We start from the raw sequence: 56,679 nt of genomic DNA on the forward strand, positions 1-56,679 counted from the left end.
TCGTGCTCGATTCGAAAGAGCCGATGACCGACCAGATCGAAGTCACCGACGAAGACCGCGACTACGAGAAGAACACCGGCTCGCGTCTGTCGGTGGGCTCGGTGCTGTCGCGTGAAGACATGCTGCATATCGCGCTGATGGCGTCGGAAAACCGTGCCGCCGCCGCGTTGTCGCGTTATTTCCCGGGCGGCCGCCCGGCCTTCCTCGCGGCAATGAACGCGAAGGCCAAGCAACTCGGCATGACCGACACCCACTTTGAAAACCCCACGGGTTTGACGAGCCAGAACGTGTCGAGCGCGCGCGACCTCGTGAAGATGGTCAACGCGGCGTATCAATATCCGCTGATCCGCAAGTTCTCGACCGATCACAGCTACGAGGTGTACACCGGCAAGCGTTCACTGGCGTACAACAGCACCAATGCACTGGTGCGTAACCCGACGTGGGACATCGGTCTGCAGAAGACCGGCTTCATCAACGAAGCAGGCGAGTGTCTGGTGATGCAGGCGACCATTCACGGCCGTCCGATGATCATGGTGCTGCTCGACTCGTCGGGTAAGTACTCGCGTTTCGCGGACGCGACGCGTCTGCGCACGTGGCTGGACAACGGCGGCGATCAGGCGCGTATTACCAGCGCGGATGCCGGCGGTCCGGGCACCTGAAGCGGTTCAGTGGTCGGTTCTTCGTGAGCCGGCCGCGCCATAAAAAAGCCTCGCAGCATGCATGTGCTGCGAGGCTTTATTCTATCCTGCGTTTCGGCGCGAGCGAGTTACCGAAGACTCACGCGTGATGGCCGTGCGAATGGTCCTGCGGGATCTGCGGCCGATACCCGAGCGACGCGGAAATCAGCAGCGCGGTCTGGCTGAGCTGGCCGAGCCATGAATCCTGCAGACGATCCGCCGGCGCGGACAGCGACAGCCCGGCGACCAGCTTGCCGGTGTCGTCGTAAATGCCGGCCGCGATACAGCGCACGCCCAGTTCCAGTTCTTCGTTGTCGCGCGCGGAGGCTTGCTGGCGCACGATCGAGAGTTCACGTTCGAGTTTCGTCAGATCCGTGATGCTGTTCTGCGTGTGGCCCGACAGACCGGTGCGTGTGGCGTAAGCGCGCACGCGGGTCGATTCGTCGGCGGCGAGGAACAGTTTGCCGACTGAGGTCAGATGCAGCGGCGCCCGTCCGCCGATCGCCCGCACCACCTGCATGCCCGAGCGCTCGGAATAGGCGCGCTCGATGTACACGATCTCGTCGCCCTGGCGCACCGACAGATTCACCGTTTGTCCCGTCTGGCGATGCAGTTCGCGCATCGGCGTGAGCGCTGCGTCGCGCACCGATAGCCGCGCCTTCACCAGATTGCCCAATTCGAGCAGGCGCATGCCGAGACGGTACGTGCCGGGGTCCGAGCGGTCGACCAGCCGGCACATCACCATATCGTTCAGGATGCGGTGCGCGGTGGACGGATGCAGTTCCGTACGGATGGCGAGTTGTTTCAGGCTGACCGGGTCGCTGTGCGCGGCGAGGGCGTCGAGCAAGCGCATCATGCGTTCGATCACCTGGATCGAAGTTTTGGGATCCGGGTTCGTGTCGCTCATGGGAGGAATCGGTTGACGCGTCAAACAGCGGAAATTGATTGTATCTCGTATTGTGAAAAAAGCGAACGCGGCTGGAAAACCTATTCCAATTTAACGCGTCATTCGTCTTATGGCTTCCGGCCGTTGGTATTGTCCGCCAAACAGCGGATAATCAGGCACGTTTTCCCGAAGGAGGGCTCATGCGAGTCGGATTGTTCGTCACCTGCCTGATCGACCTGATGCGGCCCGAAATCGGTTTTTCAGTGATCAAGCTGATCGAAGGCGCCGGTTTCGAGGTGATCGTGCCGCCCGCGCAAACCTGCTGCGGGCAGCCGGCGTACAACTCGGGGGAACGGCGTATCGCGCGCGACCTGGCCGAAAAAACGCTGCGCGAGTTCGAGCAGTTCGACTATGTCGTCGTGCCGTCCGGCTCGTGCGGCGGCATGATCCGCGCACACTACGGCGACCTCTTCGCCGACGACCCCGAGATGATGAACCGCTTCGGCCGGTTGCGCGCCAAGGTGTTCGAGCTCACGGATTTCCTCGTCAACGTCGCCAAGGTGCAGTTGCAGCCGGGCGAGTTCGCGGGCCAGGTGACTTATCACGATTCCTGTTCCGGCCTGCGCGAACTCGGCGTCAAGGCCCAGCCGCGCGCGCTGTTGGAGCAGGTGGGCGTGGCCGTGACGGAAATGAAGGATTGCGAGCACTGCTGCGGCTTCGGCGGCACGTTCGCGGTCAAGTACGGCGATATTTCCACGGCGATCGTCGACGAAAAATGCGCGAATATCAGCGCGAGCGGCGCGGGCACGGTGGTGCTCGGCGACCTCGGCTGCATGCTCAATATAGAAGGCCGTCTGCGGCGCACCGGCGATTCCACGACGCGGGTGCTGCACATCGCGCAGGTGTTGGCCGGCGACGTGTAAAGGCGCCGGCGGCGTAGCGCGTGATCGACCGCGCTGCGCACTGCGTCGTTTCGCATCATTCTTTTCATGCACTTCGTTTCGCGCGCGTCGGTGTGCGCGTTCCGATTCGCGTTCTGATTCGCTTACGCATAAGGCGGCCATGCAAGTTCAATCGATGCAATTCAAGGCGCGCGCGGGGCAAAAACTCGCCGACCAGCGTCTGCAGCAGAACCTGACCAAGCTGTCGACCAAGTTCGTCTCGGCACGCGCCACGGCCATGAACGCGATCGACTTTCCGGCTACGCGCGCCGCGCTCAAGGAGCGCCGTGACCGCGCGCTGGAGAACCTCGACGTATGGCTCGAAACGTTCGAGCGCGAGGCCAGCCGGCGCGGCGTGACGGTGCTGTTTGCCGAGACGACGCAGGAGGCCGCGCGGCTCGTCGGCGATATTGCGCGCCGGCATGACGTAAAGAAGGTGATCAAGACGAAGTCGATGGTCACCGAGGAAATGCGCCTGAACGAAGTGCTCGGCCAGATGGGCGTGGAGTCGATCGAAACCGATCTCGGCGAGTACATCCTGCAGATCAACGGCAACGAGCCGCCGAGCCACATCATCGCGCCGGTCGTCCATAAGGATAAGGACGAGATCGCCGACCTGTTCGCGAAGACACACGGCCGGCCGCGTCTGACTGAAGTCACCGACATGACGCGGGAAGCGCGCGAGGTGCTGCGTCCACATTTCATGACGGCGGACATGGGCGTGACGGGCGGCAACTTCGTGGTGGCGGAAACCGGCTCGGTCGCGCTCGTCACGAACGAGGGCAACGAAGGCATGTGCACGGTGATGCCGCGCGTGCACGTTGCCGTCACGGGTATCGAGAAAGTGTTGCCGACGCTCGAAGATCTGGCGACGGCGATGCGTCTGTTGCCGCGCTCCGCGACCGGGCAGGCTACGTCGAACTATTTTTCCGTGCTGACCGGACCGCGCGGCGAAGGCGACCAGGACGGCCCCGAGCACATGTATGTGGTGCTGGTGGACGGTGGCCGCACGGGGCTGATCGGCGGCGACTTTCAGGAGATGCTGCGCTGTATTCGCTGCGGCGCGTGTATGAACCATTGTCCGGTTTATCAGAAGGTAGGCGGACACGCGTACGGCTGGGTCTATCCCGGTCCGATGGGCTCGGTGTTGACGCCGAGTTACGTGGGCATCGACAAGGCGCTCGATTTGCCGCAGGCCGCGACGTTATGCGGCGAGTGCAATAGCGTGTGTCCGGTGGGCATTCCGTTGTCGGACCTGCTGCGCAAATTGCGCGAGAAACAGGTCGAGCGGCGGCTGCGGCCGTGGAAGGAGCGGGCGGGGCTGGCGGTGTGGGGTTTTCTGGCGCTGCATCCGGACGCTTATGCGCTTTTCACCAAGCTGGCCGTGCGGGTGCTGGAGCGGATGGGCGGTAGAAATCGTTCGATCGCGAAGCTGCCGTTGGGCGGCGCCGGCTGGACCAATACACGCGATATGCCGGCGCCGGTGGGGCGTACGTTCAGGGAGTTGTACGCGGCGCAGCGCAGTCATATTGGGTGAGGCGGGGCAGGCCTGCACTCGTTGCCGGCCCGGCCACTTTCGCCGTCTCTTACCTCAATGATTCGTCATCCCGGACGGGTTTCGGCCTTCGTCGCCACGAGGCCGGCTCTGGTTGCCGCCGCCACCTCCGTTACCTCGTCCACCGCCGTTGCCCGCTTGTGGTGGTGGTGACGGCGGCGGCCCGCCGGCACCGGGTCGTGGCCCGCTTGAACCGCTTGGCCCACCCGGGCCGCCCACCGCGCCCCGTGGCGGCGGTCCGCCTTGCCCGCTGCCATTGGGTTGGCCATGCCAGCCGCCACCCTGACCGCGATTACCGTTATTCGGCCAATCGCCCCGGTCTCCCGGATAGCCGCGATAACCCGGCCCCGGCCCGTAGTAACGTCCTGGCCCGTCGTAGTATCCCGGCCCCGAATAACTGCCATAGCCAAGATAGACGTTGCTTTGCGGCACGACCGGCACGCCGGGCGCGTAGCCGTCGTAACCGCTGTAGCCGTTGCCGACCATCGGCGTGCCGTCCGGATAGACCGCGCAGCCGCTGAGCAAGGCCGCGGCCGCGAGTCCGATGAGTGGAGCAATGCGTTTCATGTGATGAGCCGGCGCAAGGTTGTCATGTTTGTAAGACCACCATTATCGCTAGTCGTCGCCAAAGCTTTGTATGTGTTTGTAAGGGATTTTTTGGGCTCCGCGCCTTGTGTCATGCCGGCGTGCGGCGATCGCGTCAATGCACTGTTCCATCTGAAGCAACGCTGTATCTCGATTGGCTGGGTTTTTCCCGATTGCGAATTCCTATAGGATTTCGACTGGGCATAGTGAGTCACAAGCTCATCCGCCCCTAATCGGAAGAAACGACATCATGAAAAAGACAATATCGGTGTACTGGCCCCTCGCCCTCGTCGCAACCCTCGCTGTGGCAGCTTATTTGCATATTTGCGGCGACGCCGCGTCTCGCGCGAAGCAGGCGCCGCTCGCGGCCGACCAGTTGACCGCTGAACTCGCGCGCGCCGTCTCTTACGGCATGATCGACGACACTTCGACGCCGCCGGCAAAACCGCTGCGCGCGGTCACTGCGATGCCGCTGGCCGAAGCGTCGTAAGCACAAAGCCAGCCGCGTCACTGTCGGCGAGGCGCGGATGCGCTCGCATCGACCCACCAGCCGGGGCTGCCGCGACTGAGCCGCCTCCGGCAAGATTTCTCTCTGCTTTGTATAATCGCGCCACCGTTTTCCAGCGGCCGTTCCACGCGTTCACTACCGCGCCCTAAAGCGCCTGAAAACCTCTGATGAAAACCGTGTCCATCTGCTTCGTCTGCCTCGGGAACATCTGTCGTTCGCCGACGGCGGAGGGCGTGATGCGGCGTCTGGTCGACGAGGCGAGGCTCACGGAGCGCATCCTGATCGATTCGGCCGGCACGGGCGACTGGCACATCGGCCAGGCGCCGGACGAGCGCGCGCAGCAGGCCGCCGGCCGGCGAGGTTACGAACTGGCTGCATTGCGCGGCCGCCAGATCGCCGCCGCGGATTTCGAGCATTTCGACCTGCTGATCGCGATGGACGACAAAAACGTCACGGCGCTCCGCCAGGTCAGCGCGCCCGCGTACCGCGAGAAGATCCGCCTGTTGATGGAATTCGTGCCGGACGCGGATATGCGCTGGGGCGGCGCCCGCGAGGTCGCCGATCCGTATTTCGGCGGTGCGGAAGGTTTCGAGCAGGTGCTGGACCAATGTGAAGCCGCGTGCCGTGGGCTGATCGCTGCGTTGCGTCCCCAGTTGCTCACGTAGTTCAGGTAGTTCCCGCGCCGAGGCGCCAGACATGGCGTCCAGGCGTATCCAGCAATTAAGCAAATGACCCAAATCACAGTAGGGATACTTGACTAAATTGCTCATGTATTTATACTTGACCAAACTTGTCGAGAATTGCGGTCCCCACACCCTATGAGACTCACCACGAAAGGCCGTTTCGCCGTCACGGCGATGATTGACCTGGCACTGCGCCAGGAGCAGGGCCCGGTGACGCTTGCTGGTATCAGCCAGCGCCAACACATCTCCCTGTCGTACCTCGAGCAGCTGTTTGGCAAGCTGCGTCGTCATGAAATCGTCGAGTCCGTGCGCGGACCGGGCGGCGGCTACAATCTGGCCCGCCGCGCTGAAGACGTGACCGTGGCCGACATCATCATCGCGGTCGACGAGCCGCTCGACGCCACCCAGTGCGGCGGCAAGGGCTCGTGCGAGGGCACCAAGCAGCACGACGGCCACTGCATGACGCATGAACTGTGGTCCACGCTGAATCAGAAAATGGTCGAGTACCTGGATTCGGTGTCGCTCAAAGACCTGGTCGACCAGCAGCGTTCGCGCGAAGGCGCGCCGACGGTGTTGCGCGACCGGCGCAACGAAGCGCAAGTGGTCGAGCCGGTGCGCGTGGCGCCGAAAGGGCCCAACTCAGTTTTCAACATGGCCGGTTCGTAACGCGCGGTGCTTGCAGCAGAGCGAAGCACCGCAGCGAGATAACAGAACCCAAGAAGCCAGAGCATATGACGTCCCCGGAGCAATTGATGAATAACGACTCTCTCCATCTGCCCATCTACATGGACTACAGCGCGACGACACCGATCGATCCGCGCGTGGTGGACAAGATGATTCCGTACCTGCGCGAGCAGTTCGGCAACCCTGCCTCGCGTAGCCACTCGTATGGCTGGGACGCGGAGCGCGCAGTCGAAGAAGCGCGTGAGAACGTTGCGAAGCTGGTGAACGCCGATCCGCGCGAAATCATCTGGACCTCGGGCGCGACGGAGTCGGACAACCTGGCCATCAAGGGCGCCGCGCACTTCTACAAGAGCAAGGGCAAGCACGTCATCACGGTGAAGACCGAGCACAAGGCCGTGCTCGACACCTGCCGCGAACTCGAGCGCGAAGGCTTCGAAGTGACGTATCTGGATGTGAAGGACGACGGTCTGATCGACCTCGACAAGCTGAAGGCGGCGATCCGCCCGGACACGATTCTGGTGTCGGTCATGTCGGTGAACAACGAAATCGGCGTGATCCAGGACATCGAGGCGATCGGCGAGATCACCCGTGAAAAGGGCATCATTTTTCACGTCGACGCGGCGCAAGCCACCGGCAAGATCGAGATCGATCTGCAAAAGCTGAAGGTCGACCTGATGTCGTTCTCGGCGCACAAGACCTACGGTCCGAAGGGCATCGGCGCGCTGTACGTGCGTCGCAAGCCGCGTATCCGCATCGAAGCGCAAATGCACGGCGGCGGCCACGAGCGCGGTATGCGTTCGGGCACGCTGGCCACGCACCAGATCGTCGGCATGGGCGAAGCGTTCCGGATCGCGCATGAAGAAATGGCGACCGAAAACGAACGCATCCGCATGCTGCGCGATCGGCTGCTGCGCGGTCTGGCGGAAATGGAAGAAACGTATGTGAACGGCGACATGGAACAGCGTGTGCCGCACAACCTGAACATCAGCTTCAATTTCGTCGAAGGCGAATCGCTGATCATGGCGGTGAAAGATGTGGCGGTGTCGTCGGGTTCGGCGTGCACGTCGGCTTCGCTGGAACCGTCGTACGTGCTGCGCGCGCTGGGTCGCAACGACGAACTCGCGCACAGCTCGATCCGCTTCACGGTGGGCCGCTTCACGACCGAGCAGGACGTCGATTACGTGATCAACCTGCTGAAGACCAAGATTTCGAAGCTGCGCGATCTGTCGCCGCTGTGGGAAATGCACAAAGACGGGATCGATATTTCGACCATCCAGTGGGCAGCGCACTGACGCGCCGTGTTGGACGACATCGAATTTATCGAATTGCAAATTGCAGGTTGAAACGGATCAAGGAGTGTCATCATGGCTTATAGCGAAAAGGTGCTGGACCATTACGAAAACCCGCGCAACGTCGGTTCCTTCGCGAAAGACGACGACGCGGTCGGCACCGGCATGGTCGGTGCGCCGGCTTGCGGCGACGTGATGAAGCTGCAGATCCGCGTGGGCGCGGACGGCATCATCGAAGACGCGAAGTTCAAGACATACGGCTGCGGTTCGGCCATCGCGTCGAGCTCGCTCGTCACCGAATGGGTGAAGGGCAAGACGCTCGACCAGGCAATGTCGATCAAGAACACGCAGATCGCCGAAGAACTGGCGCTGCCGCCGGTCAAGATCCACTGTTCGATCCTCGCGGAAGACGCGATCAAGGCAGCGGTCGCCGACTACAAGCAGCGTCATGGCGAAGCAGTCGTCGCCGGCGACAAGCAACACGCTTAACGCGGTTGCGGCGCGAGCCGGGTTTCACGCCTGAGTCGCGCCTGAGTGAATCGAAGCGGGCGGCGCAGGTGGAACGCGCCGTCCGGTATGAGCGATATTTGATGCAGGCAGGGTCGCAGCGCCTGAACTGCCACATGGGCGGCTAAACGTCCGCGCAAGCAGACAGACAGGCGCCGCGCAATGAGAAACGCTATGGCAATTACGTTGACCGAAAAGGCAGCACAGCACGTCCAGAAGTATTTGATCCGCCGCGGTAAAGGCGTCGGCCTGCGCGTGGGCGTGCGCACCACCGGTTGCTCCGGCTTGGCCTACAAGCTCGAGTACGTGGACGAACTCGCGCCCGAAGACGAAGTGTTCGACTGCAACGGCGTGAAGATCATTGTCGACCCGAAGAGCCTGGCTTATATCGACGGTACGGAACTCGACTTCGCGCGCGAAGGGTTGAACGAAGGCTTCAAGTTCAACAATCCGAACGTGAAGGACGAATGCGGCTGCGGCGAGTCGTTCCGGGTGTAAATCCGGGCATTGCCGCGTGCAGCGGACCAAAGGCGGCGCGTGCCGCCTTTTTAGTTTGATCCGCGCATTCGCTCTGGGCCGACCGCCTCTTGCTGCTCTTTCGAGCCGCGTTTTTAGACTGCACCACGGTGCGTTTTCCTGAACGGACTCCTTCTATCCGATGGTCTCGCTGAACGACAGCCACTTCGACCTGTTCGATCTTCCGGCGCAATTCGCGCTCGACGCCGCGGCGCTGGACCATGCGTACCGCACGGTGCAGGCGCAAGTGCATCCGGACCGTTTCGCGGCGGCCGGCGACGCGCAAAAGCGTATCGCGATGCAATGGGCGACGCGCACGAATGAGGCGTACCAGACGCTGCGCGATCCGTTGAAGCGCGCCACTTATCTGCTGTCGCTGCGCGACGTCGACGTCGGCGCGGAGAACAATACGGCGATGGAGCCCGCGTTCCTGATGCAGCAGATGGAATGGCGCGAAGGCATTGAAGACGCCGCCGCGGCGAAGAACGTCGACGCGCTCGACGCGTTGCTCACCGAACTGCGCGACGAAGAGCGCGTGCGCTTCAGCAAGCTCGGCGCGTTGCTCGACAGCGGCGCGAATCAGGCGGCGGGCGAGGCGGTGCGGCAGTTGATGTTCATCGAGCGGGTGGCGTCGGAAATCGGCACGCAGATCGAGCGGCTCGAGAACTAGCCGCGCAGGCGGCAAGCGGGAAAGCGGCAGGGCGCTCCGGCGCCGCGCAGAAATAGTGCGCAGAAATATTGCCTACCCCCGCCGAGACACACACGCAGTCGTAGCACTACATCCAGCAACGCGAAAATTCAGGACGGGGCGAAACGGCCCCGAGAAGATCCAGATGGCCCTACTGCAAATCTCCGAACCCGGCATGGCGCCGGCGCCCCATCAGCGGCGTCTGGCGGTCGGTATCGATCTCGGCACCACCAATTCCCTCGTTGCCGCCGTGCGTAGCGGCGTGCCCGACGTGCTGCCCGACGAAGACGGCCACGCGCTGCTGCCGTCGGTGGTGCGCTACCTGGAAAAGGGCGGCCGCCGGATCGGCCGCACGGCCAAGGCCGAAGCGGCAACCGATCCGCGCAACACGATCGTGTCGGTCAAGCGCTTCATGGGCCGTGGCAAGGCGGAAGTGGAAGGCGCCGAAAACGCGCCGTACGATTTCGTCGACGCCCCCGGCATGGTGCAGATCCGCACCGTCGACGGTGTGAAGAGCCCGGTCGAAGTGTCGGCGGAAATTCTCGCCACGCTGCGTCAGCGCGCCGAAGACACGCTCGGCGACGAACTGGTCGGCGCGGTCATCACAGTACCGGCTTACTTCGACGAAGCGCAACGCCAGGCCACCAAAGACGCCGCGCGTCTGGCCGGCCTGAACGTGCTGCGTCTGCTGAACGAGCCGACCGCGGCCGCGATCGCCTACGGCCTCGACAACGGTTCCGAAGGCCTGTTCGCGGTGTACGACCTCGGCGGCGGCACCTTCGATCTGTCGATCCTCAAGCTCACGAAGGGCGTGTTCGAAGTGCTGGCGGCCGGCGGCGATTCCGCGCTCGGCGGCGACGATTTCGACCACGCGCTGTATCGCCACGTGCTGGAGCAGGCGGGCATCGCACCGCAAACGCTCGCACCCGAAGACGTGCGTCTGCTGCTGGACAGCGTACGCGTGACCAAGGAGGCGTTGTCGAGCGCGTCCTATGCAACCCTCGCGGTAACGCTCTCGAACGGCACCCGCCTCGATCTGACGATCGACGAGGCCACTTTCGAGTCGATCACCCAGGCGCTGGTGCAACGCACGCTCGGTCCGACGAAGAAAGCGCTGCGCGACGCCAAAGTCACCACTAAAGAGATCAACGGCGTGGTGCTGGTCGGCGGCGCGACGCGCATGCCGGTGGTTCGCCGTGCGGTCGAGTCGCTGTTCGGCCAGCCGCCGCTCACCAATCTCGACCCGGATCAGGTCGTCGCGCTCGGCGCGGCGATCCAGGCCGACCTGCTGGCGGGCAACCGCGGCGCGGACGGCGACGACTGGCTGCTGCTCGACGTGATTCCGCTGTCGCTCGGCGTCGAGACCATGGGCGGCTTGACCGAGAAGATCATTCCGCGTAACTCGACGATTCCGGTCGCGCGCGCGCAGGATTTCACGACCTTCAAGGACGGCCAGACGGCGATGGCGATCCACGTCGTGCAAGGCGAGCGCGAGCTCGTCAGCGACTGCCGTTCGCTCGCGCGCTTCGAGCTGCGCGGCATTCCGCCGATGGCGGCCGGCGCGGCGCGGATTCGCGTCACGTATCAGGTGGACGCGGACGGTCTGCTGTCCGTGTTCGCGCGTGAGCAGGGCTCGGGCGTGGAAGCGTCGGTGGTGGTCAAGCCGTCCTACGGTCTCGCCGACGACGACGTCGCCAGAATGCTCGAAGAGAGCTTCTCGACCGCCGAAGTCGACATGCGCGCCCGTGCGCTGCGCGAGGCGCAGGTCGAAGCGCGCCGTCTGGTCGAAGCGACCGACGCGGCGCTCGCCGCCGACGCCGAGTTGCTCGACGACAGCGAGCGCGCCGAGCTCGACGCGTTGCTTGCCGCGCTGCGCGGCATCGCCGGCAGCGACGACGCCGACGCGATCGAAGCCGCCACCAAGACGCTCGCCGAAGGCACCGACGAATTCGCCGCGCGCCGCATGAACAAGGGCATTCGCCGCGCGCTGGCCGGTCGCAAGCTCGACGAGATCTGAAACAACGCGCATGCCGGCCGGCCTGCAAGCCGCCGGCATGCGCACGTCACAACCGAAGCGCGTCGCGCGGACTTAAAAACTCCGCGCGACGCCAGTAAAATGGCGCGGAGCCTGCTGGCCGCCGCCGTGCCTCAGACCCAAACGGAAAATGTATGCCTCAAATCGTTGTGCTGCCTCACGTCGAACTGTGCCCGGAAGGCGCGGTGATCGATGCCGTGCCCGGCAAGAGCATTTGCGACAACCTGCTCGAACACGGCATTGAAATCGAGCACGCGTGCGAGAAGTCGTGCGCCTGCACGACCTGCCACGTGATCGTGCGTGAGGGTTTCGCCGCCTTGACGCCGTCCGAGGAAGACGAGGACGATCTGCTGGACAAGGCGTGGGGGCTCGAACCGGCCTCGCGTCTGTCGTGCCAGGCGATGATGCCGGCCGAGCAGGATCTGGTCGTCGAGATCCCGCGCTACTCGATCAATCACGCAAAGGAAAACCACTAACAGGAGGTGGCAGCCATGAAGTGGACCGATACGCAAGACATCGCGATGGCCCTGACTGACAAGCACCAGGACATCGATCCGCAGCAGGTGCGCTTCACCGATTTGCACCGCTGGGTCATGGAGCTGGAAGGATTCGACGACGATCCTGACCGGTCGAACGAAAAGATCCTCGAGGCGATTCAGGCTGCATGGATTGAAGACGCGGATTATTGATCGCGTTTCACCCTACTGGCGGTAAACAGAAAAAGGCGATTCCATTTGGGATCGCCTTTTTTACGCGTGCCGGAAAGCCTAAAAAAAGCTCAGGCCGTCTGCGGCTAGCTTGCCACCAGCGTGCCGTTCTCGATCCGTACGCGTTGGCCTTGCTGGAACGGCGGCGCTTCGTGGTACGTGAAGTAGCGGGTCTTGCCGCTTTCCATATGCACGCGCACTGAATACGCGGTCGTACTGCGGATGTGCTTTTCGACCGAGTTACCCGCGAAACCGCCGCCGAGTGCGCCGAGCACCGTCATCGCGGCGCGACCGTTCCCGGCGCCGAACTGATTGCCGACCAGGCCGCCGGCCACTGCGCCGCCGACCGCGCCGATACCCGTGCCGTGACCTTCCTGACGCACCGCCGAAATCGCGACCACTGTGCCGCAGCTTGAGCAGTAGGCCGGTTGTGCCGGTTGCTGCTGCGTGTATTGCGGCGCGGCTTGGCCTTGCTGTTGTTGAGCATATTGTTGCTGCTGTGCGGGCGAGGGCACAGGCGCGCTTGGCGCCGGCTGCTGAGCCTGCGCGGACTGCTGCGCTTGTTGAGCCTGTTGTGCTTGCTGCTGTTGTTGCGCCGACGGGTTAGCCGGCGCCGCCGAATCGACCACGCCCGGCTGGGTCGTGACCTGTGCGGCCTGAGTCTGGTCGTTCTGCGCGCCGTTGCTCGACGCCTTCGGGAACAGGCCCGTGACGGCCGCCGTGGCGGCCAGACTCGCGATGATGATGGCGCCCGCCGCAGTAGCGACGAGCGGGTGAATACGACGTGATTGCGTGGTTTGGTTCGGGTTGTCCATATTGGCCTCCGTCTTGCAGAGTCGACTGTTATTGAGACGCAGTGTCGGGCAAATCGATTCCGGCAGGGTTTCAATTTGTAACGAACTACACGCAATCATCGTACCCAAACCGCGTCAAAGGCGCGCGCCGGCTGCCAGGCGCCTTGATTCTTCGGCGTTTGCGGGGCTCGGCAGGGCGGCGCGCATAGCGCGCTACGCGCAGCTTTTACCGACGGTTACAAACCGTCAGCCGCTGCGGCAGCCGCTTTCAGCGGGTTTTCCGCGAATTTTCCGCGAACTTTCCGTTGCGGCATAAAAAACGCCCGGCATTGACCGGGCGTTTCTTTGGTGCATATCAGACGCAAACATCGGCGCACCAAGGCGCGCGACGATCAGTCTTCGCGACGCAGATGCGGGAACAGAATCACATCGCGGATGCTCGGGCTGTCGGTCAGCATCATCACCAGACGGTCGATGCCGATCCCGCAACCGCCGGCCGGCGGCATGCCGTATTCCAGCGCGCGAATGTAGTCCGCGTCGTAGAACATGGCTTCTTCGTCGCCGGCGTCTTTCTGGTCGACCTGCTTCTTGAAGCGGGCGGCCTGATCTTCCGGATCGTTCAGCTCCGAGAAGCCGTTGGCGATTTCACGGCCGGTGATAAACAGCTCGAAACGCTCGGTGATGCCCGGCGCCGCGTCCGACGCGCGCGCCAGCGGCGATACTTCGACCGGATAGTCGATGATGTAGGTCGGCTCCCACAATTGCGACTCGGCGGTTTCTTCGAACAGCGCCAGTTGCAGCGAGCCGACGCCCGCGTTCAGGAACTGCGGCTTCGACGCGTCCACGCCGAACTTCTTCAGTTCGGTGCGCAAGAAGTCGCTGTCGGCCAGTTGTTCGTTCGTGTATTGCGGTGCGTACTTCTGGATTGCCTGGGTGATCGTGAGGCGATGGAACGGCTTGGCCAGATCCAGTTCGCGACCCTGATAGTTGATCGTGGCAGTGCCGAGCGAGTCGATCGCCGCCTGACGGATCAGTTGCTCGACGAAATCCATCAGCCACTTGTAATCGGTGTACGCCGCGTAGAACTCGATCATCGTGAATTCCGGATTGTGGCGCACGGAGACGCCCTCATTGCGGAAGTTACGGTTGATCTCGAACACGCGCTCGAAGCCGCCGACCACGAGGCGCTTCAGATACAGCTCCGGCGCGATGCGCAGGAACATCTGCATATCCAGCGCGTTGTGGTGCGTAGTGAACGGCTTGGCCGCGGCGCCGCCCGGAATCGGGTGCAGCATCGGCGTTTCGACTTCCATGAAGTCGGCGTCGGACATGAACTTGCGGATCGACGAAATCGCCTTGGTGCGCGCGACGAACGTGGCGCGCGTTTCCGGCGTGACGATCAGGTCGACGTAGCGCTGACGGTATTTCATTTCCTGGTCGGCGAGACCGTGGAACTTGTCCGGCAGCGGACGCAGCGACTTCGACAGCAGGCGCAGTTCAGTGCAGCGCACCGACAGCTCGCCCTTGTTGGTGCGGAACAGCACGCCGCGCGCGGCGACGATGTCGCCCATGTCCCACTTCTTGAACGCGTCGTACGTTTCCTGACCGACGTCGGCCGGCGTGATGAAGAACTGGATCGGACCCGAGCCGTCGCGCACGGTCGCAAAGCTGGCCTTGCCCATCACGCGCTTGAGCATCATGCGGCCGGCGATGGCGACTTCGAGCGGATTCGCTTCGAGCGTTTCCTTGTCGGTCTCGGCGTACTGCGTTTGCAGATCGGCGGCGTGGTGGGTCGGGCGGAAATCGTTCGGATAGGCGACGCCCTGCTCACGCAACTCGCGCAGCTTTTCGCGGCGCTCGGTCATGATCTTGTTGTCGTCGCCTTCGGGCGCCGCACTCGGCTGGGTCGTTTCGGTCATGATGATTTGGTATTCGGTGGCCCGCGGGGAACGCCCCACATGCGGGTGGCCAGTCAGTGTAAAAAACCTCAGGCGGTAAAAAGAGGCGGCGCGGCAGTGCAGGGCATTACCCAGGCGCCGCGCCGTGCGCGCTTAAACGCCCTGTTTCAGGCTTGCGCTGATGAACGGATCGAGGTCGCCGTCGAGCACGCTCTTGGTATTGCTGATTTCGACGTTGGTGCGCAGATCCTTGATACGGCTGTTGTCGAGCACGTACGAACGGATCTGATGACCCCAGCCCACGTCGGTTTTGCCGGCTTCGAGCTTGTCCTGCTCTTCCTGACGCTTGCGGATTTCCGCTTCGTACAGGCGCGATTTCAGCATGGCCATGGCTTCGGCGCGGTTGCGGTGCTGCGAACGGTCGTTCTGACACTGCACGACGATGCCCGACGGCATGTGCGTGATACGCACCGCGGAGTCGGTCTTGTTGATGTGCTGACCGCCCGCGCCGGACGCGCGGTACGTGTCGATGCGCAGATCGGCCGGGTTGATGTCCACTTCGATCGAATCGTCGATTTCCGGGTACACGAACACCGACGAGAACGACGTATGACGGCCGCCCGACGAGTCGAACGGCGACTTGCGCACGAGGCGGTGCACGCCGGTTTCGGTGCGCAGGAAGCCGTACGCGTATTCGCCTTCGATCTTGATCGTTGCGTTCTTGATGCCCGCGACGTCGCCGTCGGTCTGCTCCAGCAGTTCGGTCTTGAAGCCCTTGCGCTCGCAGTAGCGCAGATACTGGCGCAGCAGCATGGAGGCCCAGTCGCACGCCTCGGTGCCGCCGGCGCCGGCCTGGATGTCCAGGAACGCGTTGTTCGGGTCCGCCGGATGCGAGAACATGCGACGGAATTCCATGTCGCCGACGCGCGCCTCCAGGCCTTGTGCGTCGGTTTCGCAGGCGATCAGCGTTTCGTCGTCGCTTTCTTCACGGGCCATCTCGAACAGGTCGAGCGCGTCGCGCAGGTCGTCGTGCAGCGCCGTGAGTTTGCTGACCGTGTCGTCGAGCAGCTTCTTTTCCCGGCCGAGGGCCTGGGCGTGTTTCGAGTCGTTCCAGACGGTCGGGTCTTCGAGTTCCCGGTTGACTTCGATTAGACGCAGTGCTTTGTCGTCGTAGTCAAAGATACCCCCGTAGGTCGGCCGCGCGCGCGCGCAGGTCTACCAGAGAGGCTTCGATCGCGTTGAGACGTTCCGCTTCCATGTCGATCTTTTATAGCTTCGTAAAAAGGGGAAATTATAGCCGATCGGCGTGCCGCGCCGATCACTCTTGAGCGATCCGGCGCGGGTTTGGGGTTGATTTTGCGGAGAATTTCGCCGCTTTGGGCGCAGCGCACGGGAGCCGATCCGGCGGACGCGGTCAGCTTGCCGCGCACCCGCTCAGTTTGCTCAATGGCCTCAGCTCGCCGCGTGCTCGACGATCAGTTGCACGCGCGACACGCCGTTCCACGTATCGCTGGCGAGCCGGTAAGCGACGGTGGTGCGCGCGGGCAGCGTGTCGGTGTGGTTGAACCAGATCGCGTTGAAGCGCTGGCGGCCGCGCACCAGTTGCAGCTTCAGATGCTTGTCCTTCACCAGCGCCTGCGACGCAATGTCGAATTCGCCCGAAAACACCGGCGCCGGGAAGCCTTGGCCCCACACGGCGGCGTCGAGCATTTCGACGAATTGCGGCGTGAAGTAGGCGTCTTCGAGTTCGCCGTCGGTTTCCACGGTGCGCGACAGCGCCTCTTCGGACAGCCATTCGCGGCCGACCGCCTCGAACGCGGCGGTGAAGCGCGGCACGTCGGCGGCGGCGAGTGTCAGGCCCGCGGCCATCGCGTGGCCGCCGAATTTGGCGATCAGGCCCGGCTCGCGCTTCGAGATCAGATCGAGCGCGTCGCGCAGATGGAAACCCGCGATCGAGCGGCCCGAACCCTTGACGGTCTGGCCGCTGTCGTCGGCGAGCGCGAAGGTGAACGACGGCCGGTGGAATTTCTCCTTCAGGCGGCCCGCGACGATGCCGATCACGCCCTGATGCCAACTGGGATTGAACAGCGTGATGGTGGTCGCGCCTTCCGGGTTGATCGCGGAGAGATCTTCAAGCGCCTGCTGTTGCATGCCGGCTTCGATTTCGCGGCGCTCGCGGTTCATCGTGTCGAGTTGTTGCGCGAGATCCCACGCGCGGCCGATGTCGTCGGTGGTCAGGCATTCGATCCCGAGCGACATGTCCGACAGCCGGCCCGCGGCATTCAGCCGCGGCCCGAGCGCGAAGCCGAGGTCGAAGCCCGACGCGCTGCGCGCCTCGCGCGCGGCGGCGCGAAACAGCGCGGCAATGCCCGGCTGCATCTTGCCTTTGCGGATGCGCTGCAAGCCCTGAGCGACCAGCACGCGGTTATTGCCGTCGAGCTTGACGACGTCGGCGACCGTGCCGAGCGCCACCAGATCGAGCAGGCCGTCCAGACGCGGCTCCGGAAAGTCGTCGCCGAATGCGCCGCGACGGCGCAATTCGGCGCGCAACGCCAGCAGCACGTAAAACATCACGCCGACCCCGGCAATGCATTTGCTCGGGAAGGTGCAGCCCGGCTGGTTCGGATTGACGATCGCGCGGGCGGCCGGCAGTTCGTCGCCAGGCAGGTGGTGATCGGTGACCAGTACGTCGATGCCGAGCGCGTTGGCCGCTTCCACGCCGTCGACGCTGGCGATGCCGTTGTCGACCGTGATCAGCAATTCCGGTTTGCCCGACGGGTTGCGCGCGGCGAGCGCGACGATCTCCGGCGTCAGGCCGTAGCCGTATTCGAAGCGGTTCGGCACCAGATAGTCGATCTGGCCGCCGAACATGCGCAGGCCGCGCACCGCGACCGCGCAGGCGGTGGCGCCGTCGCAATCGTAGTCGGCGACCACCAGCATGCGGCGCTTCTGCTGGATCGCGTCGGCGAGCAGTGCGGCGGCGTCTTCGCAGCCTTTGAGGCCGGCGGGCGGTACGAGCCGCGCAAGGCCGGTTTCGATTTCATCCGGCATGCACACGCCGCGCGCTGCGTAGAGACGCGCGAGCACCGGATGCAGGCCGTGGCGGGTGAGCACTTCGGCGTCGACGGGGGAGCCGGCGCGCGTAACGATTCGAGTCATTCGGAGAGGCCGTGGGTCATGCGATCGATCGCATGCAATCAATCATTCGATGAAGAGCGACGCGAGCAGCCGCCGCCGCCAGAATTTGCGCAGGTCGCCGCGCGTGACCGTGAGCGTCACCGAGCCGGTGTCGCCGCACAGGGTCAGGCCGAGTTCGCCGAGTTCGCCGGATTGCAGCGCGGCGAGCACGGGGTCGAACCAGTCGGTTTGCAGCGCGGCGAAGGCGTCGTTCCAGCGCGCCCAGTCCTGCTCGATGTAGGGCGCGGAGAAGGGGTCGAGTTCGACGAGGGTGACGCCGTCGGTGTGCGGTATGGGCGGCGCGTTGTTCACGTTGGCCGAGCCGGCCGCGTTAGCCGGCTGAGTCATGCCGCCGCCCGCATTCGCTGCCCGCAGCGTCGCGAACGATGCCGGCGGCGCGCCGGTTTCCACACCCGCCGTCATCGCCAGGCCACGCGTAGCCGCCGCGTCCGAAAGCACCCGGGCAAACGGGCTGCGCACCGGCTGCACCGCGCCTTGCGCGTGAAACCAGATCGAGTTCACCGCCGGCAGGCCGCGCGCCTCGCGCGCTTCGTTGACCGGATGCTCGAACCAGGCCATCTGCACTTCGTTCTGCAGCTTCATCCACGCGCGCGAACGGTCGCCCGAATGCGCCTCGTGCGGCAGCCAGATTTCGATGTTGCGGCCGCTCGCGCGCAGCGGCGACGCGCCCGCCAAGGTGCCGAAACCATCGCCGGACAGATACCAGCGCGCCGGTCGCGGTGCTTCGATGCGCACGCCGAGTTCTTCGATCAGAGGCCGCGCGACCGCGAGCAGCGCGGCGGCTTCGTCGTCGGACAAATCGAGCGAGGCGGGATCGATCAGCACCAGATGATCATGCGCGATGCGTACGTGCACCGGCTGCACGCAGGCCCAGGTCGCCGTGCCGGGGTCGCCGCCGTCGGCCCGCAGCATGTATGGCGCGAGCGGTGCTTCGTCGGCGGCCGCCGCGCCGCTGGGCAGCGCGCCGAATTGCCGCGCCACCCAACGTTCGTGCGGCAGCGTGCGCTGAAAATCTTCGCCGACGACGCGTTCCACCAGCGTCGCGCGGGCGATCAGCCGGTCGAGAGCGGGACTCTGTATGTCGTGTAGCGCGGTGGAGGCGTCCGCTGCGGCGGGCAGCGCGAAGGGGAGAAGAAGATGGAGACGGTTGGCGTGCATGATGCTGCGCATTGTAGGGCAAAGAGTGCGAGTATTCAGACCATCGCAGACCAGACATAGCCGACGTCGCCTTCCGGTTCGACGGATCGCGGCGGGCGGTCGAGCGATGCGCCGTCGCCCAGGCGTCGCTGCAGCCGCGCGCGGCGGAACCGCGCCCATGAAGAGGGAGACGGGTATGCCGCGTGAACTCAAAAGCGAGCAGGAACTGCTCGCGCTGGTCGTGAAGGCGCTCGATGCGGATCCGGCCACCGCCGGCTGGATTCCGACCGGCTTCCACGAGACCGTGGAGGACGAGGGCGGCTGCAACTGGGACATCAGCCATCTGCACCGCGACCGCCGCGACGCCGATGCGCGCGGGGAGGCCAGCAAGGCCGCCGCGGACATTATCAACGGGCTGCGCGGGCGCTATAACCTGCTTTAGCGGCGGCCGCGAGGCCGGAGTCCGCGAGTCCGCGGGATTGTATGGCAAACTTCGCGCTTGATCGGCGGTGACGACCGCAGCGGCCGGCTTTCAGGCAGTCCTGGAAGGCGGCACGGGGCGGTGGCACCGCGCCGTGGCGCGCGCATTGCTATGAGCTGGCGCGCCGCACCGGAACCATCCGCGTCGCCGCGACACCAATGATCACGACGCTCGGGCCGCACGACAGGCGCTTCACGCCCGCGTGCGCGGCACAAAGCCGAAGAACGCAGAAAAGGATTCGCTTGAAATTTCCCTACGAATGGCAGATTGGCTGGCGCTACACCCGCGCCGGCAAACGCACGACCGGTAACGGCTTCATCTCCTTCATCGCGCTGGTGTCGATGTCCGGCATCGCGCTCGGCGTCGCGGCGCTGATCGTCGTGTTGTCGGTAATGAACGGTTTCCAGAAAGAGGTGCGCGACCGCATGTTGTCGGTGCTCGCGCACGTCGAAATTTTTTCGCCGACCGGGTCGATGCCCAATTGGCAACTGACTGCCCAGGAAGCGCGGCAGAACAAGGAAGTGATCGGCGCGGCGCCTTACGTCGAAGCGCAGGCGTTGCTCACGCGTCAGGACGCCGTGAGCGGTGTGGCGCTGCGCGGCGTCGAGCCGTCGCTGGAGCCGGAAGTGTCGGACATCGGTAAGGAGATGAAAGGCGGCACGCTGAACGCGCTGGTGCCGGGCGACTTCGGGATCGTGCTGGGGGCCGATCTGGCCACCAATCTCGGCGTGCAGGTCAACGACAAGATCACGCTGGTCGCGCCCGAAGGCACCATCACGCCCGCCGGCATGCTGCCGCGGCTGAAGCAGTTCACCGTGGTGGGCATCTTCGAGTCCGGGCATTACGAGTACGACAGCACGCTCGCGCTGATCAACATTAAAGACGCGCAGGCGCTGTTCCGGCTGTCCGCGCCGACCGGCGTGCGCTTGCGCCTGACCGACATGCAGCGCGCGCCGGAGGTCGCGCATCAGCTCGCCAGGACCTTATCCGGCGACCTCTACATTCGCGACTGGACGCAGCAGAACAAGACCTGGTTCTCCGCGGTGCAGATCGAAAAACGCATGATGTTCATCATCCTCACGCTGATCATCGCGGTGGCGGCGTTCAATCTGGTGTCGTCGCTGGTCATGACCGTGACCAACAAGCAGGCCGACATCGCGATTCTGCGTACGCTCGGCGCGCAGCCTCGCTCGATCATGAAGATCTTCGTGGTGCAGGGCGTGACGATCGGCTTTATCGGCACGGCGACGGGCGTCGCGCTCGGCTGCCTGATCGCGTGGAGCATTCCATGGCTCGTGCCGATGATCGAGCATGTGCTCGGCGTGCAATTCCTGCCGCCGTCGGTGTACTTCATCAACGAACTGCCGTCCGAACTGATTCCGGCCGACGTCGCGCGGATCGGCGTGATCGCCTTCGCGATGTCGGCGCTGGCGACGCTTTACCCGAGCTGGCGTGGTGCGAAAGTCCGTCCGGCGGAGGCACTGCGCTATGAATGACCGGACCGCAACTTTACCCATGACTTCTCAGGACAACGCGCGGTATCCGTACGTGCTCGAAGCAACCGGCATTTCCAAAGCGTTCGTGCAGGGCGGTTTGAACGTGCAGGTGCTCAACAACACGCAACTGAGCGTGCGGCGCGGCGAGAAACTGGCGATCGTCGGCGCGTCGGGTTCCGGCAAAAGCACGTTGCTGCACGTGCTCGGCGGCCTCGACGATCCGAGCGCGGGTCAGGTGTCCGTGATGGGCAAACCGTTCACGAAACTCTCCGAGCGCGAACGCAACGACCTGCGCAATCGCGCGCTGGGTTTCGTCTATCAGTTCCACCATTTGCTGCCGGAATTCACCGCGTTGGACAACGTCGCCATGCCGCTGCGAATTCGTCGCTTGCCGACCGAAGTCGCGCGCCGCGAAGCGCTCGCGGTGCTGGAGCGGGTCGGCATGGGGCATCGCGCGAAACATCGTCCGGGCGAGTTGTCGGGCGGCGAGCGTCAGCGGGTGGCGATTGCGCGGGCGCTGGTGACCAAACCCGCCTGCGTGCTCGCCGATGAACCGACCGGCAATCTCGACGGCGGCACCGCCGATACCGTGTTCAATCTGATGCTCGAACTGTCGCAAACCATGGAGACCAGCTTCGTGATCGTCACGCACGATCCTGAACTGGCTGGGCGATGCGACCGCATCATGCGGTTGCGCGAGGGCGTGCTCTATGAAGAGCCGTCGGTGCCGGTTTGAGCGGCCTGGTCACACTGGCGATCTGATCGTTTCATCTTCTGATCGTCTAACGCTGCGCGCATAGCCAGACACGCCATGTGGATCGATACCCACTGTCATCTCGACGCTTCCGAATTCGACGCCGACCGCGCTGCCGTCGCGGCGGCGGCGCGCGCGGCGGGCGTCGGACGGATCGTGATTCCGGCGATCGGCCGCCAGAATTTCGCGGCGGTGCGTGAGCTGGCGCATCGGGTCGAAGGCGGCGCGTACGCGCTCGGCATTCATCCGCTGTTCACGCCGGGCGCGCAGGACAGCGATCTCGATTTGCTGCGCATGGAGATCGAGGCGAGTCTCGACGATCCTTTGTTCGTCGGCATCGGCGAGATCGGGCTCGATTATTTTGTCGACGGTCTCGACGATGCGCGCCAGCAGTTTTTCTACAACGGACAACTGCAACTCGCGCGCGAATTCGATCTGCCGGTGATTTGCCATGTGCGCAAATCGCAGGATCAGGTGATCGCGGGGCTGCGGCGGCAGCAGATTCATCGCGGCATCGCGCACGCGTTCAACGGCAGTTTTCAGCAGGCGCAAGCCTATCTCGATCAGGGTATGCATCTCGGCTTCGGCGGCAATCTGACGTTCGAGCGCGCAAGGCAAATTCGCCGGCTCGCCGAGCAATTGCCGTTCGATGCGCTGGTCGTCGAGACCGATGCGCCGGACATCGCGCCTTCGTGGATCTATAAACAGCGCAACTCGCCGGAGCAGATTCCGGCGATCGGTGCGGGCCTCGCGCAACTGCGCGGCATGAGCGCCGACGAAGCCGCCCTAGGCACAACGGCTAACGCGCTCGCCGCGTTGCCGCGACTGGCACTTTCCTCTGCATAATTGACTCGATGGTTTGAGGGGTTCGCGCCGGGCGATATCCACGTCCGGCGGGCTTGCTGACACCTGTTTGTTGGACGTTGTGCTGTCCGGCGATCGTTGGGCGGAGGCGGTATGCGGGCGTGGTGGTGCGGGTTTGCGTTGGGTGTGGTCGGGTTGCAGCGGCAGGCGGTGTTGCCGGGATGGTGGGGGTGGCTTGGGCTGGTGGTGGTTGTGGGCGTGGGAGTGGCTGTTGCCGTTTGGGGAGCGCGTGAGGGCGGGGCTTCAGCCCGGGTCACCGCAGCAGCTGCTGCTGCCGCCGCTACCGCTGCGGCCACCCACACCGCCACGGCTCCAATTCCAACTCCGGCCACGGCTTGGAGGCGGACTTCGGCCTGGGTCGCAACGTGCGCTCGCGCATGGAGCGTCCGCATACACACGATCTGCTGCAACCCGCGTCTACGGACCTTCGCCATCTGGACCGGCATCTGGTGCGCGGCAATCTGCGCGGGCTTCGGCTATGCCGCATGGCGCGCGGAAGTACGGCTCGCCGTGAGCCTGCCGAGCGTCTGGGAAGGCCGCGATATTGTCGTGACCGGCAGCATCAAAGGCCTGCCGTCGCGCGATGAAAAGGGCGCCCGGTTTCTATTCGATGTCGAGTCGGCCGACGCGCCGGTCGCCGCCTTCCCGCGCGTGATTCAATTGTCGTGGATCGCCCAGGATGCGCCGCCGCCTCCGCTCGAACCGGGTGAGCGCTGGCGCCTGACGGTGCGGATCAAGCGTCCGCACGGCAATGCGAACTTCGGCGTGCGCGACGCCGAAGCAAACCTGCTTGCCCGCAACGTGCGAGCGACCGGCTACGTGAGCGCGCCGGCTTTGGCCTCGCGATTGCCGGGCGCCGCGCACGGTGTGAGCGTCACCGTGGATCGCTGGCGCGCGGCCTTGCGGGCACGGATCGACGCCGTGCTCGCCGACGCGCCGCATCGGGGCATCGTGGTGGCGCTGGCGATCGGCGCGCAGGACGAAGTCAGCGCGGCGGACTGGCTGTTGATGCGCGGCACGGGCACGACCCATCTGGTGGCGATCTCGGGTTTGCACATCGGCTTCGCCGCGGGTCTCGCCGGATGGCTGGCGGGCGCGCTGTGGCGGCGCTCGGGCTGGCTCGGCCGCTACTGGCCGTTGTGGCTACCCGCGCAGATCGTTACGGTGGCGGGCGGCGCGCTGTTCGCGGCCTTGCATGCCGCGTTGGCCGGTTTCAACGTGCCGGCGCAGCGCGCGCTATGGATGGCCGCCGTCCTCGCGCTGGCGTTTGTCAGTGGCCGCCATGTCGCCCGTTCGGTGGTGCTGGCGTGGGCGCTGGGGCTGGTGCTGCTGATCGATCCATGGGCGGTGGTGTCGGCGGGATTCTGGCTGTCGTTTTGCGCGGTGGCGGCGATTCTGTTCGCGGTGTCGGGGCGGCCGCGCGTGCAGGATCACGAACAGCACCATGGGGAAGAGGGCGACGAAGCCAATGCCAATGTCAACGCCGCGTCGAGCCGGTGGTCGAGCGTGCGCGCCGGTCTGCGTCGCCGTGCGCGGGCTTTCGTCGAACGCCTGCGTAGCGCCGCGCACGTGCAGTTCGCGGTGACCGTCGCGCTCGCGCCGCTGACTGTCTACTGGTTCTCGCAGATCCCGCTGGTCGGCCCGCTGGCGAACGCGTTCGCGATTCCGTGGGTAAGCCTGCTCGTCACGCCGGCGGTGCTGGCCGGCGTCGCGCTGCCCGCGCCGTTCGATGCCTATGCGTTTCAGGGCGCGCACGCGTTGCTTGATGGGATGGTGTCGGGTTTGCGGATGCTGTCCGGTCCTGCGTGGGCGCTTTGGCGGTTGCCGCAACCGGACGCCTGGACGCTCGCCGCGGCGGCGGTCGGTGTGCTCTGGTGTCTCGCGCCGCGCGGCTGGCCGTTGCGCTGGGCCGCGCCGCTCACCTGGTTGCCGCTGCTGTTGCCGCCGGCCAATGGACCTGCGCCCGGTGGTTTTCGTTTAACCGCGCTGGACGTCGGGCAAGGCACGTCGGTGCTGATCGAAACGGCTCATCACACACTGTTGTTCGACGCCGGGCCGGGACCGGAATCGACCCACGCGGGCGAGCGCGTGGTCGTGCCGTTCTTGCAGGCGCGTGGCGTGAACGCGCTCGATACGCTGATCATCAGCCATGCCGATTCCGATCACTCAGGCGGCGCGCCCGCCGTGCTCGACGCGATCGAGGTTCGTCAAATGGTGGCAGCGTTGGCGCCGGAGAACGCCTTGTGGTCGAACGCGAAGCAGCGCGGCGCCGATACGCTGCCCTGTGCGGCGGGGCAGCGCTGGCAGTGGGACGGCGTCGAGTTCGCGATGCTGTGGCCGGATGCCGGGCCGCTGCAAGGTAAGCCAAATGCGCATTGTTGTGTGCTGCGGGTCAGTACGTTGGGCGCTTCGGACGGGCTGGGATCGGATTCTTTGGGCGGGTCGGGCGTTGGCCCGCGATCGGCTGCGCCGCTCGTTGCCTCGGTAGGCGCCTCGGCCAACACCTCGGCCAGCCTATCGGCGGCCCCATCCTCCGCGCCCGTTCAAACGCCGCCCCCGCGCATCGCGGCCTTGCTGACGGCGGACATCGAGGCGCCGGTCGAACGCGTGCTGCTCGCGCGCGCCCGCGATGCGTTGCGCGCGCAGGTGCTGGTCGTGCCGCATCACGGCAGCAAGACCTCATCGACCGAGCCGTTCCTCGACTCTATCGAACCGCTCGTCGCGCTATTTCAGGTAGGCTATCGCAACCGTTTTCATCATCCGGATGCGGGCGTGTTCGAGCGCTACCGGGCAAGGCGGATCGAGCTCGGGCGCAGCGATGCGGACGGTGCGGTGCGGGTCGAGGTCAAGGTCAAGGTCGAGATCGATCCGGGGCATGGCGCGCAAACCGCCTCGGGCGCGCAAGGCGCCACGCTGACGCTCGAGCGTTACCGCGACGTGCAGCGCCGCTACTGGATGGATCGCTGACCGGATCGCCGACTCGATCGTCGGCAAGCGAGCGACCACCGGGCCCGCACGAAAAAAACAGAACGGAGAGTGCCGCAGTTGAAAAACATCATTCACTTCTCGCACGCGAACGGTTTTCCGGCGTCGACCTACCGGACGATCTTCGCCGAACTCGCCGACGACTACGAGCTGCGCTCCATCGAGCGCATCGGTCACGATGCGCGTTACCCGGTGACCCAGGACTGGCCGCATCTGGTCGAGCAACTGCTCGACGACATCGGTCGCGCGTACGAGCAGCCGGTCTGGCTGGTGGGCCATTCGCTCGGCGGTTATCTGTCGCTGATGGCCGCGCTGAAAAAGCCGCAGTGGGTGAGGGGCGTGGTGATGCTCGATTCGCCGGTGATCGCAGGCTGGCGCAGCAGCATGTTGCGCGTGTCGCAATGGACCGGCCTCGACGAGCGCCTGTCGCCCGCGGCCGCCACCCGCACGCGGCGCACCCAGTGGGCGAGCCGCGACGAGGCGTGGCGGCATTTTCATTCGAAGCCGGCGTTCGCGCGCTGGGACGAACGCATGCTGTCCGATTACATCGACTTCGGCATTCCGCAAACTTCGGTCGACGGCGCCCGCTCGCTGGCGTTCGATCGCCGTACCGAATATCAGATCTACAAGACCTTGCCGCATACGCTCGGCTCGCGGCTCGCCCGTGGCGCGCCGGTGCCGGTGGGGTTCATCGCCGGCACGCGGTCGAAGGAAATCCGCCAGGCCGGCCTCGATGCGACTCGCCGCGCGACCGGCGGGCATGTGGAGTGGATCGAGGGCAGCCATCTGTATCCGATGGAAAAACCCCTCGAAACCGCCCGTGCCGTGCAGCGGATGTTGCGCGAGCTGGAGCGGTGAGCTTGACTCGAGGCCGTGGGCTCGATAACGCCGTGACGGAAAAACGGTGCATGATCGGCGCGGCGCAAGTGCCGCCGCCATGACACAGTCACGTACAGATGTCGCTCGGATTTTGCTGGGTTGAGACCCTGCTTTACGGTATAATCCGTTTTTCCCGCGAGCATCCAGCGATGACCAAATATGTTTTCGTCACCGGCGGCGTAGTTTCTTCCCTCGGCAAGGGTATTGCCGCCGCTTCCCTCGCCGCGATCCTCGAATCGCGCGGTCTTAAAGTCACCCTCCTCAAGCTCGATCCGTACATCAACGTCGACCCCGGCACGATGAGCCCGTTTCAACACGGCGAAGTGTTCGTTACGGAAGACGGAGCAGAGACTGACCTCGACCTTGGCCACTATGAGCGCTTCATCAGCACGAAGATGCGCAAGGCCAACAACTTCACCACAGGCCAGATTTACGAATCGGTAATCCGCAAGGAACGCCGTGGCGATTATCTCGGCAAGACGGTGCAGGTCATCCCGCACATCACGAATGAAATTCAGGCGTTCGTCGAACGTGGCGCAGCGTCGGCCACCTGCGGCGAGCCGGACGTCGCGATCGTCGAAGTGGGCGGCACCGTGGGCGACATCGAATCGCTGCCGTTCCTCGAAGCCGCACGCCAGATGAGCCTGCGCATGGGCCGCAACAGCGCGTGCTTCGTGCACCTCACGCTGGTGCCCTGGGTTGCCACGGCCGGCGAGCTGAAGACCAAGCCCACCCAGCACAGCGTGCAGAAGCTGCGCGAAATCGGCATTTCGCCGCACGTGCTGCTGTGCCGCGCCGACCGCCGCATTCCGGACGACGAGCGCGCGAAGATCTCGATGTTCTCGAACGTGCCGGAAGACGCGGTGATCTCCGTGTGGGACGCCGACAGCATCTACAAGATTCCGCAAATGCTGCACGATCAGGGCCTGGACGCGATCATCTGCGAAGAGCTCAAGCTCTCGCCGAAGGCCGCGGACCTGTCCATGTGGTCCGATCTCGTCAACAAGCTCGAGCATCCGAAGCACGAAGTCACGATCGGCATGGTCGGCAAGTACGTCGATCTGACCGAGTCGTACAAGTCGCTGATCGAAGCGCTGCGCCATGCGTCGATGCATACGTCGACCAAGGTCAACATCGAGTACATCGATTCGGAAGAAGTCGAGACACACGGCGTCGACAGCCTCAAGCATCTCGATGCAGTGCTCGTGCCGGGCGGTTTCGGCCGTCGCGGCACCGAAGGCAAGATCGCCGCGATCCGTTATGCGCGTGAAGCGAAGGTGCCGTACCTCGGCATTTGCCTCGGCATGCAACTGGCCGTGATCGAATTCGCCCGCGACGTAGTCGGCCTGAAGAACGCGAACAGCACCGAGTTCGATCCGGAAACGGATAACCGCGTGGTCGCGTTGATCACCGAGTGGTACGACCGCGAAGGCAAGGTCGAAAAGCGCACCGAAGAATCGGATCTGGGCGGCACCATGCGCCTCGGTTCGCAGCGTTGCCCGATCAAGCCCGGCACGATGGCCGAAGAGATCTATGGCAAGGATGTGAACGAACGCCATCGCCACCGTTATGAAGTCAATAACCGCTTCGTGCCCCAACTCGAAGCCGGCGGCCTTATCATCAGCGCCCGTACCCCGAGTGAAGATCTGCCGGAAATGATGGAATTGCCGCGCAGCATGCACCCGTGGTTCGTCGGCGTGCAGTTTCACCCGGAATTCACGTCCACGCCGCGCGACGGCCATCCGCTGTTCAAGTCGTTCGTCGAAGCGGCGCTCGCGAATCAGCAGTCGCACGCGGCGAACGCAGTCGGGGAGAAAGCATGAAACTGGGCGATTTCGAAATCGGGCTCGACAAGCCGTTTTTCCTGATCGCAGGCACCTGTGTCGTCGAATCCGAACAGATGACGATCGACACAGCGGGCCGGCTGAAGGAAATCTGCGCGAAGCTGAACATTCCGTTCATCTACAAATCGTCGTATGACAAAGCCAATCGCAGCAGCGGCAAGTCGTTCCGCGGTCTGGGCATGGACGAAGGTTTGCGGATTCTGTCGGAAGTGAAGCGCCAGCTCGGTCTGCCGGTGCTGACCGACGTCCATGCCGAGCACGAGATCGAGCAGGTCGCGTCGGTGGTCGACGTGCTGCAAACGCCCGCTTTCCTGTGCCGTCAAACTGACTTCATTCATGCTTGCGCGCGTTCGGGCAAACCGGTCAACATCAAGAAAGGCCAGTTTCTCGCACCGGGCGACATGAAGAACGTGATCGACAAGGCGCGCGATGCCGCGCGTGAAGCCGGTCTGTCGGAAGACCGCTTCATGGCGTGCGAACGCGGCGTGTCGTTTGGCTATAACAACCTCGTGTCGGACATGCGCTCGCTGGCGATCATGCGCGAAACCCACGCGCCGATCGTGTTCGACGCCACCCACTCGGTGCAGTTGCCGGGCGGGCAGGGCACGAGTTCGGGCGGTCAGCGCGAATTCGTGCCGGTGCTGGCGCGTGCCGCGGTGGCGGTCGGTGTGTCGGGGCTCTTCATGGAGACGCATCCGAATCCGGCCGAAGCCAAGTCGGACGGTCCGAATGCGGTGCCGTTGCATCGCATGGCCGATCTGCTCGAGACGCTGGTTACGCTCGATCAGGCCGTCAAGCGCGCGCCGTTCCTCGAAAGCAATTTCAACTGATTCAGGCATTCGCCGTGTGTCACGATCGGCTTGCATAATGAGCCCGGTCGCCGGCATGCGGGGAGTGCACGCAATGGTCGTCGAACGTATCGGCGCGCAGGCAGTTGGCCGGGGAGACCGGTTTTCTGCATCGCGACAGGCGCCTGGTACAGTGTCACAGTAAAGAATTCAACGTCATTTCTTGAGGAAACCATGAGTGCTATCGTAGATATCATCGGTCGAGAGATTCTCGATTCGCGAGGCAACCCCACCGTCGAATGCGACGTGCTGCTCGAGTCGGGCACGATGGGCCGCGCGGCGGTGCCGTCGGGCGCGTCGACCGGTTCGCGTGAAGCGATCGAACTGCGCGACGGCGAAGCCGGCCGTTACGGCGGCAAGGGCGTGCTGAAGGCTGTCGAGCACATCAACACCGAAATCTCCGAAGCGATCATGGGCCTCGACGCTTCCGAGCAGGCCTTCCTCGACAAGACCCTGCTGGAACTCGACGGCACCGACAATAAGTCGCGCCTCGGCGCGAACGCGATGCTGGCTGTTTCCATGGCCGTCGCGAAGGCTGCCGCTGAAGAAGCCGGCCTGCCGCTGTACCGCTACTTCGGCGGCTCGGGCGCCATGCAATTGCCGGTGCCGATGATGAACATCGTCAACGGCGGCGCGCACGCGAACAACAGCCTGGACATCCAGGAATTCATGATCGTGCCGGTCAGCCAGCCGACCTTCCGCGAAGCACTGCGCTGCGGCGCCGAAGTGTTCCACGCGCTGAAGAAGATCCTGTCGGATCGCGGCATGAGCACGGCGGTGGGCGACGAAGGCGGCTTCGCGCCGAACTTCGGCAGCAACGACGAATGCCTGTCGACCATCCTGCAAGCTATCGAAAAAGCGGGTTACCGCGCTGGTGAAGACGTGCTGCTCGCGCTCGACTGCGCAGCGAGCGAGTTCTACCACGACGGCAAGTACCAACTGGCCGGCGAAGGCCTGCAACTGTCGTCGACGGAATTCGCGGACTACCTGGCGAACCTCGCCGACAAGTTCCCGATCGTGTCGATCGAAGACGGCATGCACGAAAGCGACTGGGCAGGCTGGAAGACGCTGACCGACAAGCTCGGCAAGAAGATCCAGCTGGTCGGCGACGATCTGTTCGTGACCAACACGCGCATCCTGAAGGAAGGCATCGAGAAGGGCATCGCCAACTCGATCCTGATCAAGATCAACCAGATCGGTACGCTGACGGAAACCTTCGCGGCCATCGAAATGGCCAAGCGCGCCGGCTACACGGCCGTGATCTCGCACCGTTCGGGTGAAACCGAAGATTCGACGATCGCTGACATCGCGGTCGGCCTGAATGCCGGTCAGATCAAGACGGGTTCGCTGTCGCGTTCGGACCGCATCTCGAAGTACAACCAGTTGCTGCGTATCGAAGAAGACCTCGGCGATATCGCAAGCTACCCGGGCAAGTCGGCGTTCTACAATCTGCGCTAAGGTGTGTTCTGGCCAAACTTATGGTCACGCCACCCGTGCTAACCGATGAGCCGGTTATCCTTCGTTTCTGATTCACCTCGCCGCCCTGCGTATAGCGCAGGGCGGCGCGTATTTATTGTGCTTACTTCATGCGGCTTGTCACTGCTGTCCTGATCGTTCTGCTGGCGCTGATCCAGTACCCGCTCTGGTGGGGACACGGCGGCTGGTTGCGTGTGCACGAGTTGCAGCAGCAACTGGCGCAGCAACTGCAGAAGAACGCCGATTCGAAAGTGCGCAACGAGCGCATTCAGGGCGAAGTACAGGATTTGCAGAGCGGCACGGCCGCGGTGGAAGAGCGGGCGCGCTACGAAATGGGCATGGTGAAAGACGGCGAAGTGTTCGTGCAGTTCGTGTCGCCGAATGCGCCGCTGCCGACCGCGAACACGCCGTCGGTGACGACGTCGACGCGCGGTGAGGTTTCGGCGGCGCCGCTGCATATGGTGCCGAATCCGGAGTCGCGCGCGAAGCCGGATCGCAAGCACGGTGCGAAGAGCGCGGCGAAAGAGAAGAAGCCCGCGCATTGAGTCGGGTCGTGCAACGCGCGATCAATGCCTGCTGAGTGCGATTCTCTGAGCATGAAAAAAAGCCGCTTTAAAAGCGGCTTCAGACTGCTGACCAACCCCACGTTTTTCGGAGCGTGGGGTTTTGTTTTTCAGGCAAAGCAAATCTGGCAGTGAAGCACGACGTGGCGGTTGAAACGGGCCAGAAGTGCAGCGATGAGCCACTGCAGGCGATTGCCGGGCCGCTGGCGCACGCATAAACACGCCCGCAGGCGTGCCACCAGCAGCGCGATCTTCTTGATGTTCTGCGCCGCAGCGCCGAGCAGGCACTGCTCGGCCACCTTGCGCAGCCCGCGCATCCTCGCGTAGCGATGCCCATGCAGCTGCTTGGCATCCGCGAAGCTGCGCTCCACCGTTTCCTTGCGCCGTTTGTAGATCGCCTTGCCCCAGTCGGTCAGGCGACGCGCATCGACGCGCTCCTTCGCGCGCTCCCATACGTGCCGGATGACCACCTTCACATGGTTTGCGCTCGTCGTGCATTGGCCGCGCGCCTCACAGGTGCCGCAGCGCGACGGATCGGACCTGAACTCCTGATAGCCCGCGCGGTTTGTCGTGCTGTAGCGCAGTACCTGCCCGCGTGGGCACGTGTATTCCTCGCGATACCGGCTGTATCTGAACTCGCGTTTGTAGAAGAACCCGGGCTTGTGATTCGGCGTGCGGTAGCCCATCACGCCCTCAATGCCGCGATCCTCCAGCCCCTGGCAGATTGCCGGCGTGAAGTAGCCCGCATCCAGCCCCACCGCCTGCACCTGGAAGCCAAAGCGTTCGCGCTGCCGGTCCAGCCGCGCCAGATACGGCTGGCTGTCGTGCACCGAGGCGGGTGTCACATGCGTGTCGGTGACGATTGAATAGCGCGCATCGACCGTGCGGTGATCCAGGTAGAAGAAGCCCGTGGGCTTGTCGTCGCGCACCATGTAGCCGCTGTCCGGGTCGGTGCGGCTGACCTTCGTTTCCTTGCGCTCCGGTGTGGCAGCCGACCTCGAGCCCTCATCGTCGTCGGGGCCTTTGCGTTCGTCGCGCCGCAGCGGCTTCTTATCGTGCGCTGCCCGGTCCGCATCGACCGCAGCGTCCAGCGCCGCCAGATAAGCCGAAGGCGCCTGTTCGAGCTGCACCAGATCAAACTTGCGCTTGTTGGCGTTCGCCTTCAGGTGGGTGCTGTCGGTGTAGAGCACCCGTCCCTCGACCATGCCGCGCCCGATCGCCTGCTGCACGATTGCGTCGAAGATCTCCTGGTAGACCGTCGTGTCGGTGAAGCGCCGTCGCCGGTTCTGCGAGAACGTCGAGGCGTCAGGCACCCGGTCCGTGAGCCGAAAGCGTGCAAACCACCGGTAGGCCACGTTGACCTGCACCTCGCGCATGAGCTGGCGCTCACTGCGTACCCCGAACAGGTAGCCGATGAACAGCAATTTGAACATCACCACCGGATCGAGCGCTGGGCGCCCGTTGTCCGCGCAATACAGGTGCGCCACCTTCTCACGGATGAATTCGAAATCCACCGCCGCGTCGATCTGGCGCAGCAGGTGGTCCTTCGGCACGAGTTCCTCGAGCGTCACCATCTCGAGTTCGTGCTGCATGGGCGTCGGTGTCTTCAGCATGCCCCAATTAAACGACAAAGCCCGACGCAAGGCCAGGCTTTGGGGGTACTTTGTCAGCAGTCTGAAGCCGCTTTAAAAGCGGCTTTTTCTTTGGGCGATGAGTCTGCACGCGGGCGCCGTCAGGCGTTCACCAACCCCAGTACGGCGAATACCCGACTCCGACACCGGTGCCCCAGCCACGTCCCCAACCGCCGCCGCCGTAATAGCTGCCATACACGGAAACCGGTTGCGGCGAGTAGTAACGCGACCACGCCTGCGCCGCGTTTTCAGCGGCGATGGCCTGGTTCTGCTCGGTCATGACCTGTTGGTCGATCGCGTCGTAGCGCTGACGCTCTTCAGGCGTGAGCGGCTGGGCGGTGGCGGCCACGCCCGACTGGTCGGCCGGCAGGCGGCTATAAATCGGTGACGGCCCCGGCGGGTCCATCACGCAGCCGGTCAATGCGGCGCTACCGGCCACGACGGCCGACAACGCGATCAGGCGTGCGTAGCGGTTCAACGAAACGGTTTTATTCATGTTCGATCTCCATCGGCCGGATGCGTGGGCGAATGATTCGCAGCGTGGCCAGCCAATGATTCAACACAATGATCAAAAATAGCGCGCCGCTGGAACCCCATGAAGGCAACGGGCGGCGCGCTATTTTCCTGCCGTAAAGCACGAGCGATGAACCGGCTGCCGACCCTCGCTCGAAAAGGCATGCAGCCCGTGTCAGTCAGCCGTTTCAGTGCCGCTGCTCGGCCGCCGGCGACACCCCTTGTGAGAGCGCATTGGCGACAAAAAGTTGCGCTACGTCGACCGGATCGAATTCATATCGCTGGTTGCAGAACTCGCAATGAATCTCCACGTGACCGCGCTCTTCGATCACGCCGTCCACTTCTTCGCGGCCCAGCATTTTCAGCATCGCGCCGACTTTTTCGCGCGAGCAGGTGCATTCGAAACGCGCCTGAGCCGGCTCGAAGTGCTGGACGTTTTCTTGCCAGAACAGACGGCGGAACACGGTTTCAGGTTCTTCCTTCAGCAACTCGTCTTGCGACAGCGTGCCGCCGAGCGTGCAGACGCGTTCCCACGTATCGGCGTCCAGTTCGCCCGGATGCGGGACGATGCCGCCGTCGCCGGGCAGCTTTTGCAGCAGCATGCCGACCGCGCGCTCGGTGTCCGCCGCGAGCCACAGACGCGTGTCGAGCTGCTCCGAGTGATGCATGTAGTGCTCGAGCACTTCCGCCATCGACTTCAGCGGGCCGTCCACGCCCGACAGCGGCACGATACTTTGATACGGCTGCTGGCCCGGCTGCTTCTCCGCCGGGTCGAGCGTGATCACGCAGCGGCCGTGGCCGCTCGCGTTGAGCAGGTCGATCATGCTGGTGGTGTCGTCGATCGTTTCGGCCGATTCGCCCGACAGCTTGGCGGTGGCGCGCATCGACAGATCGGAGCCGCACTGGACCACCAGCATCTTGACCGGGCCGTCGCCGAAAATCTGCATGATGAGGGTGCCGTTGAACTTGAGGTTCGCCGACAGCAGCGCGCACGCGGCCATCATTTCGCCCAGAATCGTCCGCACGGGCGCCGGATAATCACGGCGCGTCAGCACTTCCTGCCAGGTATTGCGCAGCGAAACGATCTCGCCGCGCACCGGCGCCGCGCTGAACATGAATTTTTGCAACTGGTCGCTCACAACTTTTCCTCGGTCGAATGACGCGGCCTGATGCCGCGCCTCGCGCGCCGCGCGCTCCGGCTGATTAGCCGATGCGCACGAGCTGCGCCTTGAAATACTCGCGGCGTTCGGCATAGCTTGCCGTGCCGCGCTGCATATTGGCGATATCCGTTTCGTTCAGTTCGCGCACCACTTTGGCGGGCGCGCCGAGAATCAGCGAATTGTCGGGAAACACTTTGCCCTCGGTAACGATGGCGCCCGCTCCGACCAGACAGTTGCGGCCGATTACCGCACCATTCAAGACCACCGCCTGAATTCCGATCAGCGAGCCTTCCTTGATCGTGCAGCCGTGCAGCATGACCTGGTGGCCGATCGTGACGTTCTGCTCGATGGTGAGCGGAAAGCCGGGGTCGGTGTGCAGCACCGCGTTTTCCTGCACGTTGCTGCCGGTGCCGATCGTGATCGGCTCGTTGTCGCCCCGGAGTGTCGCGCCGAACCAGACGCTGGCGTTGGCCCCGAGCGTCACATTGCCGATGATGTTCGCCGAATCCGCGACGAACACGCTTTCGTGGATGGTCGGGGCGGCGTCGCCGAGCTTGTAAATGGTCACAGTGTCTCCTGTCGGGCCGACGTTGGCGCGTTCGCGCTGACTCCGGTCCCATGCATCGTTGCTGTTGATCGGTCGCTGCGCGCGCTGGATGGGCCGCAAGCCTTCGGGCATGCCGGGTTTGCCCGGCTCGTGCCGCTTCGCCAGCGCGGTGGGCGCGCTGGATGGTCGAATCGAGTATTGTAAACGGTTGTGTGGTTGGGGTGCCTGAGTGCGTCGAAGCGCACTTGGCCCGTTGCTTTGCCGTTGTCGTCCGTCGTTCCGATCACCTGTCCGTCTGCCGATCCGCTTGCCATGATGTTTGCCGCTTCGTCCGCTTCGTCCGTTCCTCTGGTTTCAACGGGTTTGGTGCCCGCTCAGTCGTCTGGTGCGCCGTCTGCGGTTCATGACGGTGCTTCGGCGGCCGGCGAGGCACAGTTCGACGCCTCAGCGCAGTGCGCGCGTACCGCGGCGCTTGCCGCGCTGCGTGAGGCTGATCCTGTGATCAAGGCGGCCGCCGCTAGCACGCTTTACACCGACGTGCTCGAAGGCCGCGCCACTTGCTCCGCGCACCTTGAACTCGCCGAACCGGCGGGCCTGCCGGGCCGTCCGGCGCGGCCCGAGCTGGTCGATCCGCGTCAGTTGAAGCGGCGCAGCATGCAATCGCCGCAAGGTCGCGCGGTCCTGCTGCATGCGCTTGCGCACATCGAATTCAACGCGATCAATCTCGCGCTCGACGCCGTCTGGCGTTTTGCCGGCATGCCGGCCGCGTTCTACGTCGACTGGCTCAAAGTCGCCGCCGAAGAGGCGTATCACTTCTCGCTGCTGAGCGCGCGCCTCGCGGAATACGGCCACGCGTACGGCGATTTTCCCGCGCACGACGGCCTGTGGGACATGTGCGAGCGCACGCGCGGCGACGTGCTGGCGCGCATGGCGCTGGTGCCGCGCACCCTCGAGGCGCGCGGCCTCGACGCGTCGCCGCCGATCCGCGCGCGACTGCAGCAGGCGGGCGATCAGGCATCCGCGGTGATTCTCGATGTGATCCTGCGCGACGAGATCGGCCATGTGTTGATCGGTAACCGCTGGTTCCGTCATGTGTGCGAGGGCGGGGCGCTCGACCCGCATGAGACCTACGCGCGCCTTGCCGACCAGTATCACGCACCGAAATTACGCGGTCCGTTCAATTTCGAAGCGCGTCGCGAGGCCGGTTTCGATGAGGCGGAACTGGCCGCGCTGACGGCGCTGGCGGGGCTTGAGGCGAGCCCGGCGACGTCGACGGAAGCGGTGGCGCCGGCAGAACGGCCCGGGACGGAGCGGTGACGGCATAGGCGGCGGTTCCGCAGGCTGTTTCACCGGGAACCGCGCCAAGACCCACGCCAAGACCCACGCCAAGACCCACGCCAAGACCCACGCCAACTCCCGCGCCAACTCCCGCGCCACCACCCGCCACCACCGCCTACCCGAACGCCTCTTCGAACCCATCCCCCGCGCATAATCCCGCTATCTCGTTATAATAGAACGACCATTCTTTTTTCGGGCGAGCCGCTCATGAACACCTCCCAGTCTGAATTCGTCGCCGTGCGCGGCATCCGTCTGCATGTGCGGCGCTGGGGCAACCCGGACGCGCCGATCCTGTTCATGTTGCACGGCTGGATGGACGTGGCGGCGTCGTTCCAGTTCGTCGTCGACGCGCTGGGCGGCGATTGGCAGGTGATCGCGCCCGACATGCGCGGTTTCGGCCTGTCCGACTGGCCGGTCGCGGAGCACGGCGGCGGCAACTACTGGGTGCAGGACTATCTCGCCGATCTCGACGCGCTGCTCGACCACTACGCGCCGACCGGCGAGGTGAATCTGGTCGGTCACAGCATGGGCGCGAACATCGTGAGCCTGTACGCGGGCGTTCGGCCGGAGCGGGTGCGGCGGGTGGTCGACCTGGAGGGCTTCGGACTCGCGCCGTCGCACGCGGCGCAAGCGCCGAAGCGGTTGCGCAACTGGCTCGACGAGTTGCGCGATCCGCCGCAACTGAAGCGCTACGCGTCGCTCGACGACGTCGCCGCGCGCCTGATCAAGACCAATCCGCGGCTCGCGCCGCAGCGCGCGCAGTTTCTCGCCCAGCACTGGTCGAAGCCGGATGGCGAAGGGCGCTTCATGTTGCTCGCCGATCCGGCGCACAAGCTGCGCGGCCCGACGCTGTACCGCCTGGACGAAGTGATGGCGGTCTGGCGCAAGGTGAGCGCGAAGGTGCTGCACGTCGAGGCCGCCGCTTCGCCGACCCTCGCGCAGATTGCCGGCGAGATTCCGCTCGACGAATTCAAGGCGCGTTTTCAGGCGTTCCCGAACTGGCGGGAAAAGATCATCGACGAAGCGGGGCACATGGTGCACCACGACCAGCCGGAGCAGGTCGCCGCGCTGATCGAGGGCTTTTGCGCGTAGGGACATATTGGCGTAAGGACGTAAGGCGCCGAGGTAGGCGTCCCGCTCACGAAAGGGCGTGCGGTGGCGAGGCATCGCGCCCGCGAGATAGCGCTGCGCCCACTTACTGCGTTGCAGTAAAATGGACGTAGATCCCTTTCAAAACGACGATGAACGCCGACCTCCACTGTCACTCCACCGTTTCCGACGGCCAATTCGCGCCGGCCGACGTCGCGCGCCGCGCGCACGCGGGCGGCGTGACGCTGTGGGCGCTGACCGATCACGACGAGTTGGGCGGCCAGCACGAAGCGCGCAGCACGGCTGAGGCGCTTGGCATGAAGTACCTGAGCGGCGTCGAGATTTCAGTGACATGGGCGTCGCGCACGGTGCACATCGTCGGGCTGGGTATCGATCCGACCAGCTCGATCCTGATCGACGGTCTCGCGCGCACCCGCAGCGGCCGCGCCGCGCGCGCCGAAGCGATTGGCGAACAGCTCGCCACACTCGGCGTGCCGAATGCCTACGAAGGCGCGCTCAAATACGTGTCGAACCCGGACATGATTTCGCGCACGCATTTCGCGCGCTTCATGGTCGAAAGCGGTTATTGCACTTCCACGCAAGACGTCTTCACCCGCTATCTCGGCGACGGCAAAGCCGGCTACGTGCCGCATCGCTGGGCCAGGCTGAGCCACGCGGTCGGCTGGATCCAGGCCGCCGGCGGCGAGGCCGTGGTCGCGCATCCGGGTCGCTACGCTTACTCGCCGGTCGAATTCGACGCGTTTTTCGCCGAATTCATCGATCTCGGCGGTAAGGCGATCGAAGTGGTGACCGGCAGCCACACGCCCGATCAGTACCGCGAATATGCGGACGTCGCGCGCCGCTTTGGATTCGAGGCATCGCGCGGGTCCGATTTCCACGCACCCGGCGAAGGCCGCGTCGACCTCGGCACGCTGCCGCCGCTGCCTTCCGACCTCAAGCCCGTCTGGGAACGCTGGCTGTGATCGCGCGTCGTGCCTTGGCGGCACGTCGTACGCGAGAGCTGGGCGGGCGCGCTGCCCTCCGGTTCGGTGGTTCGCTGTGCTGTTCGCTTCATTCGCCGGCGCGGTCGTCCGATCTTCAGCCCGCCATTCGCTGGCAACCCGCATTTCGCAACTCAACCGCGCTTTCCAACGTGGTTTCCACGTCGTGTTCACGTGTGTTCCACGCGTCCCCAAGTAGCCACAGTTAGCGATCATGTCCCAATACTTCCGGCTTCATCCTGACAATCCCCAGCCGCGCCTCGTCAAACAGGCCGTGCAGATCATCAAAGACGGCGGCGTGGTCGCCTTGCCGACCGATTCGAGCTACGCGCTCGCCTGTCATCTCGACGACAAGGACGCGGTCGAGCGTCTGCGCCGCATTCGCGGGCTCGACGAGAAGCAGCTGCTGTCGCTGCTGGTGCGCGACCTGTCGGAACTGGCGAACTTCGCGATGGTGGACAACCGCCAGTACCGGCTGATCAAATCGGTGACGCCAGGCCCTTACGTATTCGTGCTGCAGGCCACCAAAGAAGTGCCGCGGCGCCTGTCGCATCCGTCGCGCAAGACGATTGGCCTGCGGGTGCCGGATCACGCGATCACACTGGCGATTCTCGAGGAACTCGGCCAGCCGCTGCTCGGCTCCACGCTGATCATGCCGGGCGAGACCGAGCCGCTGAACGAGCCGGAAGAAATCCGCGAGCGGCTGGAAAAACAGCTGGACCTGGTGATCGACGGCGGTCCCTGCATCTGCGAGCCATCGACCGTGATCGATCTGACCGGCGCGGCGCCGGTGCTGGTGCGGCCGGGGCGCGGCTCGCTCGCGCCGTTCGGGCTCGAGGAAACGGCATGATGGAAAGCGGACAGACGCCCGCCAGCGCGTTGTTACAATAGCGAGTTATGGATTCTTCCCTGATACAAACCATTGCGGTGTACGCGCTGCCGGTGATTTTCGCCATCACGCTGCATGAGGCCGCGCATGGCTACGTCGCGCGTTGGCTTGGCGACAACACCGCGTACGTGCTCGGCCGCGTCTCCATCAATCCGATGCGGCACATCGACCCGCTCGGCACGATCGCGATTCCGTTGCTGCTGTATTTCGCCACCAGCGGCGCGTTCATGTTCGGCTACGCGAAGCCGGTGCCGGTCGCCTTCGGCAATCTGCGCAATCCGCGCTGGGGCAGTCTGTGGGTCGCGGCGGCGGGGCCGGCGTGTAATTTCGTGCAGGCGCTGGTGTGGTACATCGTGTTCGTGACGCTGCTCGGCCTGAATGTCGACGAGGCGTTTTTCATCGGTATGGCGAAAGCCGGTGTCTATTTCAACCTCGTGCTCGGCGTGCTGAACCTGTTCCCGCTGCCCCCGCTCGACGGCGGTCGCGTGCTGCTGGCGCTGTTGCCGCCGCGCCAGTCGATTGCATTGTCGCGAATCGAGCCGTACGGTTTCTTCATCGTGATGGCATTGGTGATGACGGGCACGCTGTCGCGCTACTGGCTGAATCCGCTCGTGAATATTGGCTACGGCGCGATTACGGCCATCATGTCCCCACTCGTTTCGCTTTTTTAAAGAACCATGTTCCCAGACCGTATCTTTTCCGGCATGCGGCCCACCGGATCGCTGCACCTCGGCCACTATCACGGTGTGCTGAAAAACTGGGTACGGCTGCAATCCGAGTACCCGTGTTTCTTCTGTGTGGTCGACTGGCACGCGCTGACCACGCACTACGAAACGCCCGAGGTGATCGAGAAGAACGTGTGGGACGTCCTGATCGACTGGCTCGCTTCCGGCATCGATCCGGCGCAGGCTACGCTGTTCATCCAGAGCAAGGTGCCCGAGCACGCGGAACTCGCGCTGCTGCTGGGTATGAGCACGCCGCTCGGCTGGCTCGAACGGGTGCCGACCTACAAGGAGCAGCAGGAGAAGCTGAAGGACAAGGACCTGTCCACCTACGGCTTTCTCGGCTATCCGGTGCTGATGGCGGCGGACATTCTGCTGTATCGCGGCTCGCTGGTGCCGGTCGGTGAAGATCAGGTGCCGCACGTCGAAATGACGCGGGAAATCGCTCGCCGTTTCAACTATCTGTACGGCCGCGAACCGGGCTTTGAAGTGAAGGCCAACGAGGCCGCGAAAAAGCTCGGCGGCAAGCGTTCCAAGCTCTATCACGAGCTGCGCAACGCGTATCAGCAGGAAGGCGACGACGAAGCGCTCGAACAGGCGCGCGCCATGTTGCAGGAATCGCAGAGCCTGTCCATGAGCGACCGCGAGCGTCTGTTCGGCTATCTCGAAGGCTCGCGCAAGATCATCCTCGTCGAGCCGCAGGCCATGCTGACCGAGGCGTCGCGTATGCCGGGCCTCGACGGCCAGAAGATGTCGAAGTCGTACGGCAATACGATCGGTTTGCGTGAAGACGCGGAAACCATCACGAAGAAAGTCCGCACCATGCCGACCGACCCGGCCCGCGTGCGCCGCACCGATCCGGGCGATCCGGACAAGTGCCCGGTCTGGCAACTGCACCAGGTCTATACGAACGACGCCACGCACGAGTGGGTTGAGCGGGGTTGCCGGACGGCGGGTATTGGTTGCCTTGAGTGCAAGCAGCCGGTGATCGAAGGGATTCTGCGTGAACAGCAGCCCATGCTCGAGCGCGCGCAGAAGTACATGGACGACCCGTCGCTGTTGCGCGCGATCGTCGCCGACGGCTGCGACAAAGCCCGCCGATTCGCCACGGAAACGATGCGTGACGTGCGCGAGGCGATGGGTTTGTCGTACAACTGAGCGGATCTCGAACCGATGAGCACTCCCGTCGCTGCACTGCATGGATTGAGCGAGCCGTCGCGCTGGGTGCGTCATTGGGCGCATCTGGTCGCGGCGGGCGGCGCGGTGCTCGACGTCGCGTCGGGGGCGGGGCGGCATGCGCGGTTTTTTGCGTCGCTGGGGCATCCGGTGACCGCCGTCGATCGCGACGCGGCCGCGCTCGACACGCTGTGCGATGCGCCGCTGATCACGCCGCTCGAGGCCGACCTCGAAGGCGCCGTCTGGCCGTTACCCGGCAACGCGAAATTCGCCGCCGTGGTCGTGACGAACTATCTCCATCGCGCACTGTTTCCACAATTGTTAGACGCGCTCGCACCGGGTGGCGTACTGGTTTACGAGACCTTCGCGCAAGGAAACGAAAGCGTCGGCAAGCCCTCTAATCCGGCGTTTCTACTCGCGCCCGGCGAGCTGCTCGAGGTCGTGCGCGGCCGGCTCCGGGTCGTTGCTTTTCAAGACGGTTTTCTCGCGCAGCCGCGCCCGGCTTACGTCCAGCGCATCTGCGCAATTCTGGAGGCGGATCGCTCAGTCGACCCTGCGCAGGCGGCACCCCCGCCTTGTTACGAGTTGACTGGCTAATCCGCTACAATCGCGGTTTACCTGATCAAATTCATGGCGTTTCATGACTAACGGCAACCACAGCGGCACCCACGGCAGCAACGACAGCGTGCAGATTCGCGGCAGCATTCCTGCCATCATTACCCCGATGTTCGAAGACGGCGGCCTCGATCTGCCGGCGTTTCGCAAACTGATCGATTGGCACGTCGCCGAGGGCACCAACGCACTCGTCGTGGTGGGCACGAGCGGTGAGTCGGCTACCTTGTCGGTCGAAGAACACGTGCTGATGGTCAAAACCGCGGTCGAGCACACAGCGGGCCGGATTCCGGTGATCGCGGGCTCGGGCGGCAACTCCACCACTGAGGCCATCGAACTCACGCAGCAAGCTAAAGACGTCGGCGCGGACGCCACGCTGCAAGTCGTGCCGTACTACAACAAGCCGACCCAGGAAGGCATCTATCGCCACTTCGCGAAGATCGCCGAAACCGTCGATCTGCCGGTGATCCTGTACAACGTGCCGGGCCGTACCGTTGCCGACATGAGCAACGAAACGATTCTGCGTTGCGCGCAGGTGCCGGGCATCGTCGGCGTGAAGGAAGCGACCGGCAACATCGACCGTGCCGCGCATCTGATCAAGTCGGCGCCCGCGCATTTCGGTATCTACAGCGGCGACGATCCCACCGCGATCGCGCTGATGCTGCTCGGCGGCCACGGCAATATCTCGGTCACCGCGAACGTTGCACCGCGCGCCATGAGCGAGCTGTGCAAGGCCGCGCTCGCCGCGGACGCGAAGACCGCGCGCGAGATTCATCTGAAACTCCTGTCGCTGCATAAGAACCTGTTTATCGAATCGAATCCGATTCCGGCGAAATGGGCGTTGCAGCAATTGGGCCGTGTGCAGGGCGGAATCCGCCTGCCGCTTACGCCGCTCGACGCGCAATACCACGAAGTGGTGCGTGGCGCGCTGCGCGAAGCGGGTCTGTTGGGCTAAGCGGATCGACCGCGGCACCCACCAGCGCCAACGAAAGCCTGCTACCGGCACTCCCTTAAACCGACGTCGATCCAGCCCACGTTCCCTGCACACAGAACCAGGCACCGCGTTCCAGCATCACGAAGGACCTCATGAAACGTTCCGCACTTTCCCTCCACGCAACCCGCATGGCGGCGCTGGCGCTTGCCCTGGTGACGCTCGCCGGCTGTGACACGCTGAACGACTGGTTCGCTTCCGACCGCGTCAACTACAAGGGCGCCGGCAGTGCGCCGCCGCTCGCCGTTCCGAACGATCTCAGCACCACCAAGACCGACGAGCGCTACATCGCGCCGCCGACCAATCTGGCCCTGGGCGGCGCGCCCACGCGCGCGATCACGGCGGCGGGCAATGCCACCGAAGGTCAACCGAGCGCGCAAGATCCGCTCGGCATGCATATCGAACGCGACGGCGATCGCCGCTGGCTGGTGGTCGACGGCCGCTCGCCGGAACAACTGTGGCCGCAACTGCAGGAGTTCTGGCAGGAAAACGGCTTCGCGCTGAAAACCGACGCGCCGGCCACCGGCATCATGACAACCGACTGGGCGGAAAATCGCGCCAATATTCCGGACGACTGGTTCCGCCGTACGGTCGGCAAGGTGATCGACTTCGCGTATTCGTCGGGCACCCGCGACAGCTTCCGCACGCTCGTGTCGCGCGCACCGTCGGGCACCACGGACATCTCGATCACGCACAGCGCGATGGAAGAAATGCTGACGGGGCAGGACAAGACGTCGTCGCGTTGGGAAGAGCGTCCGCGTGACCCGGCGCTCGAAGCGCTGTTCCTCACCAAGCTGATGCAGAAGTTCGGCTTGACCGAAGCGCAGTCGAAGCAACTGCTGACCGATGCGCGTCCGGCTGTCGCACCGGCCACGATCGACCAGAGCGCGGGCACGTCGACGCTCGACCTGCCGGAGTCGTTCGACCGTGCCTGGCTGCGTGTGGGCCTTGCGCTCGACCGCACCAACTTCGCTGTCGACAACCGCGATCGCGCGAAGGGCATCTACTACGTGCGCTACGCCGACTCGATGCAGGAATTGAAGAAAGAAGGTCTGTTCGGCAAGCTGTTCTACAGCGGCAATTCGGCGAAGAAGCCGGGTCAGGAATTCCTCGTCAACGTGCGTTCGAAGGGCGACACGGTGACGCAGGTGGCCGTGCTGGATGCGAACGGCCAGGTGGACAATTCGTCTGACGCGCAGCGTATCGTGACGCTGCTCCACGCGCAGCTGAACTAAGCGGGCCGTGAGGTTCGCGAGTCTCGGCAGCGGTAGTGATGGGAATGCGTTGCTGGTGGAAGCGCAAAGCGGCGCAACCACCACGCGCGTGCTGCTCGACTGCGGCTTTTCGGCCAAGGAAGTCGAGCGGCGTCTGAACCGGGTTGGCGCGAGCGCCGAAGGTCTGGACGCCATACTGATTACGCATGAACACAGCGATCACATTGGCGGCGCGCTGACGCTGGCGCGCAAGTGGTCGATTCCACTGTACATGAGCTGGGGCACCGCCCGCGCGGTAGGCGCCGACGAAGCCGATATCGACCTGCAGGTGCTGTGGGGCGACGAAGCGGTTGCAATCGGCGACCTCAGCATCCTTCCCTATACCGTTCCTCACGACGCCCGCGAGCCGCTGCAGTACGTGCTCTCGAACGGCGCGAGCCGGCTCGGCGTGCTGACCGATGTCGGCACATCCACGCCACATATCAGCTCAGTGTTGAGCGGTTGCGATGCGCTGGTGCTCGAATGTAATCACGACGTGCAGATGCTGGCGGGCAGCCGCTATCCGCAGTCGCTCAAGGCGCGCATCGGCGGTAATCATGGGCATTTGAACAACGAGGCGGCGGCTGAAATCCTGGCCTCGCTCGACCGTTCGCGCTTGCGTCATCTGGTCGCGGCGCATCTGAGCCAGCAGAACAATTCGCCGGAGCTGGCGCGGGCAGCAATGGCGGGTGTACTGGGCGCAGCGCCGACGGAAGTGGTGGTCGCTACACAGGACGAGGGCTGTGCGTGGTTGAGCCTGTAGCTCCCGCCGGATAGCGCCGTAACCGACGGGAAGGTAAAGAAAAAGCCCATAACGATCACTCGTTATGGGCTTTTTCTTCAAGACAGGCGCCTAAGTTGCCTAAGGCGCCACGCCTGGGTCAGACTTAGTTGCGGTTGCCGCCGAAGATGCCGAGCAGCGCGAGCAGGTTCACGAACACGTTGTACAGATCCAGGTAGATCGCGAGCGTGGCGGTGATGTAGTTCGTTTCGCCGCCGTTCACGACGCGCTGGACGTCGAACAGCATGTACGCCGAAAAGATCACGATGGCGAGGACGGACACCGTGAGCATCAGCGCCGGCAGGTGCAGGAACACGTTCGCGACCGAAGCGAGCAGCAGCACGATCACGCCCATTAACAGCCACTTGCCGAGACCCGAAAAGTCGCGCTTGCTGACCGTGGCGATGGTCGCCATCGACGCGAAGATCACACCAGTGCCACCGAAGGCGAGCATGATCAGCGACGGGCCGTTAGAAAAACCGAGCACGAAGCTCAGGATGCGCGACAGCATCAGGCCCATGAAGAACGTGAAGCCGAGCAGCACGAACACGCCGGCGGCGCTGTCTTTGGTCTTCTGGATCGCGAACATGAAGCCGAAGGCGATCGCGAAGAACGCCAGCATGCTCATGGCCGGGCTGGTGGCCGCGAACAGTGAAAAACCGGTGGCGAGGCCAACCCATGCGCCGAGCACCGTCGGAATCATGGACAACGCCAGCAGCCAGTAGGTGTTCCGTAGCACGCGGTTACGCGTTTCGACCGTGCTGACTGCGCCATTGCGGCCAAAGCTATACGGATGATCGTTCATGGTCTCTCCTTACCTCAGAAGCGTGTTGCGTATGGTTGTGAAGCGGTGGTAACGGCAGTGCAGCGGTTGCAGCCGGTCGTGCAGCGAAGGCGGGGATGTTTGCCGCCGGTCGCGAAGTACCCAACCCTAAGATTGGCGCCGTGGCAGGGAGTTTCAATGCCCAGAAAAAACCCGCACGACCAACGCTACCAGTATTCGGAAACTCCTGCTTGGAGTCTTTCAATCCTGTAAGGGTTCAATCGCAATCATACACGGGAACATGCTACAATAGCGGATTCATTTGAATCTGTAACCTCTTAATTTTTTGGAGTTTTTATGGCGATCGAACGCACCCTGTCGATTATCAAGCCGGACGCAGTGGCCAAGAATGTGATCGGCCAGATCTACAGCCGTTTCGAAAACGCTGGTCTGAAGATCGTGGCTTCGCGCATGGTTCATCTGTCGCGCGCCGACGCTGAAAAGTTCTACGCTGTGCACGCTGCACGCCCGTTCTTCAAGGACCTCGTCGACTTCATGATCTCGGGCCCGGTGGTCGTGCAAGCGCTGGAAGGCGAAAACGCGATCCTGAAGCACCGTGACCTGATGGGCGCAACGGACCCGAAGAAGGCAGAAAAGGGCACGATTCGCGCCGATTTCGCCGACAGCATCGACGCTAACGCGGTGCACGGTTCGGACGCTGCGGAAACGGCAGCAGTTGAAATCGCATTCTTCTTCCCGCAAGTGAACGTTTACTCGCGTTAAGACCTGCGTTGCGGGCGGTCTGTGCAGCCGAAACTGATTTATCGCACGAATCGTCCGGCAAAGTAGTAAGGTAAAAGCAGCAGGAATGGGCGCGAACGGCATTGCGTTCATGCAGCTTGTTGCATGAACGTAGTCTCGCACTGAAATGGCAGGATTCGATATGACGAGCAGTTCCACCGTCAACCTTCTCGACCTCGACGCCCAAGGGCTCGTCGCTTACTGCGGCAGCCTGGGCGAGAAGCCGTTTCGCGCCAAGCAATTGCAGCGCTGGATTCATCAGTACAACGCTGCCGACTTCGACGGCATGACCGATCTCGCGAAGTCCTTGCGCGAAAAGCTCAAAGGGCGCGCCACGATCTCGATGCCGGGCATCGTCAGCGACCATATTTCGACCGACGGCACACGCAAGTGGCTGATCGACGTCGGCAACAGCAACGCGGTTGAAACCGTCTATATCCCGGAAGAAACGCGCGGCACGTTGTGCGTGTCGTCGCAGGCTGGGTGCGCGGTCAACTGCCGTTTCTGTTCGACCGGCAAGCAGGGTTTCTCCCGCAATCTCTCTACTGCTGAAATCATCGGCCAGTTGCGCATGGCCGAATTCTCGCTGCGCGCCACGCGCGGTGGGGACGGCGGCCGCGCCACGGGTGGCGACGGCAAGGGCGATCGCGTCGTCACGAACGTCGTGATGATGGGTATGGGCGAGCCGCTGCTGAATTACGACGCAGTCGTGCCGGCCATGCGTCTGATGCTTGACGACAACGCCTACGGCCTGTCGCGCCGGCGCGTCACGCTGTCCACGTCGGGCGTCGTGCCGATGATGGACCGGCTCGGCGCCGATCTGCCGGTAGCGCTCGCGGTGTCGTTGCACGCACCGAGCGATCCGCTGCGCGACATGCTGGTGCCGCTGAACAAGAAGTACCCGCTGCGCGAACTGATGGCCGCTTGCCAGCGCTATCTGAAAGTCGCGCCGCGCGATTTCATTACGTTCGAATATTGCATGCTCGACGGTGTGAACGACAGCGAGGCGCAAGCGCGCGAATTGCTGGCCGTCACGCGCGACGTCCCATGCAAGTTCAATCTGATTCCGTTCAATCCGTTCCCCGAATCGGGCCTCTTCCGCTCGAAGCCGGAACAGATCAAACGGTTTGCGCAAGTGTTGATGGACGCGGGCGTCGTCACCACGGTGCGCAAAACACGCGGCGATGATATCGACGCAGCCTGCGGTCAGTTGGCCGGTGCGGTGCAAGACCGCACGCGCCTCGCTGAGCGCACCGGGAAGGCGGCGAAGATTATCGAGGTTCGGGCCGTGTAATCGTTCGGGCGGGCAGGGGTGCCGGGCGTTCGGTGGGGTGTTTCCTGGAACGTGCAGAAAGCGGCCTTGCCACCCACGATTGAAAAGAAAGTTTGCAGAAGCGATCGGAAGCGGCACACAAGGCCGCACATTTTGTTATAAACGGTCTGCGATTCGGGCGTGAGGCGCGAGCCCGTCCGAATGGCACGAGTTAAAAAGAATCGACGCGAAAGGATTTGGGATGAGTGAGCCGCAGCACCCGCAGCCGCAGGACACAGACACGAACGAAGGCCATCCGGCGCCGGTCGCACGGGCGGTGGTGCAGCCCGTTGTGCAGCCGGGCATGGATTCGTTGGCGGCAGTTGGCGCGCGCTTGACCCAGTTGCGTGAGTCGAAAGGCTGGACGATCGAGGACGTGTCGGCGCGTCTGAAAGTCTCCGTCGTCAAGTTGCGTGCGCTCGAATCGGGCGACATCAGCCACTTGCCGGATACGACCTTCGCGCTCGGCGTCGTGCGCAGCTATGCAAAGATGCTGGGCGCCGATCCCACGCCGTTCACGCAGGCCTTGCGTCGCGAGAAGGGTGTTCCCGCGCCGGATCTGTCGATGCCGGCGTCGTCGGGCAAAGATTTGCCGCGCGGCAAGGTGTCGTTGTCGCTCGGCGGGAGCGGGCAAAAAAGCCGCTCGTGGTTGTGGGGCGTGGCGGCGGTCATCGTCGCGGTGATCGCCTTGGGCATGTGGCATACCAACGGCGGCGATTCGTCGGCGTGGCTTGCTCGCCTGAAGGCGAGTGCGAACGGCGCCGCGGGTGGTGCGACCGGTGCATCGGGCGCGGTGGCACAGAGTCCGGCAGCAGGCTCCGACGCGACGACGGAGGAGGCGGCATCCGCTCCGGACGCGCAAGCCGCCGCAGACAGCGCAGCATCGGGTACGCCGATGCCCGCGCCGCTGGCTACGGGCGCCGCACCGTCGTCGGCGCCGGTTGTGACGGCAACGGCTGCCGCACCCAAGGCAGTTTCGCAGGCGCAGGCTGCCGTACCGGCCGCGAGTGCGCCGGCAGCGGTTGTCGCGGACGCATCGGCGGCGGCAGTTGACACGGCCGGCGGCGGCGAGGCGATCGTCGCACTGCGCGTGACGCAAGATAGCTGGTTTAGCGTGCGTGGCAAGGACGGCAAGGAAGTGTTCTCCGGCCTCGTCCACGCCGGCGACACCAAGGAAGTAACGGGCGTGGCGCCGTTTAAGGTCACGCTGGGGAACAAGGCCGGTCTCGAGTCGCTGACGCTCGACGGGCAACCGGTTGATCCGGCCAAATATTCGGCAGCTAAAGGTAACGTGGCGCGCTTCGCGTTGCCTTGATAGATACGGTATGCGCCGCGGCCAAACCGGTCCGCGGCGCTTTTTCAATTCAGGCGCTACGTCTTTGTGTGGCGCATGCGGCGTAAATGGGTTTTTCGATGCAATCCGAAGCTCAATCCCAATCCAGTAGCAAGATCGTTTCCAATGAGCCGGTGTTCGGCGGCCACGCGGCGCGGCGCAAGTCGCACGCGGTCGACATCCGTTGGGGTGGCCAGATCGTCACGATCGGTGGCGATGCACCCGTGCGCGTCCAGTCGATGACCAACACGGACACCGCGGACGCGATCGGCACCGCGATCCAGATCAAGGAACTGGCGCAAGCCGGTTCGGAGTTGGTGCGTATCACGGTGAACACGCCGGAAGCGGCCGCGGCCGTACCGGCCGTGCGCGAGCAGCTCGACCGCATGGGCGTGTCGGTGCCGCTGGTCGGCGACTTCCATTACAACGGCCATTTGCTGTTGCGCGATTACCCCGAGTGCGCGGAGTCGCTGTCCAAGTACCGGATCAATCCGGGTAACGTCGGCCACGGCGCGAAGCGCGACACGCAGTTCGCGCAAATGATCGAAGCGGCGGTGAAGTACGACAAGGCGGTGCGTATCGGCGTCAACTGGGGCAGTCTCGACCAGGACCTGCTCGCGAAAATGATGGACGAAAACGCGGCACGTTCCACGCCGTGGGAAGCGCAAAGCGTGATGTACGAAGCGCTGATCCAGTCGGCGATCGGCTCGGCCGAGCGCGCGGTCGAAATCGGCCTGCCGCGCAACAAGATCATTCTGTCGTGCAAGGTCAGCGGTGTGCAGGACCTGATCGCCGTGTATCGCGAACTCGCGCGCCGTTGCGACTTCGCGCTGCATCTCGGTTTGACGGAAGCGGGCATGGGCTCGAAGGGTATCGTCGCGTCGACGGCGGCGCTGTCGGTGCTGTTGCAGCAAGGTATCGGCGACACGATCCGTATCTCATTGACACCGGAACCGGGCGGCCCGCGTACCGGCGAAGTGATCGTCGGTCAGGAAATTCTGCAGACCATGGGTCTGCGCTCGTTCACGCCGATGGTGATCGCGTGCCCGGGTTGCGGTCGTACCACCAGCACGCTGTTCCAGGAACTGGCGTCGCAAATCCAGACCTATCTGCGCACGCAGATGCCGGTGTGGCGCGACCAGTATCCTGGCGTCGAGAAGATGCACGTCGCGGTGATGGGCTGCATCGTCAATGGTCCGGGCGAGTCGAAGCAGGCCAATATCGGCATCAGCTTGCCGGGCTCGGGGGAGAACCCGGCCGCGCCGGTGTTCATCGACGGCGAGAAGGTCAAGACGCTGCGCGGCGAGCACATCGCGCAAGAATTCCAGCAAATCGTGAGTGACTACGTCGAGCGCCGCTATGGCCGCGCCGAAGCCGGCCGCGCCGAAGCACTCAACTAAATATCGGCTATCGAAAGACAGATGACTGAACAGAAGAAAAAGCTCGAAAAGTTGTCCGGCGTGAAGGGCATGAACGACATCCTTCCGCAGGAAGCCGGGCTGTGGGAATTTTTCGAAATGACCGTCAAGTCGATGCTGCGTTCGTACGGATACCAGAATATCCGTACGCCGATCATCGAGCATACGCAGCTGTTCAAGCGCGGTATCGGCGAAGTGACCGACATCGTCGAAAAAGAGATGTACAGCTTTACCGACGCGCTGAACGGCGAGAACCTGACCATGCGCCCGGAAAACACCGCGGCCGTGGTGCGCGCGGCGATCGAACACAACTTGCTGTACGACGGCCCGAAGCGCTTGTGGTACGTCGGTCCGATGTTCCGCCACGAGCGTCCGCAGCGCGGCCGTTATCGCCAGTTCCATCAGGTGGGCGTGGAAGCGCTGGGCTTTGCCGGCCCGGACGCCGACGCTGAAATCATCATGATGTGCCAGCGTTTGTGGGACGACCTCGGCTTGATCGGCATCAAGCTCGAACTCAACTCGCTGGGTCTGTCGCATGAACGCGCGGCTCACCGCGTCGAACTGATTGCTTACCTCGAAAAGCACATGGATGTGCTCGACGAAGAAGCGAAGCGCCGTCTGTACACGAATCCGCTGCGCGTGCTGGATACGAAGAATCCGGCCATGCAGGCAGTCGCGCAGAACGCGCCGAAACTGATCGATTTTCTCGGCGAAGAATCGCTCGCGCACTTCGAGGGACTGCAGCGCATTCTGAAAGCGAACAACATTCCGTTCAAGATCAATCCGCGTTTGGTGCGCGGTCTCGATTATTACAATCTGACCGTGTTCGAATGGGTGACCGACAAGCTGGGCGCGCAAGGCACCGTTGCTGCAGGCGGCCGTTACGATCCGCTGATCGAGCAGCTCGGCGGCAAGCCGACCGGCGCGTGCGGTTGGGCAATGGGCGTCGAACGGATTCTTGAGTTGCTGAAAGAAGATCAGCTCGTGCCGGAAGACGAAGGTTGCGACGTCTACGTTGTCCATCAGGGCGACGCGGCGCGCGAGCAGGCCTTCATCATCGCTGAGCGGTTGCGTGATACGGGTCTCGACGTGATTCTGCATTGCAGCGCCGACGGTCAAACCGCCAGCTTCAAATCGCAGATGAAGCGTGCGGATTCGAGCGGCGCGGCCTTCGCGGTGGTGCTCGGCGAAGACGAAATCGCGAACGGTACGGTCGGCGTCAAGGCGCTGCGCGACACGAGTAATGGCGCGGGTAACGGCGGTAAGAGCGAGCAACAGAACGTGCCTGCCGAAGACTTGACCGAATTTCTAATCAATGCGATGGTTGCAACCGCCGAAGACGGCGACGACTGATCGCGATGTCGTCGAGCCCTTTGGCTCCTGACTGGCTCGACAAGCACACGTATCAAGAAAGAGGAAATCGCCGGGCGATGAGTTACCACGACGAACAAGAATCGATAGAAAGTCTGAAGGCATGGTGGACGCAATGGGGCAATGCAACCACATGGATCGTGCTGGTGGTCCTGGTTGCGGCTGCTGGCTGGAACGGCTGGAATTTCTGGCAGCGGCGCCAGGCGGCGGAAGCTGCCGTGCTGTATGACCAGGTCCAGCAAGCCGTGGCTTCGGGCGACAAGGCGAAGGTCACGCGCGTCGCCACCGACATGGAAGACAAGTTCAGCGGCACCGCGTACGCGCAGATGACGGCGTTGGGCGCGGCCAAGGCGCTGTACACCGCGGGCGACGAAGCCGGTGCGAAGGCCCAGTTGCAATGGACCATCGATCACGCGAAAGACGACGAGTTCAAGCAGATCGCCAGGTTGCGCTTTGCTTCGCTGTTGCTCGACGACAAGGCTTACGACCAGGGCCTGGCGCTGCTCGCCGAACCGCAGTCCGACGCCTTCAAGGGTCTCGTAGCGAATGGCCGTGGCGACCTGCTGGCCGCCCAGGGCAAGCGTGACGATGCACGTACGGCCTACAAGCTCGCGCTCGACTCGCTGTCGAAAACCGATAGCTCGGCACGTCAGTTGATCCAGTTCAAGCTGGATGCACTGGGCGGCTGATCGCGCCGCATGCCACGACCAACCGGTCTCCTTTAATCCATTTCCTGAATGCTTCGTCCACCGATGAATCTGCTGAAACGTTACGCTGTGCCCGTTGCCTGTGCGATGACCGTGCTCACCCTGGCGGCTTGCTCATCCACGAAAGACGAACGCCGCGTGCCGACGCCGCTGACCGAGTTCAAGCCCGTGCTCGACGTGCAGCAGGCCTGGAAGGCGAGTGTCGGCAAGGCGGGCCGTTATCTGTTTTCGCCGGTCGCGGTTGGCAACGCCGTGTATGCGGCGGGTGCGAACGGTTCGGTCGCGAAGATCGACGCGCAAACCGGCAAGGACATCTGGCGTGTGAAGCTGCATGACGATTTGTCGGCGGGCGTCGGTAGCGACGGCACGCTGGCTGCGGTCGGCGGCCTGAAGGGCGACGTCTACGTGCTCGGCGCGGACGGCAAGCAGTTGTGGACCGCCAAGGCGCCGGGCGAAATCATCTCGCCGCCGCTGGTCGGCAACGGCCTCGTGGTGGTGCGCACGGTCGACGGTCAGATCGTCGCGTTCAACGCGCAAACCGGCGAGCAGAAGTGGAACTATCGCAATCGCGCGGTACCGCTGAACCTGCGCGTATCGTCGGGTATGACGTTCGCGGGCGACGCGGCGGTGCTGGCCGGTTTCCCGGGCGGCTCGTTCGCGGCCATCAATCTGCAAACCGGCGACAACTACTGGCAGACGCCGGTGTCGTATCCGAAGGGCGTGACGGAAGTGGAGCGTATCAACGACGTGACCGGTCCGCCCACGCTGGTCGGTTCGGAAACCTGCGCGGTGACGTTCCAGGGCCAGATTGGCTGTTTCGACGCGAACTCGGGCCGGGCGCTGTGGGAGAAGGCGTTCTCGAGCACGAGCGGTCTGGCGCAGGATGACCGCGCGGTCGTCGCGGCTGACGACTGGTCGGTCGTCTCGGCGTTCGATGTCACCAGCGGCGCGCCGCTGTGGAAGAACGACAAGCTGAAGAACCGCGAACTCGGCGTGCCGTACCTGCTGGGCCGTGCCGCTGTGCTGGGCGACTATCAGGGTTACGTGCACTTCCTGTCGCGCGACGACGGCACGCTCGTCGCCCGTGTGAAGACCGACGGCAGCCCGATCACCGCGGCGCCGGTGTTGGCCGGCGATACGCTGGTCGTGCTGACGCACGACGGTGACCTGTACGGCTACCGCCCGCGTTAAGCGCGCAGGCAAGTCGCCGAGTTGCCGTTTAGCGCGCACGCCGGCATTGCCGGCCGTGCGCGTTTCTGTAGGAATCGAGCAGTAGAGCAAGTAGAAGAATTACGCCGGACTGGCTGGTCCGGCAAGTCGGATCAGGAAATGGTCAATGCGCCGCAGAGGCATCGCGCGCGTGGCCATCGGTGGCTGCTTGCGGCGCCACCGTCGGCGGTTGCTCCGCAGGTCGTCAGAGATTTCGCAGAGCACCGTCAGCTCGCAGGCGTGCGAGCCGTCGAGCAGGAAAGACTTAACCTGGCGGCCCATTGGCGCCGCCCCAACCAGCCAAACTCCCGTCCGCCCGGGTGCGCAAATTGACAGCGTATCCGGGGCCGGTCGAATTCGTGATAATTTTCGTCAAACGCTGCCGTGTAGCGGCCGCATGGCGTCGCTACGCGGGCGGTCGATTTCGATCCCGCGTTTCACCGTGAACAACATCTGATGAAACCCGTTATTGCCCTCGTTGGGCGCCCCAATGTGGGGAAATCCACGCTATTCAACCGGCTCACGCGTTCGCGTGACGCGCTGGTTGCCGACCTGCCCGGTCTCACCCGCGATCGCCACTATGGCGAAGGGCGCGCCGGCGACCGGCCGTATCTGGTCGTCGATACCGGCGGCTTCGAGCCGGTCGCGAAAGAAGGCATCATGCACGAGATGGCGCGTCAAACGCGCCAGGCGGTCGAGGAATCGGACATCGTCGTGTTCATCTGCGACGGTCGTAACGGCCTTGCGCCGCAGGACAAGACCATCGCCGATTACCTGCGCAAGGTCGGCCGGCCGATTTTCCTCGTCGTCAACAAGGCGGAGGGGATGAAGTACAGCAACGTCGCCGCCGACTTCTACGAACTCGGCCTCGGCGACCCGCGCGCAATTTCGTCCGCGCACGGCGATGGCGTGACCGAAATGATCAACGAAGCGCTCGAGGTCGCCTACGCGGGCCAGCCGGAAGAGAGCGACGAAGAGAAAGCGGCGCACGGCGTGAAGATCGCGATCGTCGGCCGCCCGAACGTGGGTAAGTCGACGCTGATCAATTCGCTGGTCGGCGAAGAACGCGTGATCGCATTCGACATGCCCGGCACCACGCGCGATTCGATCTACGTCGACTTCGAACGCCAGGGCAAGCCGTACACGCTGATCGACACGGCCGGCCTGCGCCGTCGCGGCAAAGTGTTCGAGGCGATCGAGAAGTTCTCGGTGGTGAAAACACTGCAGTCGATCTCCGACGCGAACGTCGTGATCCTGCTGCTCGACGCGCGCCAGGACATTTCGGAACAAGATGCGCACATTGCCGGCTTCGTGGTCGAGCAGGGCCGCGCGCTGGTGGTAGGCGTGAACAAGTGGGACGGACTCGATTCGCATGTGCGCGAGCGCACCAAGGCCGACCTCGAGCGCAAACTAAAATTTCTCGACTTTGCGAAATTCCACTTCATTTCCGCGACGGAAAACACGGGGATTGGCCCGTTGATGCGCTCGGTGGACGACGCGTACAAGGCTGCGATGGCCAAGCTGCCGACGCCGAAGCTCACGCGCGCGCTGATCGAAGCGGTGGAGTTCCAGCAACCGCGTCGCCGCGGTCCGGTGCGTCCGAAACTGCGCTATGCGCACCAGGGCGGACAGAACCCGCCGCTCATCGTGATTCACGGTAACGCGCTCGATGCGATCACCGACACGTATAAACGCTACCTCGAAAACCGCTTCCGGGAAACTTTCAAGCTGATTGGGACTCCATTGCGCATAGAGTTCAGATCGTCGACGAACCCTTACGCGGACAAAGGCTGAACTTAGGCTGAAAGCCGCGTGTGTGCTGGGTTTGGCCGCCTGGCCAGGCCCGTCGCGCAAAAATGAAAATCGGCTATAGTGTAGCGGTTGACGGCGGATCTCTTTTTCTTCGTCGTCAATTCAGTCAACCTGCAAAAAAATACGGAGTTTGCTATGAGCAACAAAGGGCAATTGTTACAAGACCCGTTTTTGAACGCACTGCGTAAAGAGCATGTGCCGGTGTCGATCTACCTGGTCAACGGCATCAAGCTTCAAGGGAACATCGAATCGTTCGACCAGTACGTCGTGTTGCTCCGGAATACGGTCACCCAGATGGTCTACAAGCACGCAATCTCCACGGTCGTGCCAGCCCGTCCGGTGAATTTCCACCCGGATTCCGAACAGTCCTAACCCCTCGTCGCGGCCGGCGTAGCGTCGCCCGTTGGCGATCACTCCCGGCCGCCTCAATTTTGATACCCTCCAATTTGATCAATGCAGCGCTTGTCGGCATCGACTTCGGTAAGATCGATTTCGAAGCCAGCCTGGAAGAACTCAGTCTGCTCGCGCAAAGCGCGGGCGCGAATCCCTTAGTCACCCTCACCGGGCGCCGGTCCAGTCCGGACGCGAAGATGTTCGTCGGCAGCGGCAAAGCCGAAGAACTGCGTCTCGCGTGTGAGGCGAACGACATCGAACTCGTCATTTTCAATCATGCTCTGGCGCCTGCGCAGCAGCGCAATCTGGAGCAAGCGCTTAACCGGCGCGTGATCGATCGCACCAGCCTGATCCTCGACATTTTTGCGCAACGCGCCCG

The 56,679-nt window shown here is 63.8% G+C and carries 55 protein-coding genes (2 of these 55 cut by a window edge); 43 read left to right on the forward strand and 12 right to left on the reverse strand.

Translation table 11 applies throughout. From position 1 onward, the window contains the following. On the forward strand, positions 1-659 hold the 3' portion of the coding sequence (pbpG, locus tag GGD40_RS20335) for a D-alanyl-D-alanine endopeptidase (RefSeq protein WP_179744695.1). Its footprint begins 529 nt before the window's first position; the window shows 659 of its 1,188 coding nt (coding positions 530-1,188); its start codon lies off the left edge, out of view; the stop codon is at positions 657-659. 118 nt (positions 660-777) lie between these two features. Here the strand turns inward: pbpG and GGD40_RS20340 are convergent, their stop codons facing one another. Further along, positions 778-1,584, reverse strand: a complete 807-nt coding sequence (locus tag GGD40_RS20340; protein ID WP_179703828.1) for an IclR family transcriptional regulator — start codon at positions 1,582-1,584, stop codon at positions 778-780. A 179-nt stretch (positions 1,585-1,763) separates the two neighbouring features. On the opposite strand from GGD40_RS20340, the gene GGD40_RS20345 reads away from it, so the two are divergent. Both GGD40_RS20345 and GGD40_RS20350 read left to right on the forward strand, forming a co-directional pair. Beyond that, positions 1,764-2,486 (forward strand): (Fe-S)-binding protein, encoded by a 723-nt coding sequence (locus GGD40_RS20345; protein WP_179703829.1) that lies wholly within the window; start codon positions 1,764-1,766, stop codon positions 2,484-2,486. A 139-nt stretch (positions 2,487-2,625) separates the two neighbouring features. Beyond that, complete coding sequence (locus GGD40_RS20350) at positions 2,626-4,041, forward strand: lactate utilization protein B (RefSeq protein WP_179744696.1); 1,416 nt, start codon at positions 2,626-2,628, stop codon at positions 4,039-4,041. A 54-nt stretch (positions 4,042-4,095) separates the two neighbouring features. On the opposite strand, the gene GGD40_RS20355 is transcribed toward GGD40_RS20350, so the two are convergent. After that, positions 4,096-4,626 (reverse strand): hypothetical protein, encoded by a 531-nt coding sequence (locus tag GGD40_RS20355; RefSeq protein WP_179744697.1) that lies wholly within the window; start codon positions 4,624-4,626, stop codon positions 4,096-4,098. A 268-nt stretch (positions 4,627-4,894) separates the two neighbouring features. Between GGD40_RS20355 and GGD40_RS20360 the strand changes: the two genes are divergently transcribed. From GGD40_RS20360 to iscX, 10 genes are all read left to right on the forward strand, one after another. Beyond that, positions 4,895-5,134: a hypothetical protein gene (locus tag GGD40_RS20360; RefSeq protein ID WP_179703832.1), complete on the forward strand. Its 240-nt coding sequence runs from the start codon at positions 4,895-4,897 to the stop codon at positions 5,132-5,134. Positions 5,135-5,319: 185 nt separating this feature from the next. Further along, on the forward strand, positions 5,320-5,817 hold the full coding sequence (locus GGD40_RS20365; protein WP_179744698.1) for a low molecular weight protein-tyrosine-phosphatase: 498 nt from the start codon (positions 5,320-5,322) through the stop codon (positions 5,815-5,817). Between the two features lie 153 nt (positions 5,818-5,970). Further along, positions 5,971-6,501 carry a Fe-S cluster assembly transcriptional regulator IscR gene (gene iscR / locus GGD40_RS20370; protein WP_179703834.1) on the forward strand — a complete coding sequence of 177 codons (531 nt, stop codon included), beginning with the start codon at positions 5,971-5,973 and terminating at the stop codon, positions 6,499-6,501. Between the two features lie 86 nt (positions 6,502-6,587). Continuing rightward, positions 6,588-7,811 (forward strand): IscS subfamily cysteine desulfurase, encoded by a 1,224-nt coding sequence (locus GGD40_RS20375; RefSeq protein ID WP_179703835.1) that lies wholly within the window; start codon positions 6,588-6,590, stop codon positions 7,809-7,811. A 72-nt stretch (positions 7,812-7,883) separates the two neighbouring features. After that, positions 7,884-8,297 (forward strand): Fe-S cluster assembly scaffold IscU, encoded by a 414-nt coding sequence (gene iscU / locus GGD40_RS20380; protein WP_035546491.1) that lies wholly within the window; start codon positions 7,884-7,886, stop codon positions 8,295-8,297. Positions 8,298-8,489: 192 nt separating this feature from the next. Continuing rightward, a complete protein-coding gene (gene iscA / locus GGD40_RS20385; RefSeq protein ID WP_035546490.1) occupies positions 8,490-8,813 on the forward strand; it encodes an iron-sulfur cluster assembly protein IscA in 324 nt (107 codons plus the stop codon). A gap of 160 nt (positions 8,814-8,973) precedes the next feature. Continuing rightward, complete coding sequence (gene hscB, locus GGD40_RS20390) at positions 8,974-9,501, forward strand: Fe-S protein assembly co-chaperone HscB (protein WP_179703836.1); 528 nt, start codon at positions 8,974-8,976, stop codon at positions 9,499-9,501. Positions 9,502-9,664: 163 nt separating this feature from the next. After that, a complete protein-coding gene (hscA, locus tag GGD40_RS20395; protein WP_179744699.1) occupies positions 9,665-11,536 on the forward strand; it encodes a Fe-S protein assembly chaperone HscA in 1,872 nt (623 codons plus the stop codon). Between the two features lie 152 nt (positions 11,537-11,688). Then, entirely contained in the window at positions 11,689-12,030 is a 342-nt protein-coding gene (gene fdx / locus GGD40_RS20400) for an ISC system 2Fe-2S type ferredoxin (RefSeq protein WP_035546484.1), read from the forward strand. A gap of 15 nt (positions 12,031-12,045) precedes the next feature. After that, positions 12,046-12,243, forward strand: coding sequence for a Fe-S cluster assembly protein IscX (gene iscX / locus GGD40_RS20405; RefSeq protein WP_035546481.1), 198 nt, complete (start codon positions 12,046-12,048; stop codon positions 12,241-12,243). A gap of 104 nt (positions 12,244-12,347) precedes the next feature. Here iscX and GGD40_RS20410 read toward each other — a convergent pair whose 3' ends face one another. The 5 genes from GGD40_RS20410 to GGD40_RS20430 all read right to left on the reverse strand — a co-directional run bounded on the left by GGD40_RS20410 (position 12,348) and on the right by GGD40_RS20430 (position 19,321). Further along, positions 12,348-13,076: a glycine zipper 2TM domain-containing protein gene (locus tag GGD40_RS20410; RefSeq protein WP_179744700.1), complete on the reverse strand. Its 729-nt coding sequence runs from the start codon at positions 13,074-13,076 to the stop codon at positions 12,348-12,350. 371 nt (positions 13,077-13,447) lie between these two features. Beyond that, positions 13,448-14,974, reverse strand: a complete 1,527-nt coding sequence (gene lysS / locus GGD40_RS20415) for a lysine--tRNA ligase (RefSeq protein WP_179744701.1) — start codon at positions 14,972-14,974, stop codon at positions 13,448-13,450. 132 nt (positions 14,975-15,106) lie between these two features. After that, positions 15,107-16,211, reverse strand: a protein-coding gene (prfB, locus tag GGD40_RS20420) for a peptide chain release factor 2 (RefSeq protein ID WP_179703840.1) whose coding sequence is annotated in 2 segments (ribosomal slippage) — positions 15,107-16,129 and positions 16,131-16,211 — 1,104 coding nt in all. Because the reading frame shifts where the segments join, the coding sequence is not laid out codon by codon here. 194 nt (positions 16,212-16,405) lie between these two features. Continuing rightward, positions 16,406-18,112: a single-stranded-DNA-specific exonuclease RecJ gene (gene recJ, locus GGD40_RS20425; RefSeq protein ID WP_179703841.1), complete on the reverse strand. Its 1,707-nt coding sequence runs from the start codon at positions 18,110-18,112 to the stop codon at positions 16,406-16,408. 42 nt (positions 18,113-18,154) lie between these two features. Beyond that, on the reverse strand, positions 18,155-19,321 hold the full coding sequence (locus GGD40_RS20430) for a regulator (protein ID WP_179744702.1): 1,167 nt from the start codon (positions 19,319-19,321) through the stop codon (positions 18,155-18,157). 163 nt (positions 19,322-19,484) lie between these two features. Here GGD40_RS20430 and GGD40_RS20435 point away from each other — a divergent pair, with 163 nt between their 5' ends. The 10 genes from GGD40_RS20435 to ftsB all read left to right on the forward strand — a co-directional run bounded on the left by GGD40_RS20435 (position 19,485) and on the right by ftsB (position 31,460). Further along, a complete protein-coding gene (locus tag GGD40_RS20435; RefSeq protein WP_179703843.1) occupies positions 19,485-19,730 on the forward strand; it encodes a hypothetical protein in 246 nt (81 codons plus the stop codon). A 281-nt stretch (positions 19,731-20,011) separates the two neighbouring features. Further along, positions 20,012-21,265, forward strand: a complete 1,254-nt coding sequence (locus GGD40_RS20440; protein ID WP_179703844.1) for a lipoprotein-releasing ABC transporter permease subunit — start codon at positions 20,012-20,014, stop codon at positions 21,263-21,265. Then, positions 21,258-22,001: a lipoprotein-releasing ABC transporter ATP-binding protein LolD gene (gene lolD, locus GGD40_RS20445; RefSeq protein ID WP_179703845.1), complete on the forward strand. Its 744-nt coding sequence runs from the start codon at positions 21,258-21,260 to the stop codon at positions 21,999-22,001. The genes GGD40_RS20440 and lolD overlap by 8 nt, the downstream gene beginning before the upstream one ends. 75 nt (positions 22,002-22,076) lie before the next feature. Further along, a complete protein-coding gene (locus GGD40_RS20450) occupies positions 22,077-22,865 on the forward strand; it encodes a TatD family hydrolase (RefSeq protein ID WP_179744703.1) in 789 nt (262 codons plus the stop codon). 111 nt (positions 22,866-22,976) lie between these two features. Continuing rightward, positions 22,977-25,850, forward strand: coding sequence for a DNA internalization-related competence protein ComEC/Rec2 (locus tag GGD40_RS20455; protein WP_179744704.1), 2,874 nt, complete (start codon positions 22,977-22,979; stop codon positions 25,848-25,850). Positions 25,851-25,928: 78 nt separating this feature from the next. Further along, on the forward strand, positions 25,929-26,726 hold the full coding sequence (locus GGD40_RS20460) for an alpha/beta fold hydrolase (RefSeq protein ID WP_179744705.1): 798 nt from the start codon (positions 25,929-25,931) through the stop codon (positions 26,724-26,726). A 170-nt stretch (positions 26,727-26,896) separates the two neighbouring features. Further along, positions 26,897-28,570, forward strand: a complete 1,674-nt coding sequence (locus GGD40_RS20465) for a CTP synthase (RefSeq protein WP_179703848.1) — start codon at positions 26,897-26,899, stop codon at positions 28,568-28,570. Continuing rightward, positions 28,567-29,421: a 3-deoxy-8-phosphooctulonate synthase gene (gene kdsA, locus GGD40_RS20470; RefSeq protein WP_111929098.1), complete on the forward strand. Its 855-nt coding sequence runs from the start codon at positions 28,567-28,569 to the stop codon at positions 29,419-29,421. The genes GGD40_RS20465 and kdsA overlap by 4 nt, the downstream gene beginning before the upstream one ends. A 192-nt stretch (positions 29,422-29,613) precedes the next feature. Then, positions 29,614-30,897 carry a phosphopyruvate hydratase gene (gene eno, locus GGD40_RS20475; protein WP_144156379.1) on the forward strand — a complete coding sequence of 428 codons (1,284 nt, stop codon included), beginning with the start codon at positions 29,614-29,616 and terminating at the stop codon, positions 30,895-30,897. Between the two features lie 128 nt (positions 30,898-31,025). Then, on the forward strand, positions 31,026-31,460 hold the full coding sequence (gene ftsB, locus GGD40_RS20480; protein ID WP_179703850.1) for a cell division protein FtsB: 435 nt from the start codon (positions 31,026-31,028) through the stop codon (positions 31,458-31,460). Between the two features lie 128 nt (positions 31,461-31,588). Here ftsB and GGD40_RS20485 read toward each other — a convergent pair whose 3' ends face one another. The 4 genes from GGD40_RS20485 to GGD40_RS20500 all read right to left on the reverse strand — a co-directional run bounded on the left by GGD40_RS20485 (position 31,589) and on the right by GGD40_RS20500 (position 35,350). Beyond that, entirely contained in the window at positions 31,589-33,091 is a 1,503-nt protein-coding gene (locus GGD40_RS20485; protein ID WP_179707906.1) for an IS1182 family transposase, read from the reverse strand. 127 nt (positions 33,092-33,218) lie between these two features. Beyond that, positions 33,219-33,605: a hypothetical protein gene (locus tag GGD40_RS20490; RefSeq protein ID WP_179744706.1), complete on the reverse strand. Its 387-nt coding sequence runs from the start codon at positions 33,603-33,605 to the stop codon at positions 33,219-33,221. A 205-nt stretch (positions 33,606-33,810) separates the two neighbouring features. Then, complete coding sequence (gene hslO / locus GGD40_RS20495) at positions 33,811-34,761, reverse strand: Hsp33 family molecular chaperone HslO (RefSeq protein ID WP_179703851.1); 951 nt, start codon at positions 34,759-34,761, stop codon at positions 33,811-33,813. A 64-nt stretch (positions 34,762-34,825) separates the two neighbouring features. Next, entirely contained in the window at positions 34,826-35,350 is a 525-nt protein-coding gene (locus GGD40_RS20500) for a gamma carbonic anhydrase family protein (protein ID WP_179744707.1), read from the reverse strand. Positions 35,351-35,641: 291 nt separating this feature from the next. Here GGD40_RS20500 and GGD40_RS20505 point away from each other — a divergent pair, with 291 nt between their 5' ends. From GGD40_RS20505 to GGD40_RS20550, 10 genes are all read left to right on the forward strand, one after another. Beyond that, the gene (locus GGD40_RS20505) at positions 35,642-36,646 is read left to right on the forward strand and encodes a ferritin-like domain-containing protein (RefSeq protein ID WP_257030444.1); all 1,005 of its coding nucleotides are present in this window, start codon (positions 35,642-35,644) and stop codon (positions 36,644-36,646) included. Positions 36,647-36,874: 228 nt separating this feature from the next. Beyond that, positions 36,875-37,759 carry an alpha/beta fold hydrolase gene (locus GGD40_RS20510; protein ID WP_179744708.1) on the forward strand — a complete coding sequence of 295 codons (885 nt, stop codon included), beginning with the start codon at positions 36,875-36,877 and terminating at the stop codon, positions 37,757-37,759. Between the two features lie 149 nt (positions 37,760-37,908). Further along, positions 37,909-38,739 carry a 3',5'-nucleoside bisphosphate phosphatase gene (locus tag GGD40_RS20515; protein ID WP_179744709.1) on the forward strand — a complete coding sequence of 277 codons (831 nt, stop codon included), beginning with the start codon at positions 37,909-37,911 and terminating at the stop codon, positions 38,737-38,739. Positions 38,740-38,971: 232 nt separating this feature from the next. Further along, positions 38,972-39,607 carry an L-threonylcarbamoyladenylate synthase gene (locus tag GGD40_RS20520; protein WP_035546449.1) on the forward strand — a complete coding sequence of 212 codons (636 nt, stop codon included), beginning with the start codon at positions 38,972-38,974 and terminating at the stop codon, positions 39,605-39,607. Between the two features lie 47 nt (positions 39,608-39,654). Next, a complete protein-coding gene (locus GGD40_RS20525; protein ID WP_035546447.1) occupies positions 39,655-40,317 on the forward strand; it encodes a site-2 protease family protein in 663 nt (220 codons plus the stop codon). A gap of 6 nt (positions 40,318-40,323) precedes the next feature. Continuing rightward, entirely contained in the window at positions 40,324-41,526 is a 1,203-nt protein-coding gene (locus GGD40_RS20530) for a tryptophan--tRNA ligase (protein ID WP_179703856.1), read from the forward strand. Positions 41,527-41,541: 15 nt separating this feature from the next. Next, positions 41,542-42,141, forward strand: a complete 600-nt coding sequence (locus tag GGD40_RS20535; RefSeq protein WP_179744710.1) for a class I SAM-dependent methyltransferase — start codon at positions 41,542-41,544, stop codon at positions 42,139-42,141. Positions 42,142-42,184: 43 nt separating this feature from the next. Beyond that, a complete protein-coding gene (gene dapA / locus GGD40_RS20540) occupies positions 42,185-43,111 on the forward strand; it encodes a 4-hydroxy-tetrahydrodipicolinate synthase (protein WP_179744711.1) in 927 nt (308 codons plus the stop codon). Positions 43,112-43,242: 131 nt separating this feature from the next. Continuing rightward, positions 43,243-44,382, forward strand: a complete 1,140-nt coding sequence (gene bamC / locus GGD40_RS20545) for an outer membrane protein assembly factor BamC (protein ID WP_179744712.1) — start codon at positions 43,243-43,245, stop codon at positions 44,380-44,382. 7 nt (positions 44,383-44,389) lie between these two features. Continuing rightward, complete coding sequence (locus GGD40_RS20550; protein WP_179744713.1) at positions 44,390-45,163, forward strand: MBL fold metallo-hydrolase; 774 nt, start codon at positions 44,390-44,392, stop codon at positions 45,161-45,163. A gap of 124 nt (positions 45,164-45,287) precedes the next feature. Here the strand turns inward: GGD40_RS20550 and GGD40_RS20555 are convergent, their stop codons facing one another. Continuing rightward, on the reverse strand, positions 45,288-45,986 hold the full coding sequence (locus GGD40_RS20555) for a Bax inhibitor-1/YccA family protein (protein ID WP_179744714.1): 699 nt from the start codon (positions 45,984-45,986) through the stop codon (positions 45,288-45,290). A 315-nt stretch (positions 45,987-46,301) separates the two neighbouring features. Between GGD40_RS20555 and ndk the strand changes: the two genes are divergently transcribed. The 10 genes from ndk to hflX form a co-directional block, all read left to right on the forward strand. Continuing rightward, positions 46,302-46,727, forward strand: coding sequence for a nucleoside-diphosphate kinase (ndk, locus tag GGD40_RS20560; RefSeq protein ID WP_012433533.1), 426 nt, complete (start codon positions 46,302-46,304; stop codon positions 46,725-46,727). Positions 46,728-46,887: 160 nt separating this feature from the next. After that, positions 46,888-48,039, forward strand: a complete 1,152-nt coding sequence (rlmN, locus tag GGD40_RS20565; RefSeq protein WP_179703862.1) for a 23S rRNA (adenine(2503)-C(2))-methyltransferase RlmN — start codon at positions 46,888-46,890, stop codon at positions 48,037-48,039. A gap of 220 nt (positions 48,040-48,259) precedes the next feature. After that, positions 48,260-49,372, forward strand: a complete 1,113-nt coding sequence (locus GGD40_RS20570) for a helix-turn-helix domain-containing protein (protein ID WP_179744715.1) — start codon at positions 48,260-48,262, stop codon at positions 49,370-49,372. Between the two features lie 86 nt (positions 49,373-49,458). Next, positions 49,459-50,790 carry a flavodoxin-dependent (E)-4-hydroxy-3-methylbut-2-enyl-diphosphate synthase gene (ispG, locus tag GGD40_RS20575; RefSeq protein WP_179744716.1) on the forward strand — a complete coding sequence of 444 codons (1,332 nt, stop codon included), beginning with the start codon at positions 49,459-49,461 and terminating at the stop codon, positions 50,788-50,790. Between the two features lie 21 nt (positions 50,791-50,811). Further along, entirely contained in the window at positions 50,812-52,161 is a 1,350-nt protein-coding gene (gene hisS / locus GGD40_RS20580; RefSeq protein ID WP_179744717.1) for a histidine--tRNA ligase, read from the forward strand. A gap of 77 nt (positions 52,162-52,238) precedes the next feature. Continuing rightward, positions 52,239-52,868: a YfgM family protein gene (locus GGD40_RS20585; protein WP_179703866.1), complete on the forward strand. Its 630-nt coding sequence runs from the start codon at positions 52,239-52,241 to the stop codon at positions 52,866-52,868. A 63-nt stretch (positions 52,869-52,931) separates the two neighbouring features. Next, the gene (bamB, locus tag GGD40_RS20590; protein ID WP_179703867.1) at positions 52,932-54,077 is read left to right on the forward strand and encodes an outer membrane protein assembly factor BamB; all 1,146 of its coding nucleotides are present in this window, start codon (positions 52,932-52,934) and stop codon (positions 54,075-54,077) included. A gap of 474 nt (positions 54,078-54,551) precedes the next feature. Then, entirely contained in the window at positions 54,552-55,889 is a 1,338-nt protein-coding gene (gene der, locus GGD40_RS20595) for a ribosome biogenesis GTPase Der (protein WP_035546423.1), read from the forward strand. Positions 55,890-56,042: 153 nt separating this feature from the next. Further along, positions 56,043-56,279 (forward strand): RNA chaperone Hfq, encoded by a 237-nt coding sequence (gene hfq / locus GGD40_RS20600; RefSeq protein WP_006051315.1) that lies wholly within the window; start codon positions 56,043-56,045, stop codon positions 56,277-56,279. Between the two features lie 74 nt (positions 56,280-56,353). Further along, positions 56,354-56,679 carry the start of a GTPase HflX gene (gene hflX, locus GGD40_RS20605; protein ID WP_179703868.1) on the forward strand. 847 nt of this gene lie beyond the right edge of the window, so only the first 326 of its 1,173 coding nucleotides appear in the window; the start codon lies at positions 56,354-56,356; its stop codon lies beyond the right edge, outside the window.

The sequence above is a fragment of the Paraburkholderia bryophila genome (assembly GCF_013409255.1).
GTDB lineage: Bacteria > Pseudomonadota > Gammaproteobacteria > Burkholderiales > Burkholderiaceae > Paraburkholderia.

What these genes read in the sequence shown, in the direction of transcription:
- bamC (WP_179744712.1), top strand. Translation starts at nt 43,243, where the DNA reads ATGAAACGTTCCGCACTTTCCCTCCACGCAACCCGCATGGCGGCGCTG.
- hfq (WP_006051315.1), top strand. Translation starts at nt 56,043, where the DNA reads ATGAGCAACAAAGGGCAATTGTTACAAGACCCGTTTTTGAACGCACTG.
- lolD (WP_179703845.1), top strand. Translation starts at nt 21,258, where the DNA reads ATGAATGACCGGACCGCAACTTTACCCATGACTTCTCAGGACAACGCG.
- GGD40_RS20515 (WP_179744709.1), top strand. Translation starts at nt 37,909, where the DNA reads ATGAACGCCGACCTCCACTGTCACTCCACCGTTTCCGACGGCCAATTC.
- GGD40_RS20430 (WP_179744702.1), bottom strand. Translation starts at nt 19,321, where the DNA reads ATGCGCAGCATCATGCACGCCAACCGTCTCCATCTTCTTCTCCCCTTC.
- GGD40_RS20485 (WP_179707906.1), bottom strand. Translation starts at nt 33,091, where the DNA reads ATGCTGAAGACACCGACGCCCATGCAGCACGAACTCGAGATGGTGACG.
- GGD40_RS20535 (WP_179744710.1), top strand. Translation starts at nt 41,542, where the DNA reads ATGAGCACTCCCGTCGCTGCACTGCATGGATTGAGCGAGCCGTCGCGC.
- GGD40_RS20555 (WP_179744714.1), bottom strand. Translation starts at nt 45,986, where the DNA reads ATGAACGATCATCCGTATAGCTTTGGCCGCAATGGCGCAGTCAGCACG.
- GGD40_RS20530 (WP_179703856.1), top strand. Translation starts at nt 40,324, where the DNA reads ATGTTCCCAGACCGTATCTTTTCCGGCATGCGGCCCACCGGATCGCTG.
- GGD40_RS20570 (WP_179744715.1), top strand. Translation starts at nt 48,260, where the DNA reads ATGAGTGAGCCGCAGCACCCGCAGCCGCAGGACACAGACACGAACGAA.
- GGD40_RS20490 (WP_179744706.1), bottom strand. Translation starts at nt 33,605, where the DNA reads ATGAATAAAACCGTTTCGTTGAACCGCTACGCACGCCTGATCGCGTTG.
- GGD40_RS20355 (WP_179744697.1), bottom strand. Translation starts at nt 4,626, where the DNA reads ATGAAACGCATTGCTCCACTCATCGGACTCGCGGCCGCGGCCTTGCTC.
- hisS (WP_179744717.1), top strand. Translation starts at nt 50,812, where the DNA reads ATGACTGAACAGAAGAAAAAGCTCGAAAAGTTGTCCGGCGTGAAGGGC.
- recJ (WP_179703841.1), bottom strand. Translation starts at nt 18,112, where the DNA reads ATGACTCGAATCGTTACGCGCGCCGGCTCCCCCGTCGACGCCGAAGTG.
- GGD40_RS20340 (WP_179703828.1), bottom strand. Translation starts at nt 1,584, where the DNA reads ATGAGCGACACGAACCCGGATCCCAAAACTTCGATCCAGGTGATCGAA.
- iscX (WP_035546481.1), top strand. Translation starts at nt 12,046, where the DNA reads ATGAAGTGGACCGATACGCAAGACATCGCGATGGCCCTGACTGACAAG.
- iscA (WP_035546490.1), top strand. Translation starts at nt 8,490, where the DNA reads ATGGCAATTACGTTGACCGAAAAGGCAGCACAGCACGTCCAGAAGTAT.
- der (WP_035546423.1), top strand. Translation starts at nt 54,552, where the DNA reads ATGAAACCCGTTATTGCCCTCGTTGGGCGCCCCAATGTGGGGAAATCC.
- hscB (WP_179703836.1), top strand. Translation starts at nt 8,974, where the DNA reads ATGGTCTCGCTGAACGACAGCCACTTCGACCTGTTCGATCTTCCGGCG.
- GGD40_RS20435 (WP_179703843.1), top strand. Translation starts at nt 19,485, where the DNA reads ATGCCGCGTGAACTCAAAAGCGAGCAGGAACTGCTCGCGCTGGTCGTG.
- lysS (WP_179744701.1), bottom strand. Translation starts at nt 14,974, where the DNA reads ATGACCGAAACGACCCAGCCGAGTGCGGCGCCCGAAGGCGACGACAAC.
- GGD40_RS20585 (WP_179703866.1), top strand. Translation starts at nt 52,239, where the DNA reads ATGAGTTACCACGACGAACAAGAATCGATAGAAAGTCTGAAGGCATGG.
- GGD40_RS20525 (WP_035546447.1), top strand. Translation starts at nt 39,655, where the DNA reads ATGGATTCTTCCCTGATACAAACCATTGCGGTGTACGCGCTGCCGGTG.
- GGD40_RS20505 (WP_257030444.1), top strand. Translation starts at nt 35,642, where the DNA reads ATGATGTTTGCCGCTTCGTCCGCTTCGTCCGTTCCTCTGGTTTCAACG.
- iscR (WP_179703834.1), top strand. Translation starts at nt 5,971, where the DNA reads ATGAGACTCACCACGAAAGGCCGTTTCGCCGTCACGGCGATGATTGAC.
- GGD40_RS20450 (WP_179744703.1), top strand. Translation starts at nt 22,077, where the DNA reads ATGTGGATCGATACCCACTGTCATCTCGACGCTTCCGAATTCGACGCC.
- ndk (WP_012433533.1), top strand. Translation starts at nt 46,302, where the DNA reads ATGGCGATCGAACGCACCCTGTCGATTATCAAGCCGGACGCAGTGGCC.
- ispG (WP_179744716.1), top strand. Translation starts at nt 49,459, where the DNA reads ATGGGTTTTTCGATGCAATCCGAAGCTCAATCCCAATCCAGTAGCAAG.
- GGD40_RS20410 (WP_179744700.1), bottom strand. Translation starts at nt 13,076, where the DNA reads ATGGACAACCCGAACCAAACCACGCAATCACGTCGTATTCACCCGCTC.
- GGD40_RS20360 (WP_179703832.1), top strand. Translation starts at nt 4,895, where the DNA reads ATGAAAAAGACAATATCGGTGTACTGGCCCCTCGCCCTCGTCGCAACC.
- GGD40_RS20375 (WP_179703835.1), top strand. Translation starts at nt 6,588, where the DNA reads ATGAATAACGACTCTCTCCATCTGCCCATCTACATGGACTACAGCGCG.
- GGD40_RS20345 (WP_179703829.1), top strand. Translation starts at nt 1,764, where the DNA reads ATGCGAGTCGGATTGTTCGTCACCTGCCTGATCGACCTGATGCGGCCC.
- GGD40_RS20510 (WP_179744708.1), top strand. Translation starts at nt 36,875, where the DNA reads ATGAACACCTCCCAGTCTGAATTCGTCGCCGTGCGCGGCATCCGTCTG.
- ftsB (WP_179703850.1), top strand. Translation starts at nt 31,026, where the DNA reads ATGCGGCTTGTCACTGCTGTCCTGATCGTTCTGCTGGCGCTGATCCAG.
- hscA (WP_179744699.1), top strand. Translation starts at nt 9,665, where the DNA reads ATGGCCCTACTGCAAATCTCCGAACCCGGCATGGCGCCGGCGCCCCAT.
- GGD40_RS20365 (WP_179744698.1), top strand. Translation starts at nt 5,320, where the DNA reads ATGAAAACCGTGTCCATCTGCTTCGTCTGCCTCGGGAACATCTGTCGT.
- GGD40_RS20455 (WP_179744704.1), top strand. Translation starts at nt 22,977, where the DNA reads ATGCGGGCGTGGTGGTGCGGGTTTGCGTTGGGTGTGGTCGGGTTGCAG.
- eno (WP_144156379.1), top strand. Translation starts at nt 29,614, where the DNA reads ATGAGTGCTATCGTAGATATCATCGGTCGAGAGATTCTCGATTCGCGA.
- GGD40_RS20465 (WP_179703848.1), top strand. Translation starts at nt 26,897, where the DNA reads ATGACCAAATATGTTTTCGTCACCGGCGGCGTAGTTTCTTCCCTCGGC.
- fdx (WP_035546484.1), top strand. Translation starts at nt 11,689, where the DNA reads ATGCCTCAAATCGTTGTGCTGCCTCACGTCGAACTGTGCCCGGAAGGC.
- bamB (WP_179703867.1), top strand. Translation starts at nt 52,932, where the DNA reads ATGAATCTGCTGAAACGTTACGCTGTGCCCGTTGCCTGTGCGATGACC.
- rlmN (WP_179703862.1), top strand. Translation starts at nt 46,888, where the DNA reads ATGACGAGCAGTTCCACCGTCAACCTTCTCGACCTCGACGCCCAAGGG.
- iscU (WP_035546491.1), top strand. Translation starts at nt 7,884, where the DNA reads ATGGCTTATAGCGAAAAGGTGCTGGACCATTACGAAAACCCGCGCAAC.
- GGD40_RS20350 (WP_179744696.1), top strand. Translation starts at nt 2,626, where the DNA reads ATGCAAGTTCAATCGATGCAATTCAAGGCGCGCGCGGGGCAAAAACTC.
- GGD40_RS20520 (WP_035546449.1), top strand. Translation starts at nt 38,972, where the DNA reads ATGTCCCAATACTTCCGGCTTCATCCTGACAATCCCCAGCCGCGCCTC.
- dapA (WP_179744711.1), top strand. Translation starts at nt 42,185, where the DNA reads ATGACTAACGGCAACCACAGCGGCACCCACGGCAGCAACGACAGCGTG.
- kdsA (WP_111929098.1), top strand. Translation starts at nt 28,567, where the DNA reads ATGAAACTGGGCGATTTCGAAATCGGGCTCGACAAGCCGTTTTTCCTG.